This window comes from Sphingobacterium sp. UBA7625, from assembly GCF_002484085.1.
In the GTDB taxonomy this organism is placed as follows: Bacteria; Bacteroidota; Bacteroidia; order Sphingobacteriales; family Sphingobacteriaceae; genus Sphingobacterium; species Sphingobacterium athyrii.
On the sequence record NZ_DLJD01000047.1, the window covers coordinates 1 to 49,927 of the forward strand.

Annotated in this window: 45 protein-coding genes; 31 read left to right on the plus strand and 14 right to left on the minus strand. The window is 40.1% G+C overall.

What is annotated here, in order from left to right:
- The 3 genes from B4G94_RS19355 to guaB all read right to left on the minus strand — a co-directional run.
- A partial coding sequence (locus tag B4G94_RS19355) for a DUF4290 domain-containing protein (protein WP_286861319.1) occupies positions 1–122 on the minus strand: 122 nt, incomplete at its 3' end.
- A gap of 52 nt (positions 123–174) precedes the next feature.
- Complete coding sequence (locus B4G94_RS19360; RefSeq protein WP_108636923.1) at positions 175–2,454, minus strand: ATP-dependent helicase; 2,280 nt, start codon at positions 2,452–2,454, stop codon at positions 175–177.
- A gap of 141 nt (positions 2,455–2,595) precedes the next feature.
- On the minus strand, positions 2,596–4,071 hold the full coding sequence (gene guaB / locus B4G94_RS19365; protein ID WP_108636924.1) for an IMP dehydrogenase: 1,476 nt from the start codon (positions 4,069–4,071) through the stop codon (positions 2,596–2,598).
- Between the two features lie 223 nt (positions 4,072–4,294).
- On the opposite strand from guaB, the gene B4G94_RS19370 reads away from it, so the two are divergent.
- The 11 genes from B4G94_RS19370 to rodA all read left to right on the plus strand — a co-directional run bounded on the left by B4G94_RS19370 (position 4,295) and on the right by rodA (position 17,632).
- Complete coding sequence (locus B4G94_RS19370) at positions 4,295–4,771, plus strand: hypothetical protein (protein ID WP_121126443.1); 477 nt, start codon at positions 4,295–4,297, stop codon at positions 4,769–4,771.
- 257 nt (positions 4,772–5,028) lie between these two features.
- The gene (secDF, locus tag B4G94_RS19375) at positions 5,029–7,986 is read left to right on the plus strand and encodes a protein translocase subunit SecDF (protein WP_286861170.1); all 2,958 of its coding nucleotides are present in this window, start codon (positions 5,029–5,031) and stop codon (positions 7,984–7,986) included.
- A 115-nt stretch (positions 7,987–8,101) separates the two neighbouring features.
- Positions 8,102–8,536 (plus strand): MarR family winged helix-turn-helix transcriptional regulator, encoded by a 435-nt coding sequence (locus tag B4G94_RS19380; protein ID WP_108636927.1) that lies wholly within the window; start codon positions 8,102–8,104, stop codon positions 8,534–8,536.
- A 5-nt stretch (positions 8,537–8,541) separates the two neighbouring features.
- Positions 8,542–9,546: an NAD(P)/FAD-dependent oxidoreductase gene (locus B4G94_RS19385; RefSeq protein WP_286861172.1), complete on the plus strand. Its 1,005-nt coding sequence runs from the start codon at positions 8,542–8,544 to the stop codon at positions 9,544–9,546.
- A gap of 2 nt (positions 9,547–9,548) precedes the next feature.
- Positions 9,549–9,881, plus strand: a complete 333-nt coding sequence (locus B4G94_RS19390) for a 2Fe-2S iron-sulfur cluster-binding protein (RefSeq protein WP_286861175.1) — start codon at positions 9,549–9,551, stop codon at positions 9,879–9,881.
- Between the two features lie 252 nt (positions 9,882–10,133).
- Entirely contained in the window at positions 10,134–11,441 is a 1,308-nt protein-coding gene (locus B4G94_RS19395) for an NAD(P)/FAD-dependent oxidoreductase (protein WP_108636930.1), read from the plus strand.
- A 454-nt stretch (positions 11,442–11,895) separates the two neighbouring features.
- Positions 11,896–12,918, plus strand: coding sequence for a rod shape-determining protein (locus B4G94_RS19400; protein ID WP_028071379.1), 1,023 nt, complete (start codon positions 11,896–11,898; stop codon positions 12,916–12,918).
- 92 nt (positions 12,919–13,010) lie between these two features.
- Positions 13,011–13,853 carry a rod shape-determining protein MreC gene (gene mreC / locus B4G94_RS19405; protein WP_286861179.1) on the plus strand — a complete coding sequence of 281 codons (843 nt, stop codon included), beginning with the start codon at positions 13,011–13,013 and terminating at the stop codon, positions 13,851–13,853.
- Positions 13,846–14,364 (plus strand): rod shape-determining protein MreD, encoded by a 519-nt coding sequence (locus B4G94_RS19410; RefSeq protein ID WP_286861182.1) that lies wholly within the window; start codon positions 13,846–13,848, stop codon positions 14,362–14,364. Before mreC ends, B4G94_RS19410 begins: the two co-directional genes overlap by 8 nt.
- A gap of 27 nt (positions 14,365–14,391) precedes the next feature.
- Positions 14,392–16,374, plus strand: coding sequence for a penicillin-binding protein 2 (gene mrdA / locus B4G94_RS19415; protein ID WP_108636933.1), 1,983 nt, complete (start codon positions 14,392–14,394; stop codon positions 16,372–16,374).
- On the plus strand, positions 16,367–17,632 hold the full coding sequence (gene rodA, locus B4G94_RS19420; RefSeq protein ID WP_286861185.1) for a rod shape-determining protein RodA: 1,266 nt from the start codon (positions 16,367–16,369) through the stop codon (positions 17,630–17,632). Before mrdA ends, rodA begins: the two co-directional genes overlap by 8 nt.
- Positions 17,633–17,660: 28 nt before the next feature.
- On the opposite strand, the gene B4G94_RS19425 is transcribed toward rodA, so the two are convergent.
- The 4 genes from B4G94_RS19425 to B4G94_RS19440 form a co-directional block, all read right to left on the minus strand.
- A complete protein-coding gene (locus tag B4G94_RS19425; RefSeq protein ID WP_286861188.1) occupies positions 17,661–18,515 on the minus strand; it encodes a nucleoside phosphorylase in 855 nt (284 codons plus the stop codon).
- Entirely contained in the window at positions 18,512–19,129 is a 618-nt protein-coding gene (locus B4G94_RS19430; RefSeq protein WP_077437423.1) for an IMPACT family protein, read from the minus strand. The genes B4G94_RS19425 and B4G94_RS19430 overlap by 4 nt, the downstream gene beginning before the upstream one ends.
- A complete protein-coding gene (locus B4G94_RS19435) occupies positions 19,126–19,923 on the minus strand; it encodes an EamA/RhaT family transporter (RefSeq protein ID WP_286861192.1) in 798 nt (265 codons plus the stop codon). Before B4G94_RS19435 ends, B4G94_RS19430 begins: the two co-directional genes overlap by 4 nt.
- Positions 19,924–20,013: 90 nt before the next feature.
- A complete protein-coding gene (locus B4G94_RS19440) occupies positions 20,014–20,490 on the minus strand; it encodes a thermonuclease family protein (protein WP_108637005.1) in 477 nt (158 codons plus the stop codon).
- Positions 20,491–21,033: 543 nt separating this feature from the next.
- On the opposite strand from B4G94_RS19440, the gene B4G94_RS19445 reads away from it, so the two are divergent.
- The 5 genes from B4G94_RS19445 to B4G94_RS19465 all read left to right on the plus strand — a co-directional run bounded on the left by B4G94_RS19445 (position 21,034) and on the right by B4G94_RS19465 (position 26,497).
- The gene (locus tag B4G94_RS19445; protein WP_108636938.1) at positions 21,034–21,858 is read left to right on the plus strand and encodes a prephenate dehydratase; all 825 of its coding nucleotides are present in this window, start codon (positions 21,034–21,036) and stop codon (positions 21,856–21,858) included.
- A 117-nt stretch (positions 21,859–21,975) separates the two neighbouring features.
- A complete protein-coding gene (locus B4G94_RS19450; RefSeq protein ID WP_108636939.1) occupies positions 21,976–23,088 on the plus strand; it encodes a chorismate mutase in 1,113 nt (370 codons plus the stop codon).
- A complete protein-coding gene (gene aroA / locus B4G94_RS19455) occupies positions 23,088–24,338 on the plus strand; it encodes a 3-phosphoshikimate 1-carboxyvinyltransferase (RefSeq protein ID WP_286861197.1) in 1,251 nt (416 codons plus the stop codon). Before B4G94_RS19450 ends, aroA begins: the two co-directional genes overlap by 1 nt.
- Before the next feature lie 211 nt (positions 24,339–24,549).
- Entirely contained in the window at positions 24,550–25,656 is a 1,107-nt protein-coding gene (gene aroC / locus B4G94_RS19460) for a chorismate synthase (protein WP_286861200.1), read from the plus strand.
- Positions 25,643–26,497 (plus strand): ROK family protein, encoded by an 855-nt coding sequence (locus tag B4G94_RS19465; RefSeq protein ID WP_286861203.1) that lies wholly within the window; start codon positions 25,643–25,645, stop codon positions 26,495–26,497. The genes aroC and B4G94_RS19465 overlap by 14 nt, the downstream gene beginning before the upstream one ends.
- Before the next feature lie 120 nt (positions 26,498–26,617).
- On the opposite strand, the gene B4G94_RS19470 is transcribed toward B4G94_RS19465, so the two are convergent.
- The gene (locus tag B4G94_RS19470) at positions 26,618–29,035 is read right to left on the minus strand and encodes an alpha-ketoacid dehydrogenase subunit alpha/beta (protein WP_286861205.1); all 2,418 of its coding nucleotides are present in this window, start codon (positions 29,033–29,035) and stop codon (positions 26,618–26,620) included.
- A 194-nt stretch (positions 29,036–29,229) separates the two neighbouring features.
- On the opposite strand from B4G94_RS19470, the gene B4G94_RS19475 reads away from it, so the two are divergent.
- The 3 genes from B4G94_RS19475 to B4G94_RS19485 are packed head-to-tail and all read left to right on the plus strand — an operon-like array spanning position 29,230 to position 31,711.
- Positions 29,230–30,420, plus strand: coding sequence for a DEAD/DEAH box helicase (locus B4G94_RS19475; RefSeq protein WP_286861207.1), 1,191 nt, complete (start codon positions 29,230–29,232; stop codon positions 30,418–30,420).
- Between the two features lie 52 nt (positions 30,421–30,472).
- Positions 30,473–31,219: a hypothetical protein gene (locus B4G94_RS19480; RefSeq protein WP_286861212.1), complete on the plus strand. Its 747-nt coding sequence runs from the start codon at positions 30,473–30,475 to the stop codon at positions 31,217–31,219.
- Between the two features lie 36 nt (positions 31,220–31,255).
- Positions 31,256–31,711, plus strand: coding sequence for an NUDIX domain-containing protein (locus tag B4G94_RS19485; RefSeq protein ID WP_108636946.1), 456 nt, complete (start codon positions 31,256–31,258; stop codon positions 31,709–31,711).
- Positions 31,712–32,103: 392 nt separating this feature from the next.
- Here B4G94_RS19485 and B4G94_RS19490 read toward each other — a convergent pair whose 3' ends face one another.
- Entirely contained in the window at positions 32,104–32,817 is a 714-nt protein-coding gene (locus B4G94_RS19490) for a class I SAM-dependent methyltransferase (RefSeq protein ID WP_286861216.1), read from the minus strand.
- A gap of 196 nt (positions 32,818–33,013) precedes the next feature.
- On the opposite strand from B4G94_RS19490, the gene B4G94_RS19495 reads away from it, so the two are divergent.
- Complete coding sequence (locus tag B4G94_RS19495) at positions 33,014–33,895, plus strand: LysR family transcriptional regulator (RefSeq protein ID WP_165305742.1); 882 nt, start codon at positions 33,014–33,016, stop codon at positions 33,893–33,895.
- A 35-nt stretch (positions 33,896–33,930) separates the two neighbouring features.
- Positions 33,931–35,067 (plus strand): serine hydrolase domain-containing protein, encoded by a 1,137-nt coding sequence (locus B4G94_RS19500; protein ID WP_286861220.1) that lies wholly within the window; start codon positions 33,931–33,933, stop codon positions 35,065–35,067.
- Positions 35,068–35,217: 150 nt separating this feature from the next.
- On the opposite strand, the gene B4G94_RS19505 is transcribed toward B4G94_RS19500, so the two are convergent.
- Both B4G94_RS19505 and B4G94_RS19510 read right to left on the minus strand, forming a co-directional pair.
- Complete coding sequence (locus B4G94_RS19505; RefSeq protein WP_108636950.1) at positions 35,218–35,742, minus strand: glutathione peroxidase; 525 nt, start codon at positions 35,740–35,742, stop codon at positions 35,218–35,220.
- 12 nt (positions 35,743–35,754) lie between these two features.
- Positions 35,755–36,621 carry an N-acetylglucosamine kinase gene (locus tag B4G94_RS19510; protein WP_108636951.1) on the minus strand — a complete coding sequence of 289 codons (867 nt, stop codon included), beginning with the start codon at positions 36,619–36,621 and terminating at the stop codon, positions 35,755–35,757.
- A 258-nt stretch (positions 36,622–36,879) separates the two neighbouring features.
- Between B4G94_RS19510 and B4G94_RS19515 the strand changes: the two genes are divergently transcribed.
- Positions 36,880–38,625 carry a M61 family metallopeptidase gene (locus tag B4G94_RS19515; protein WP_286861224.1) on the plus strand — a complete coding sequence of 582 codons (1,746 nt, stop codon included), beginning with the start codon at positions 36,880–36,882 and terminating at the stop codon, positions 38,623–38,625.
- 96 nt (positions 38,626–38,721) lie between these two features.
- Here B4G94_RS19515 and B4G94_RS19520 read toward each other — a convergent pair whose 3' ends face one another.
- The gene (locus B4G94_RS19520) at positions 38,722–39,222 is read right to left on the minus strand and encodes a hypothetical protein (protein ID WP_108636953.1); all 501 of its coding nucleotides are present in this window, start codon (positions 39,220–39,222) and stop codon (positions 38,722–38,724) included.
- A 168-nt stretch (positions 39,223–39,390) separates the two neighbouring features.
- Between B4G94_RS19520 and B4G94_RS19525 the strand changes: the two genes are divergently transcribed.
- Complete coding sequence (locus tag B4G94_RS19525) at positions 39,391–41,157, plus strand: AMP-dependent synthetase/ligase (protein ID WP_286861226.1); 1,767 nt, start codon at positions 39,391–39,393, stop codon at positions 41,155–41,157.
- Between the two features lie 35 nt (positions 41,158–41,192).
- Positions 41,193–42,194, plus strand: coding sequence for a YihY/virulence factor BrkB family protein (locus B4G94_RS19530; RefSeq protein WP_108636955.1), 1,002 nt, complete (start codon positions 41,193–41,195; stop codon positions 42,192–42,194).
- Between the two features lie 5 nt (positions 42,195–42,199).
- On the opposite strand, the gene B4G94_RS19535 is transcribed toward B4G94_RS19530, so the two are convergent.
- On the minus strand, positions 42,200–42,886 hold the full coding sequence (locus tag B4G94_RS19535) for a hypothetical protein (protein WP_286861229.1): 687 nt from the start codon (positions 42,884–42,886) through the stop codon (positions 42,200–42,202).
- A 66-nt stretch (positions 42,887–42,952) separates the two neighbouring features.
- The gene (locus tag B4G94_RS19540) at positions 42,953–43,564 is read right to left on the minus strand and encodes a WbqC family protein (RefSeq protein WP_108636957.1); all 612 of its coding nucleotides are present in this window, start codon (positions 43,562–43,564) and stop codon (positions 42,953–42,955) included.
- A gap of 88 nt (positions 43,565–43,652) precedes the next feature.
- Here B4G94_RS19540 and B4G94_RS19545 point away from each other — a divergent pair, with 88 nt between their 5' ends.
- From B4G94_RS19545 to rplI, 7 genes are all read left to right on the plus strand, one after another.
- Positions 43,653–44,519, plus strand: a complete 867-nt coding sequence (locus B4G94_RS19545; protein WP_165305736.1) for a lysophospholipid acyltransferase family protein — start codon at positions 43,653–43,655, stop codon at positions 44,517–44,519.
- Entirely contained in the window at positions 44,516–45,547 is a 1,032-nt protein-coding gene (locus B4G94_RS19550) for a glycosyltransferase family 2 protein (protein ID WP_108636959.1), read from the plus strand. The genes B4G94_RS19545 and B4G94_RS19550 overlap by 4 nt, the downstream gene beginning before the upstream one ends.
- Positions 45,548–45,666: 119 nt before the next feature.
- Positions 45,667–47,691: an NAD-dependent DNA ligase LigA gene (gene ligA / locus B4G94_RS19555; protein ID WP_286861234.1), complete on the plus strand. Its 2,025-nt coding sequence runs from the start codon at positions 45,667–45,669 to the stop codon at positions 47,689–47,691.
- A gap of 37 nt (positions 47,692–47,728) precedes the next feature.
- The gene (gene dapA, locus B4G94_RS19560) at positions 47,729–48,607 is read left to right on the plus strand and encodes a 4-hydroxy-tetrahydrodipicolinate synthase (RefSeq protein ID WP_286861235.1); all 879 of its coding nucleotides are present in this window, start codon (positions 47,729–47,731) and stop codon (positions 48,605–48,607) included.
- Between the two features lie 146 nt (positions 48,608–48,753).
- The gene (rpsF, locus tag B4G94_RS19565) at positions 48,754–49,122 is read left to right on the plus strand and encodes a 30S ribosomal protein S6 (RefSeq protein WP_104385828.1); all 369 of its coding nucleotides are present in this window, start codon (positions 48,754–48,756) and stop codon (positions 49,120–49,122) included.
- On the plus strand, positions 49,122–49,385 hold the full coding sequence (gene rpsR, locus B4G94_RS19570; RefSeq protein ID WP_028071347.1) for a 30S ribosomal protein S18: 264 nt from the start codon (positions 49,122–49,124) through the stop codon (positions 49,383–49,385). Before rpsF ends, rpsR begins: the two co-directional genes overlap by 1 nt.
- A 15-nt stretch (positions 49,386–49,400) precedes the next feature.
- Entirely contained in the window at positions 49,401–49,844 is a 444-nt protein-coding gene (gene rplI, locus B4G94_RS19575) for a 50S ribosomal protein L9 (RefSeq protein WP_104385829.1), read from the plus strand.
- The last annotated feature ends 83 nt before the right edge of the window (positions 49,845–49,927 follow it).

Consider the following 49,927-nt stretch of genomic DNA (forward strand, 5'->3'; position numbering starts at 1 on the left):
GCATGTTTATTTCTTTCTTCCTTTGTGGGTAAAGTACAGATGTAATCTACCATATTTTGCACATTGCGACCATATTCTGCAAGGATCAATTTTGGCCTGGTGCTGTTGTAGTCAAAGTTCATATAGCTAATATAAGTACCTATTAAACGGTTAAGATCTCGTTTTGGTATTTTATTATTGAATTATTCTAAGTTTTGCAAATTTAAGCAACAATTGTTTCTGTCCCAACTCCTTAAAGAAAATAGTTGCTTTTATATCTCCTTTATTTCCTTCTAGGTTGACAACTTTACCAAATCCGAAGCGTTCATGTTCAACTTCCATGCCGACCTGAAGATTTGATGTATCAGAAGGAGCAAAACCCGCAGTAGGTTTGTGGGCTTTGGGCAGTATAGACGTTGTTTTAACCATTGGCTTAGGCTTAGGTTTCGAAAACACATCATCACTGTCCTTTTGTTGCCACGCAACTCGTTCGCCTTGAAAACTCCCGGCTGAAGCGGAAGTTTGTCGGGGTTTAAAATCCAATGCAAGACAAGCAGGATTCAGTTCATCCAAGAAACGACTGGGTTCGCAGTTATTCAACGTCCCCCAACGATATCGCGAAGTAGCATACGAAAGTAGTAATTTTTTTTCAGCTCTGGTAACAGCAACGTAAAAAAGTCTTCGTTCTTCCTCCAATTCTGTCCTGGAATTCAATGACAACTGAGATGGAAACAGATTTTCTTCCAAGCCTACAATAAAAACAACCGGAAATTCAAGTCCTTTAGAAGAGTGTATGGTCATCAAAGAAACGGTGTCTGCATTCGGATCTTTATCGTTGTCATCATTGGTCAATAAAGCGATATCCTGCATGTATATGTCAAGGCCACGGTCTTCAATATCTTCCCGTTCCGAAAACTCTTTGATACCATTGAGTAGCTCCTGAATGTTTTCATAACGTGCCAACCCTTCTACCGACTTATCTTCATAAAGTTCTTTCAATATACCACAGTGCTGCGCAATATGCATCGCCGTGTCAAACGCATTGCTATTTTTAGCCAGGGCCTGAAAACTTTGTACCATCTGTGCGAAACCTCCCACGGAAGTCGCACTGCGGCCGTCCAGGAAATGTGCCGCATTGGCCACCACATCCCAAATGCGATATTGGTTCTGATCGGCAGCAATCATGATCTTTTCAATCGTTGTATCTCCGATTCCCCGACGTGGGTAGTTAATAACGCGTTTCAATGCTTCCTCATCATTGGGATTGAAGGTAAGTCGGAAATAAGCGATCAGGTCTTTAATTTCCTTCCGTTGGTAGAAAGACGTACCACCATAGATCTTATAGGGTATATTGATCTTGCGCAGGGCTTCTTCCATCGCCCGTGATTGCGCATTGGTCCGATAAAGAATAGCAAAATCTTTGTAATTGAGTCCTTTCAGAGATTTCTCTTCAATAATCTGATCTGCAACGATTTTCCCCTCTTCATTATCGGAAAAAGCACGTGAAACCTTAATTTTTTCACCTTCTTCATTATCCGAAAAAACATTCTTTTCCAGCTGGTTCTGATTATTGGCGATCACCGAATTTGCCGCATTGACAATCATTTTGGTGGATCTGTAATTCTGCTCCAATTTAAAGATCTTGACATCTGGATAATCTTTCTGGAAGTTCAGGATATTCTGAATATTGGCCCCCCGGAAGGCATATATTGACTGCGCATCATCACCAACGACACATATATTTTCATTGACGGCGGCCAGTCTTTTGACGATTAGGTACTGCGAGAAGTTGGTATCCTGATACTCATCAACCATCAGGTAACGAAATTGATGCTGGTATTTATGCAATACCTCCGGGTGTTTATTCAATAAAACATTTGTTTTGAACAGGAGATCATCAAAATCCATGGCACCCGCGCGATAACAGCGCTGTGCATAGGTCATGTAAATCTGCCCCAATTGCCCGCGCCCATTCGAAATATCTTCGGCCAATATGGCCTCATTTTTATTGTATTCCTGTGGAGAGATCAAATTATTCTTGGCTTGTGATATGCGGCCATAGACATGATTGACATTGTATAATTTGTCATCCAGGTTCATCTCCTTGAGAATGGCACGCAGCAAGCTTTTGGTATCGTCCGTATCGTAGATGGTAAAATTTCGGGGGTATCCGATCAGTTCAGCTTCTACCCGAAGTATTTTTGCGAATACGGAGTGGAATGTTCCCATCCAAATATTTTTCGCTTCGCTTCCTACGACAGATACAATACGCGCGCGCATCTCTTTGGCTGCTTTATTCGTAAATGTCAATACCAAAATATTGAATGGATCAACGCCTTTTTGAATCAAGTGTGCTACACGGTACGTAATTACCCGTGTTTTTCCTGAACCAGCTCCTGCAACAATCATGACAGGGCCTTCTGTTTGCTCTACGGCTCCTCGTTGTGAAGGGTTTAAACCCGCTAAATAATCCAAATTAACTCCTTAAATTTTAAAACCTGAGAATAGGGTATAAAAGTACAAATTTCCTATCGATCACTAAGGCAATCAAGCCAATATTTTTGCACAAAAAAATCCGACAATTTAAAATCGTCGGATTTTTATCGTGTCATTTGTTTAGCCTCTGCTATTATAGTTTGGCGCCTCTTTTGTAATAGAGATATTATGTGGATGAGACTCTCTCAAGCCAGCACCTGTAATGCGAACAAATTGCGCCTGCTGTAGCTTCTCGATCGTTGCAGCCCCACAATAGCCCATTGAAGCACGCAAGCCACCGATATACTGATAGACAACTTCAGCCAACGTGCCTTTGTAAGGAACGCGGCCGACGATACCTTCCGGAACCAACTTTTTGATATCATCCTCCACATCCTGGAAATAGCGGTCTTTAGAACCTTTTTCCATCGCTTCGATAGATCCCATACCACGGTACGATTTAAATTTACGACCTTCGTAAATGATTGTCTCGCCCGGAGCTTCTTCTACTCCGGCAAATAAAGAACCCGCCATAATCGTGCTTGCTCCAGCAGCAATAGCCTTTGCGATATCACCTGTTTGCTTGATACCACCATCGGCGATCAATGGTACTCCTGTTCCTTTAAGTGCTTTAGCTACTTCATACACCGCATACAGCTGAGGGACACCCACACCTGCAATAATACGGGTTGTACAGATCGAGCCAGGTCCGATACCTACTTTTACGGCATCAGCACCAGCTTCAGCCAATGCTGTTGCAGCTGCGCCTGTCGCGATATTCCCGACGATCACCTGTAGTTCTGGAAACTTGGATTTTACCAATTTTAACTTATCGATTACACCTTTAGAATGCCCATGTGCAGTATCAATGGTCACCACATCCACACCGGCTTTTACCAAAGCTTCCACCCTGTCCAAGGTATCTGGAGTAACACCTACTGCAGCACCTACTAACAAACGGCCGTGGCTATCTTTGGCAGCATTGGGATAATGCTTATATTTTTGTATATCCTTAAAGGTGATCAACCCCTTCAAGATGCCTTCATTATTGACAACTGGAAGTTTCTCGATTTTTTCGTTCTGAAGGATTTCCTCTGCTTTCACCAAATCCGTTCCTTCGGGAGCAACGACAAGATTATCTTTTGTCATCAGCTCACTGATCGGACGAGTCATATCTTTCTGAAACCGAAGGTCACGATTGGTTACGATACCCACCAATTGGCCTTTTTCATTCACTACTGGAATCCCCCCGATCTTATGTTCCTTCATAATATTAAAGGCATCTCCAACATTAGCAGTCGCTAATAGTGTTACCGGATCTTGGATCATACCACTCTCAGAACGCTTTACTTTGCGCACCTCAGCGGCTTGTTCTGCAATAGTCATGTTCTTATGTAACATACCAATACCGCCCGCTTGTGCGATCGCAATTGCTAAATCAGCACCAGTTACCGTATCCATTGCTGCAGAAACCAATGGAATATTTAATTTGATTTTTTTTGTCAGCGAGGTACTCGTATCGACGTCACGTGGTAAAATTTCAGAATAAGCTGGAATTAATAAGACGTCATCGTAAGTGAGACCTTCTGCTACGAATTTTTGTGGATCTAATTGCATGGCAAATATGTATTGGGTTTTCTATTTGCCAGGCAAATCTAAGAAAAATAAGCAATATTAAAAAATATAATATACAAATTACAATCCTAAGACAAATTAGAACGATTATGAATTGACGCAATTAAGCCTTCCAGCGGATTGCATCTTTTTTTTTGGCAAGCTATTTGCTTTCGGTAACACGAAAAGTAATTTTAATTAATGAAAATATAAAGTAAAGATAATTATGAAAAAGACATTACTCTCATTAGCTGCTGTTGCAGCATTAGCATTTGGAGCACAAGAAGCGAAAGCTCAATCTCCACAACGTGCCGCTATCGGTGTTGTTTTTGACGGAACAGGTGGTGATCTTTGGGGTGTTCAATACAAGCAATCTTTTGGCGGAACAAATAATGGTCAAGCGCAAGTGATGTTTGACGACAACGTTGTTGCTGTAGGAGCTGACTATCAATACGCTAGACCATTCCGTGGTGTAAATGGACTAGGATGGTATGCAGGTATTGGTGCGCAGTTGACATTTCTTGACGCTGGAAATGACGATATGACGCTTGTTGGTTTGAGACCACAATTGGGTTTGGAATTTAAAATTCCTGCTGCTCCTATCGGATTTCACGCAGACTGGAAACCAGACTGGAGATTAAATCACGGTAATGATTTCGACGCTTCAACTTTCACTTTCGGTATTAAATATACATTAAGATAGTAGAAAGAAAAGATAAAAAAGGCTCTGTTCAAGTTTGAACAGAGCCTTTTTTATGTAAAATAAATTCCTTAAATATTTCTTTTTTTCAGCAATTCTTCTAATTTTATGCCTTTGACCTAAATGGCATAAATAAAGCTTTTCATTCTACAAAAATTTTATACCTTTGCCATTCTTGGTAAAGTGTGATTAAACAAGAACTAATTATCAATTACATAAACAGTATTTAACATTAAAATTAATACAATTAATAACAGACGATGCAAGGTAAAGGGCTGATTAAACTTTTAGTGATAGTGGTGTCATTAGCGTGTCTATACTCCCTATCATTTACTTGGGTGACCCGCAAGGTGGAGCAGGATGCTGAGAAATTTGCCAAAGGAGATTTGGCAAAAGAGAAGAGCTATCTAGACTCCATGGCAGGTGAGGTGGTGTATAATTTAGGTTTTGCGAAATACACCTATAGGGAAGCAAAAGCAAATGAACTGGCTTTAGGCTTGGATTTAAAAGGTGGTATGAATGTCACCATGGAGATCTCATTGGATGAGTTGATCCGTAATCTGGCTAACAATCCAAAAGATGAGAAATTCAACAAAGCGTTGGAACAAGCGGTAGCAAAAAGCAAAACCAGTCAAAAAACGGTCGTTGCTTTATTCATGGAAGAGTACAAATCCATTGGAGCTTCTACCCCACTTTCAACATTCTTTTCGACAAAAGACAACGCTTCTTTAATTAAACCGGGTGATTCCGATTCAAAAGTTGAATCATTCCTTCAAAAAGAAGCNNTACGTACACGTATTGATAAATTTGGTGTTGCTTCTCCAAACATCCAGATTCAACAAGGGACAAACCGTATCTTAGTTGAGCTCCCGGGTGTAAAAGACGAAAGTCGTGTCCGTAACCTACTTCAAGGTTCGGCGAAATTGGAGTTCTATGAGACTTTCACCAATCAAGAAGTTTACCCGCTATTAGAAAATATTGACAGAACATTAGCAACTACTTTAAAAGCTGCGCCTGCTGCGACAAATAAAACTGCTGCTGACACGACGAAAAAGTCAGACGATTTATTGTCCAACTTAACCGGTGGACAGAAGGACACGAAAGCTAAGAAAGACAGTGCAGCACTTAATCTAGGTCAGAAAAACCCATTGTTTGAAGTTTTACGCCCCGCTGTTTATATGGGCGAAAACCAGCAAATGGCACTTATGCCTGGTGCAATGGTTGGTATTGCTTCATTGAAAGATACGGCCAAAGTAAATGCTTATTTGCAACGCCCAGAAGTAAAATCAATTCTTCCAGGTAACTTAAAGCTTTTATGGGCTGTAAAACCAGAGCAAAAAACACCAGAGCAACTTTCCTTATATGCCATCAAAGCAGTAGGACAGGATAATGGCGCTGTATTGACAGGTGACGTCATCACTGATGCAAATGCAAACTTTGATGAGAAAAACCAACCTGTTGTTGGTATGCAAATGAATACCGAAGGTGCACATGCATGGAAGAAAATCACAGCAAAAGCGGCTCAAAATAGAGATGCCATTGCAATTGTCTTAGATAATGTAGTTTATTCCGCACCATCTGTTAATGGTGAAATTCCAAACGGTAGCTCATCGATCTCCGGTTCGTTTACTGTAGAGGATACAAAAGATTTAGCAAACGTATTGAAAGCTGGTCGTCTTCCAACTACAGCTAAAATCGTTGAAGAAGCAGTTGTCGGTCCTACATTGGGACAAGCGGCAATTGATGCAGGTATCAATTCAGCAGTAATCGGTATTATCGTGGTGATGATCTTCATGATTGTATACTACAATACGGCAGGTATTGTGGCTAACATTGCTGTATTGTTGAACGTATTCATTATCATGGGGGTATTAGCCTCCCTCAATGCCGTACTGACTTTACCCGGTATCGCTGGTATCGTATTGACAATGGGTACTGCTGTCGATGCTAACGTACTGATCTATGAACGTATCCGTGAGGAATTGGGCTTAGGAAAATCAATTCGTCAGGCAGTTGCTGATGGTTATAAACACGCATTACCATCTATCTTAGATTCACAGATTACCACATTCTTAATCGGTATCATCTTATTCTTATTTGGTAGTGGTCCAATTTTAGGCTTCGCCACAACATTGATGGTTGGTATTATCACATCATTGTTTACAGCAATACTTGTAACACGTGTTATTTTTGAATGGATGCTGGAAAAAGATATTAAAATTAAAGTATCTTTCCCTTGGTCTGCAAATACCTTGCATAATGCAAACTTCAAATTCGTTCAAAAACGTAAAGTATTCTACGCGATCTCTGTTGTAGCGGTTTTAATTTCTGCAGCTTCAATTTTCACAAAAGGTTTCAGTTTAGGTGTAGATTTCCAAGGAGGACGTACCTATACGGTTCGTTACGATAAATCAGTTGATCCAGAAGCTGTTCGTACCAGTTTGGATGATATTTTCCAAAAAACAACTGAAGTAAAAGTATTTGGTGCATCCAACCAACTTCGTGTGACAACAACATATCATATCGAAGAAACTTCCGATGCTGCCGATAAAGAAGTCTTGGATAAATTAAACCAAGGACTAGCTAAGGTAGATGCTTCCAACAAACATGAGATCCTGTCTTCACAAAAAGTAGGACCAAGTATCGCATCAGACATCAAGTCAAGAGCGACTAGTTCAGCAATCTTCTCCATTATCATCGTAGCGGCTTATATCTTAATCCGTTTCCGCAAATGGGAATACTCTGTTGGTGCAGCAATTGCAACCATCCACGATGCCATTATTCTATTGGGTTTATTCTCCATATTAGATGGTATTGTACCATTCTCTTTGGATATCGACCAACACTTTGTGGCGGCCATCTTAACGGTAATCGCATACTCGGTGAATGATACCGTGGTTGTATTTGACCGCTTGAGAGAGTTCGTATCAAAACCTAATGCGCATAACGAAGATCTTGGTGAGGTTGTCAATCACGCAATCAACTCAACATTGAGTAGAACAATCATTACTTCATTGACGATTATTTTCGTTCTTGCGGTCTTGTTCATCTTTGGTGGTGAGGTTATCCGTGGATTCTCATTCGCGATCTTAATCGGTGTTATTGTAGGTACCTATTCTTCCATTATCCTGGCTGCGCCTTCTGTATACGACTTACGTAAAGGAAAGCATTTAGCTGAAGGTAATGCTGCAAAAAAAGCTGAAGTAGTAAGACCATAATAAGATTAAAAAATATCAGGGAGAGGCGTTCAAGTTTTTGAACGCCTTTTTTATTGCATTCAGATTACTTGTTGCACTAAATATTTTAAATATATTTGTCATACTAAATATTTGTATGCTAAACGAAAAATTCGACCGTTATTCCTTCATACTGGATCAAACCGCCAAGAAGGTAAAACAATTCGCACAATCTTCTTTTACGGAAAAGGGATTTGATATTACAGTGGATCAATGGGCTGTCTTAAAGGCACTCTACGAAACCGAACAGCTATCGCAGAAAGACTTAGCCAGACGATGTGGCAAAGACCAGCCTACATTGACGCGTATCGTGGATATTCTACTCAAGAAAGGTTTGGCCGAGCGTGTCATTGATGAAACAGACCGTCGGAGTCTCTATCTTCATTTGACGGAAGAGGGAAAACTTAAGGTTGCATCCCTATCCCCCATCGTTGCAGAAATCCGGATGAAAGCATGGGAGAAACTGACGGAAAAAGATTTCGAGGATTTTACAAGAATATTAAACACGATCTATAACAATTTAAATGTATAATAGCTATGATAAATACTGACATCTGTATCATCGGTGCTGGACCAGTAGGGTTGTTTGCTGTATTCGAAGCTGGACTTCTAAAAATGAGATGCCACCTGATTGATGTTTTACCTCAGGTTGGCGGTCAATTATCCGAAATATATCCACATAAACCGATTTATGATATCCCTGGCTACCCGAGCATCACCGCACAGGAACTTATCAATAATCAACTTGAGCAAATAAAACCTTTTGCCCCCAGTTTTACATTAGGCGAACGTGTCGAACATGTCGAACGGCAGGATGATGGTTCCTTTATCCTCTCCACGAGCGATCAAACAAAGGTTCATACGCAAGTGATTGTCATTGCAGGTGGATTGGGCTGCTTCGAACCTCGTAAGCCTGAAATTCAAAACCTGCATCTCTATGAAGGTAATGGAGTGGATTATATGGTAAAAGATCCTGCAAAATACAAGGACAAACGGATCGTTATTGCCGGCGGGGGTGATTCTGCACTGGATTGGACTTATCATTTGGCTGATATTGCCCAACAAGTTACACTTATTCACCGGAGTGACTCATTCCGCGGTGCACCCGATTCTGCGGAAAAAGTTTTTAAATTGGCACAAGAAGGTAAAATCAATTTACTTTTGTCCCATAATTTAAGTAATCTACAGGGTAACGGAAACCTTACGGCTATTGAAACCGTAAGTAAGGAAAAAGAAACAATTGCGGTCGAAGCCGATTATTTTATTCCGTTATATGGCCTGACACCCAAGCTTGGCCCAATTGCTGACTGGGGACTAAATATTGATAAAAATGCGATTGAAGTCAATACTTTTGATTACTCGACCAATGTCGAACGGATCTATGCCATTGGTGACATTAACACTTATCCGGGCAAGCTCAAACTCATCCTATGCGGATACCACGAGGCAGCCTTAATGTGCCAAAGTGCTTTTAAGTTTGTTTATCCCGATCAAAAATTGACCTTTAAATACACAACCGTTAATGGTATAAATACATTTTAACCATGGAAGATAATTTGATTCAAGTAACTGTTATCGATCGTGACGGTACAGAAAATACAATAGACATTCCGACCGATGTCAACCTTTCCTTAATGGAAATTCTGAAAGCATCTGAATACGATATACTGGCCACCTGCGGCGGCATGGCCCTATGTGCCACATGCCATGTCGAAGTCCTTGAGGGGCTGGATAATCTTCCGGAAGCCAGCGATCAGGAATTGGATATGCTCGACGCCTTACCTGATGCAGACGAACAAAGCCGGCTTGCCTGTCAGCTGCATCTCCATCCGAATAACAACGGTATGAAAATCAAGCTGAAAGGTTCGTTGCAATAACAAAGTCATTGTGTATTTTATACACAATGACTTTGTTATCTGTGCAAGTTTTTTTTAGGAGTCTTTCTAGAGTATAAAAGACTTAAAACCAAAACACTACAAAATATTTTATTAAAAGAATTGACCTCGTAACGATAAATTTCACAACGTATTGCCATAATAAATAAATATTTTTTAGCTTTTTGGTTCAAAATTTAAGATATTTGCAGCTTAATTCGATTGTACGAATTTTTACAACAAACTATTAAAAATATGCCAAGCAATAGTTCAAATAGAAAATTCCCAAGAGTAATCATTATTGGTGCTGGATTTGGAGGAATTGAAGTTGCTAAAAAGCTTAAAAATAAGGAGGTTGAAGTTCTCTTATTAGATAGAAACAACTTTCACACTTTTCAACCATTAATGTACCAAGTTGCTACTGGTACGCTTTCGGCAGACTCTATCTCCTTCCCTGTCCGTAAAATGTTCAAAAATCAGGATAACTTCCATTTTAGACTTGCCGATGTCAAAAGCATCGATAACGAGGCTAAAGTTGTTAAGACTGATATTGGAGATTTTGACTACGATTATCTGGTTGTTGCTACTGGTGCAACGACAAATTTTTTCGGCAATCAGCAGATCACCAAATATGCTTTGCCGATGAAAAATATTCAGGAGGCCCTTAATATTCGGAGCTACGTTCTTCAGAATCTTGAAGAAGCGGTAATGATCCCTAATCCTGAAGATCGCAAGCCTAATCTGAACTTTGTGATCGTGGGTGGTGGCCCTACCGGAGTAGAGCTTTCTGGTGCTATTGCGGAAATTAAGAATAATGTACTGGAAAAAGACTATCCTGAATTGAAGAAATCAGAAATGTCTGTTTACCTGGTGGAAGGTCTACCAAAAGTTTTGGCCAATCTCTCGGAGAAAGCATCAAAAAATTCGGAGAAATATTTAAAAGATCTTGGTGTTGAAGTACTGTTGAACGTACAGGTAACCGGATACGACGGTAACTCCATTACTTTTGCAGATGGCAGGAGCATCGAAACAAAAACAGTAATCTGGGGTGCGGGTGTTGCAGGTCAATATCCGGATGGATTCAAAAAGGAAGTTATCCAACGTGGTAACCGTATACAGACAGACGATCAATGTCGTGTTATTGACATGCCGGGGGTTTATGCCATTGGTGACGTATCTGCATTTATTACAGATGATCTACCTCGTGGTTTACCGGGTGTTGCTCCAGTAGCACAACAGCAGGGAGGATATGTGGCCAAACACATCCTTCAGACAATGTCCAATCAACCCACGGAAAAATTCAGCTATTTTGACAAGGGCTCAATGGCCACAGTAGGGCGTAACAAAGCTGTGGTTGACATGGGCAAAATTCACTTCAGCGGCTTCTTCGGATGGATGACCTGGATGTTTGTCCACTTGATGTCCATTTATGGATTTAGAAATAAGTTGATCACATTTGTAAACTGGTCGGTGAAGTTTTTCACGAAAAACAGTGGTGTCCGCTTAATCTTCCATAAGTATGATGAGCCTAAACCGGAAGAACAAGCCAAAACGATACAATAAAGTCGATCACGAAATCATTATAAAAAAACAGCATCGCCTTGTTTTTCAGTCAAAAAAGAATGCCATTATTTTCAATAAGAATAATGGCATTCTTCTTTTCTCCCCTCCCCCAAAAATGATCGAAAGCTGATCAAAAAAAAAATTATTCCCTATTAAAATTGACGGCCAATTTTCATATAGTTGTCAAAGCCACTATCTAGAGAACAACAGCACTTATTTAGGTGGCAAATATTTCAAAAACACATTTTTAATTCACATTTCGTATTGCATCCAATAAAAAATAAGTTAGCACAAGAAGTAACAATTGTAGATTATATTCGTTAAATTTAGAAACGGTTTTTTCCAGATAGAATTTACTTGCAGAATATAGTTTTTTTTGATGTATAACCTCAAAAAGATTAATTTTTTTTGTGTAGGTTTGCATATTATTTTAAAATAGCTTAAGGATTAGCAAATGGGCTTATTTAATTGGTTTACGCAAGAAGTTGCGATTGACTTGGGTACTGCGAACACCCTAATAATTCATAATGACAAAGTAGTAGTGGATGAGCCTTCTATTGTTGCATTTGACCGCACCACAAACAAAGTGATTGCCATTGGTCGACAGGCCATGCAAATGGAAGGTAAAACACACGACAATATAAAAACGGTACGACCTTTACGTGATGGCGTAATTGCTGATTTTACGGCTGCTGAACATTTGATCAGAGGGATGGTGAAATTGGTCAACAATGGTAAAAGTTGGTTTTTCCCATCTTTACGCATGGTGGTCTGTATTCCATCAGGTATCACTGAGGTGGAGAAAAGGGCTGTACGTGATTCTGCGGAGATCGCCGGAGCCAAAGAAGTTTATCTGATCCACGAACCAATGGCTGCTGCTGTAGGTATTGGCATCGACGTGGAAGAACCAATGGGTAATATGATCATTGATATTGGTGGCGGTACGACAGAAATTGCTGTCATCGCACTATCCGGTATCGTCTGTGATCAATCCATCCGTGTAGCAGGTGACAACTTTGACTCTGACATTGTTCAATACATCCGTAGACAGCACAATATCATGATCGGTGAACGTACGGCGGAGAAGATTAAGATTGAAGTTGGGGCTGCACTTCCTGAGTTACAGGAGCCACCTGCAGATTTTGCAGTACAAGGTCGTGACCTGATGACTGGTGTCCCTAAACAAATTACGGTTTCTTATACAGAAATTGCCCATTGCTTGGATAAATCAATTTCTAAAATCGAAGAAGCCATCTTAAAAGCACTTGAAATTACGCCACCGGAGCTATCTGCCGATATTTATCAAACAGGTATCTACCTGACTGGTGGTGGTGCGTTATTACGTGGTTTAGATCGTCGTATTCAAGCGAAAACAAAACTTCCAGTACACATTGCCGAAGATCCTCTTCGTGCTGTTGTCAGAGGCACCGGTATTGCGCTTAAAAATATTGGTCGATTCAAATTCTTGATGCAATAATTAACGTTCGATAATTAACAAGATTTTATTAAAGAGCGATATAATATGCAAAACTATTATATCGCTTGCTTATTAAATACCCACAATAAAAAATGAGAAACCTTTGGTTATTCCTGAGACGATATAATGCATTCTTTTGGTTTATCCTATTTTTTGGATTCTCATTATTTATGATTATTACCAACAATTCGTTTCAACGCAATTCTGTGTTAAACTCTTCCAACCATGTAATCGGCAGTCTTTATGCAAAAATAAACTCATGGAAAAGCTATTTACATCTGGGGGAGACAAATGATGCATTAGCAAAAGAAAACGCTCAATTACGGAAAGACCTACAGGCATATAAATCGACCGACAGTATCAAAATTGGTCCTGTACCGGTTATGGATAGCAGCGAATTTGGCCGTTACCAATTTGTTATTGCAAATGTAATCAACAATAGTATCCATAAAAAAGCGAATACAATTACCTTGGATAAGGGCAGTAAAGATGGGATAGAAAAAGGAATGGGGGTCATCGCACCCAATGGTGTTGTTGGTATCGTATTAAACGTTTCGCCGAATTTTTCTACGGTACAGTCCCTCCTACATCCCGATACCCGCATATCGGTAACCTTGGGCCACAGTGAGGTCTTTGGATCTTTAGTTTGGGGTAACAATATAGATTATCGGGCCGCAACAGTGAAGGAAATTCCTAATCATATCAAAGTAAACAAAGGCGATAAAGTCTATACCTCAGGATATTCAGGACACTTCCCCAAGGGCATTTTTGTAGGGACAGTTATTCAAACAGGCATTTCATCCGGAGATGCATTCTTGGATCTTCGCATTCTTTTAAGCACCAATTTCTCCAATCTACAGCATGTATATGTCGTAAAGGATTTATTAAGTAATGAATTAAAAACATTGGAGGAATCGACTAAGGACAATGGCTAGGATTTTAATATTTAACATTATTCGATTTATCGTCTTGATTGGAATGCAGGTATTTTTATTCCAAAATATCGGTTATTACAACTTGGTTGCAGCGTTTCCTTATATTTTATTTATCTTCTTGCTACCAACGGGAACACCTAATTTTCTGGTGTATCTTATCGCATTTCTAACGGGACTAACGGTAGATTCTTTCTACGATACGCTGGGGGTCAATACTGCCGCATGTGTAGCCTTGGCTGCCTTCCGCATTTTCTTTATGAAAATCACGCTTGAGGTGGAGGAACGGGATTCTTTTCTTACTCCAATGTTGGGATTGATGAATGTGAGATGGTTTTTTTCCTATATCTTTTTCGGTACATTGATTCACCATAGTTTCCTGTATCTACTGGAATCTTTCTCCTTTCAACATATTCAATACACACTGCTCAGTATTGTTTTAAGTTGTATATTTACAGTAATTATCATGCTATTATTTAGCATATTATTCTACAAAAAGAAAGATCGGTTGTAGTAGATCGATGGATAGAAATTTATTTCTATGAATAGTTTTTTTGCTCGCAAGTACGTCATTTCCGGAATCTTTGTTGCCATTGCGCTGACTTTGGTCGCCCGCCTATTTTATTTACAGATCATCGACGATTCCTATATACATTCGGCCAATAGCAATGTCATGCGCAAGGTCATTGTTTACCCTGCAAGGGGTGTAATTTTGGACCGCAAGGGTAAGGTATTGGTACAAAATGAGCCTGTCTACGATTTGATGGTAACGCCACGCGAGGTGAAAGAAATTGATACAGCTCTGTTTTGCAAATTAATCGAGATCGACAAAGAAGGCTTTATTAAACGGATGGATAAAGCTAGGGCACACTCCCCATACAGGGCATCAATTTTTGAAAAGCAGTTATCCGCCCGGACCTATGCAAAATATCAAGAATATCAATACCAATTCCGTGGATTCTATGCTGTGAATAGAACAATCCGGAGTTACCCCGATAGTATAGCTGCACATTTTCTAGGTTATGTAAGAGAGGTTGACACCAATGACATCAACAGATCCAATGGGTTTTACCGTAGTGGCGACTATATCGGCAAAAGTGGTGTTGAACGTTCCTACGAAGATCTGATCCGTGGTAAAAGGGGGGTTAAAAATTTAATGGTGGATGCACTAAATCGTCCCAAGGGCATATTTATGGAGGGAAAATACGATACCCTGGCCGTTGCCGGCGAAGGACTTATCTCATCTCTAGACAAGGATCTACAAATATTAGGTGAAAACCTCATGAAAAATAAGTTAGGTTCCATTGTTGCCATTGAACCGGCAACAGGCGAAATCCTGGCTTATGTAAGTAGCCCAAGTTACAACCCTAACATGATGGTGGGAAGACAATTTGGAAATAGTTACATGCATTTATTAAATGACCAAACAAAACCCCTTTTTAATCGCCCTATTCAAGCATCTTATCCTCCAGGTTCTGTTTTTAAGGTTGTTTCGGCCTTAACGGCGCAACAAGCTGGCGTCATCGACCGCAATACGGTATTTTTCTGTCCACACGGTTATAGTTATGGTGGCGGACGAGGTTGGATGGGCTGTACCCACTATCATGGATCAACGACCTTACAACGTTCTGTCGCAGTTTCCTGTAACACCTACTACGGGTTTACTTATGCAAAGATGATCGATGGCCGTGGTCTTTCCGGCCCGAAAGCTTACGACCTCTGGCGAAATGCAGTCACACAGTTTGGAATCGGACACAAATTAGGGATAGATCTACCCGGGGAGAAAGCAGGTTTATTGCCTACATCGGAATTTTATACAAAACGTTACGGCAATGACAAGTGGCGTTCAAGCTTTAATATCTCTTTATCCATTGGACAAGGTGAAATGGGTATCACGCCATTACAAATGGCCAATATCATGGCTATTGTCGCGAATAGAGGCTTTTATTATAGACCACACCTTATTAAAGGTATCGGTGCGCAAAAAATCGCCAAAAAGGAATTTACCGAAAAGATAAGCGCTGGTGTAGATGAACGATATTATCCTGTCGTGATCCAGGGAATGAGTGATGCCGTAAACACACCTGAAGGGACAGCTTGGTCAAATCGAATTCCCGGGATTGAAATGTGCGGAAAAACAGGTACGGCACAAAATCCACACGGTGAAAATCACGCCGTATTTTTCGCATTTGCCCCGCGGGAAAATCCTAAAATTGCCATAGCGGTATTTGTTGAAAATGCAGGTTATGGCGGTACTTGGGCAGGTCCGATCGCCAGTATGATGGTGGAGAAATACTTAAAAGATACCATTACGGCACCAAAATATATTCAGGACCGCATCTATAATGCAAACTTTCTCCCTGCACCGAAGAAAGTAATAGACCCCAAAAGTAAAGATGTCAAGAAAGCGGATTCAATCAAATCAAAAACAGATACTGTCAAATCAAAACGTCAAGTGGCGGCCCTGGTCAAACCAAAGGAAACAATTGTTCACCATAGCGAGGTAAAGAGAAGATATGAATAATCAAAAAAATAGTTTCTTTGGAAAAATTGACTGGCTGACAATCGTTCTTTGGCTTTCGTTGTGTCTGATCGGTCTTTTCAATATCCGTGCAGCTGTTTTTAATCCAGATATGCCCGGTTTTTTCAGCTTGGGGACCAACTATGGAAAACAGTCTTTGTATCTTGTTTCGGCGATTATACTAGGTATATCCATTTTGATTATAGATGCCAAGTTTTTCAGTTCAGCTTCACCGATATTCTACGGAATAACGGCGATCTTACTTGTCATTGTTTTGGTTGTCGGCCGAAATGTAGGTGGAAACCAAGCTTGGATTGATCTGGGGTTCTTTCGGTTGCAACCATCTGAATTTGCCAAACTCTCCACCTGTCTGTTGCTCGCCAATTTTTTAAGTGCCCAGAGCAATAAAGCCCCCACTATGCAAACCTTGGCCATGGGGGCAGGCATTGTACTATTCCCTGTATTCCTCGTTATGCTACAGCCCGACACGGGATCTGCATTGGCTTTCTTTTCCTTAATTTTCGTTTTTTACCGCGAAGGTTATGTGAACAATGAGTTACTGATCTTTGGTGGCCTGTGCATCTTGATTTTCGTTTTGGCGTTGTTATTCAATCCATGGATTCTTATTTTAGTCTTGGCGGCTATCATTGGATTTTTTATGTGGAGCTTCCGAAAAAAGAGGAAATACATTATTAACCTAAGCATTCTTTTCGCAGCCTGTACAGCGTTTATACTATGCGTCGACTTGGTTTATGACCATGTATTGCAACCACACCAGCGCGATCGGATCGACATTATTTTAGGTAAAACGGAAGACCTCAGGGGAAAGGGCTATAATTTGAACCAGTCTAAAATTGCCATTGGATCAGGTCAATTTTGGGGCAAGGGATATTTACAGGGTACACAAACCAAGTATAATTTTGTTCCCGAGCAGAGTACAGATTTTATCTTCTGTACCGTAGGGGAAGAATGGGGATTTGTCGGTTCAGTAACACTGATTACAATCTATCTCACCCTGCTCTTACGTATCATTCATATCGCGGAGCGACAGCGTTCGGCATTTGCCCGAATCTACGCTTACGGCGTGGCCTCCATCCTATTTTTTCACTTGTTTATCAATATCGGAATGACCATAGGAATCATCCCTGTTATCGGAATTCCATTGCCTTTTGTCAGCTATGGAGGCTCCTCACTCTGGAGTTTCACCATACTGCTCTTTATTATGCTCAAATTTGACTCCAATAGAAAAGGAGTCGTATAGTTTGCAGTCGGTACTGGGAGAGGTTTTTCTAAATCCTTTCCAGTACCAGTTGAATAGCTTTTTCCACTACCGCTTCAGGATTCGCGGAAAATTCTCCCGCTACCCTGCTTGCTAAAATGGCATTAATGGATAAAGCCTGATGACCAAACATGTTCGCCAGCGCATAGATACCGGCAGTTTCCATTTCCAGATTGGTCAAACGGAAATCGTTATGCCGAAATGAATTTACCAAAGAAATCAGGTCCGGGATCGTATTGTCTGATCGTAGACAACGCCCCTGTGGCGCGTAAAACCCCGGTGCCGTCAATGTCATTCCTTTGGGCAGATCAAACGCAATTCGGTCTAATAAACGCTTGCCTGCCTGTGCTACATAAGGTTTTAAACTCAATTGCGGAAAATACCGGATCAGAGCCTGCTGGAGATTCAATTCAGTCTCATCGTAAGGTTTTTGGTAGAATTGCATCAATGCATCAAAGCCAATCCCATATTCTGAAGCCAGTATACTGCCCATTTCGATACCTGCCTGTACCGACCCCGAAGTACCGATACGCACGATATCCAAAGAGGTCAGCTCGCTTTTTACCTCCTTATGCTGAAAATCGATGTTCACCAAAGCATCCAGTTCATTCAATACGATATCAATATTGTCTGTACCTATTCCTGTAGAGATCACGCTCAGCCGTTTAGTTCCAATATATCCCGTATGGGTGATAAATTCACGCTTCCCTTTTTTGAGTTCAATACGGTCATAATATTTCGACACCTTGGTCACACGGTCCGGATCTCCTACCGTAATGATTGTATGGGCTAAATCCTCTGGCAATAAATTCAAATGGTAAATACTCCCATCTGAATTTAAAATGAGTTCTGAATTGTTTATCATATCGTTCTTAAATAATTCAATTGACAACCTTCAATTTTGGAAAAACGCTCCACGACACGGTTTACCTGCATTTTCCGTACCTCAAATTCCAGGTAGCAATTATTATCAAATTCCTGCTTCTCGATTTCCAGCCCTTCTTCCTTAATAATACGCATAACATCATTCATATTTAGATAATCAAAGGTCAGCCCATAGCTATCGTTAACAGTACGTTCGATTATTTGAGCTTGATCCAAGGCATCCTGTGTTGCCGATTTATAAGCATTAATCAAGCCTGGTACGCCCAACAGTGTTCCACCGAAATAACGGACGACAACAACGATTATATTGGTAATATCCGCCGAGAGCAAAGCATTTAAAATAGGACGCCCGGCGGTACCAGAGGGCTCACCGTCATCGTTTATCCGAAATACATTCCGATCCGGAGTCAGCCGATAAGCCCAACAATGGTGTCTTGCCTTCGGATGAAGGGATTTCACTTCCTGTAAAACATCTTTTAATTTCTCCTCAGATTTAAAAGGAAATGCATAGGCAATAAATTTGCTTCCCTTATCTCTAAAAATTCCCTCATAGTTTGCATCGATCGTTCGATAAGTATCTTCAAATAAACTCACTGATATGCGATAATTAAAACTGAAACAATGGAAAGTACTATCCCGAGGTAATTTAACCATGATAGTCTTTCTTTAAAAAATAATACACCGACCAAAGCACCCAGCGAGATAACACCAATATTCATCCCGGTAAATACGATGGAAGGGTTTTCAGGCAATGCCCGATGGGCTTTCATATAAAATAATATGTTACAAAAATTGAAAGCACCTAAAATCAGGCCATAGACGACTGCTTTAGGTGAAAAGATCTGCTTGTCAACGAAGATAAAATAGCCTAATAAACCAAATGCGATCAGCATGGCCATAACAAATATAACAAACATCGAACTGACATAAGGTATTGTCACATGCAATGCCACCTGCTTAAAAAGGATATCAATAACCCCCATACCAATAAAAACAAGCAACGGATAGAGACTGTTTCGATATCCTGTATTTGACCGGGCTATTTTAAGATGGGATTTTCGCCAACCGATGGAACATATAATAGCCAATAGCCCTATTCCTATCCCCAACAGTTTATTTCCCTGTAGCTTTTCGTTGAATAAAAAAAACGCGGCCAGTAGAGGGATAAATAAAGACAGTCGCTGCGCCACCTCCGTTTTTACCAATCCACTATAGCGGATGGATAACGCAATAAAGACAAACATCCCCGGTAACAGTACCGCCAGCGTCGTATACAACGGGAATGGTAAAGCTGTCCAGCTAATTTGTTCTATTTCGGGCCGTAATATAAAGTAGGTCAAAGCAACCGCCATTGGATAATTCCAGACAATCACTTGTTTTGTTTCCACGCCATACTGTTTTGCCAATTTTAATAATACGGCTACAGTGACACTACAGATAACACTTATAAGGACAAAAATCATTGTTCTGTTACTAAATTATTTCCAAAGCCCACGCTTGGCCTGACGGGCCTGCCGTTCTAATTTTACAAAAAAATCAGCATACTGAACGTTCGGCGCCAAGGTGTATGTCACGGCGTACCCTTGCGCTACCAACTCCGCGTTAACAAATTTCTCCCTAAGATACACATAAGCAAGAAGTCTTCCATACCGATCCTTTTTACCGACATCAAATACCAGCTTTACATTTTTTCCAGTCAACATAGCCTGTAGATATTCTTTTGCTTCCGGGCCATAGTAACCAACCTCCTTTCGTGCTGTTCTCCTTGTTTCGGGAGCATCAATCCCGATCAACCGGACCCGCTCACCTTTTTTACGACCATTATCAATGACAAAGGTATCCCCGTCTATTACCCGTCGTACTGTTGCATACCGCTCCTCCCCTTTATAGGAAAAACCTAAAAATAAGAAACAGATGATCGTTGCGCTCACCAAAAAATTAAATCGCTTTAGCATAAAAATCACATTTTGCGCAAAGGTAGTAAAATACTTTTTCAGCAAACAACGGATAAAACACAACATATTTCAACAAAAAAACTATTATTTTTAAATAAAAAAAACACTTAAAAACAATCTATTTTTCACCTATTTTTTTATGTTAAAAAATCATTAAAAAACAGGTGTAAAAAAGACAACAAAAACCATAAAATATTAGATATAAGATAAATACAAAAAACAAAACACTTCAAAAAACTATAAAAAACATTTATTTTCAACATAAAAAAGAAGCGAAAAAAGCGACAAAAACACACCTATAAATGATATATTTTTTATGAAAAAATTTATTTTTTCTTTGATATTTCAAAAACATTCGTACATTTGAAATGTCAAACAACACAAGGATGAACAGATCATATACATATTTCTATTTTAACTTCTTTTATTTTAAAAATAAGAGCCGGGATTAGATTGTGTATACATTAAAAATATAACAAGAAAGAGTCCCGGTTTAGATCATCGGGACTCTTTCTTGTTTAAGGGCAAAATAGTAACAAGAAAATGAGTTTAAAAATTGCGATACAAGGAGCAAAAGCTTCATTTCACGAGGAAGCAGCATTTAAATATTTTGGACGTGAAGTCGAAATTGTTGAATGTGATTCATTCAAAAAAACCTGTGAATTGCTTAAGCAAAGAAAAGTAGATTACATTGTTATGGCGATCGAGAATTCGATAGCGGGTAGCCTATTACCAAACTACAATCTGCTTCGGGATTATAAATTCCATATCACAGGTGAAGTCTATCTCAACATTCAACAGAATCTGATGGTATTACCGGGCGTCAAATTGAAAGACATCAAGCATATCGAATCACATCCCATCGCCATCCGTCAATGCGAAGAATTTCTTTCGGAGCTGGAAGGTGTACGCATCACAGAGGGGTCGGACACCGCAGCTACAGCAAAAATGATTGCTGAACGGAAATTGACCGATACAGCTGCAATTGCGGGCACTTTGGCTGCGGAGATTTATGGGCTTGAGATTTTAGAGAAAAGAATCGAAACCAATAAAAAGAATGCGACACGTTTTTTAGTTCTTTCAAATGAGGTGGTTGAGCACAAAAATGCGAACAAAGCATCTTTATCGTTCCAAACGGGAAATACAGTTGGATCACTAGCGACTATTTTACAGTGTTTTGCTGAGCAAAACATCAACCTGAGCAAGATTCAGTCCATGCCTGTTATCGGAAAACGCAACGAATATGACTTTTTTGTTGATGTTGAATGGAAAAAACAATCAGACTATGAAGCTGCGATCCGAAAAGTACTCAAACATAGTGTCAATTTCAATATTATGGGCGAATACATCAAAAACGAGAAACTATAATCAACAACTTAATAATTTTAAAAAAATCAACTTACACTGAATCTGTTGGAGCGATAAAAGCTTACAAATCAAGCATAACAACTTAACAGACTCAAATACCTTTAAAAATTTATTCCGATGAAAAATACATTAGAAATCACTCCTTTGAAATCATGGTTGGATACTGGAGACAAACCTTTAATTATCGCAGGCCCTTGTAGTGCTGAGACAGAAGAACAGTTGGTATCGACGGCACATCTATTGGCAAATACTGGAAAAGTAAATATTTTACGTGCTGGAATCTGGAAACCACGTACTCGTCCAGGCGAATTTGAAGGTATCGGTTCCATTGGTTTGGAGTGGTTGAAGAGAGCGAAAGAAGAGACCGGTTTATTGACAGCTACAGAGGTTGCGACAGCAAAACACGTCGAAGAAGCTTTGGCAGCTGGTGTTGATGTACTTTGGGTAGGCGCGCGTTCAACTGCAAACCCGTTCACAGTACAAGAAATTGCTGATGCACTACAGGGAGTAGATGTACCAGTTTTCGTAAAAAACCCTGTTAATCCAGATTTATCGTTGTGGATCGGTGCTTTGGAGCGTATCAACCGCGCTGGCATCAAAAAATTAGGTGCTATCCACCGTGGATTCTCTTCTTACGAGAAAACAGCATTCCGCAACGAGCCGATGTGGGATTTAGCCATCCAGTTAAAAACTGCTTGCCCTAATTTGCCGATCATCAATGACCCTAGCCACATCTGTGGTAACCGCGAATTGTTACCGTACATCGCACAAAAAGCAATGGATATGGACATGCAAGGTTTGATCATCGAATCACATATTGATCCTTCTGTTGCATGGACTGATGCCAAACAACAAGTTACGCCAGCAGCCCTAGCAGAGTTGATCAATCATTTAACATTACGTAAGGCTGATTCTGACAACCCATCATTTGAGGACAAATTAGCCGAATTGCGCAGCAACATTGATAAATTGGACGATTTAATTATTCAAAAAATTGGCGAGCGTATGAAAATTGCAGAGAAAATCGGTGAATACAAACGCGATAACAATGTGACGATCTTACAGGTAAACCGTTGGGATGAGATTGTTCAAAAACGTACAAAACTTGCTGAAGCGCTATCTTTGGGTAGTGAGTTTGCAACAAAATTCCTAGAATTAATTCACAATGAATCTATCCGTAAACAAAACGCGGTAATGAATTCACAGGAACAACCAACAGCAGAAGCATAATGAATCAACAAGTCATCAAGCTGACGCACCCATCAAAAAAAATAAAAGGCACGGTTCAACTGACAGGATCAAAATCCGAGAGCAACCGTGCTCTTATTATCCGCTCGTTGAGCAAGGGACAGGTTGATATAGCGAATCTTTCCGAGGCTGCCGATACGGTGACGTTAAACCGTGTCTTGCAGATCGCATCAGATCCCCAACCCGGCTACAACACGATTGACATTGGTCCGGCAGGTACTGCAATGCGCTTTTTAACGGCCTATCTGAACCTTGTTCAAGGAAACTTTATCCTTACTGGGACCGAACGCATGCAGCAACGGCCAATTGGTATATTGGTTGATGCCATGAAGGAGATCGGCGCTGACATTCATTATGAAAAAAAGGCCGGCTATCCGCCCCTAAAAATAGAAGGAGGCTTATTTCAGGGGAAGGACCGTGTCCGTATAAAAGGAAATATCAGTAGCCAATATATCTCGGCGCTGCTATTAATTGCTCCTGCATTGAAAAAAGGGCTCACATTGGAAATTGAGGGCGAACTGACTTCCAGACCCTATGTATCCATGACCCTCGATATGCTAAAAAGCGTCGGCATACAGCATGAGTGGACAGCGAATGAAATACATATCGCCCCACAGACTTTTTCAAAAAGCACGATTTATGTGGAGCCAGATTGGAGCGCAGCATCTTACTGGTACGCTATTGTAGCGCTGGCTGAAGACGGTGCATCGATTATCTTACCGGGGCTTAAAAAAGACAGTCTGCAAGGAGATATTGCAATTGTCGATATTATGACGCATTTTGGCGTGCAATCCAGTTTTGAAGCCGATGGCTTGCATCTTCAAAAAACAGCAATAGATTCGAAAAAAACGTTATTTGATTTCAAAGAATGCCCCGATCTCGCGCAGACTGTCGTCGTTGTTGCTGCAGCTTTAGGCCGTGACGTTTCTTTTACAGGTCTTGAGACATTAAAGATCAAAGAAACGGACCGAATTGCCGCTTTACAGACTGAAATAGCAAAATTTGGTGCTGAATTGATAGCAGATAACGAAACCTATCATCTTAAAACAGCCCAGGTATTCCAGCCAAAAGAGGTAACCTTTGACACCTATGAGGACCACCGTATGGCAATGGCATTTGCGCCCCTTGCATTGGTTTTTGACCAGATCAGTATCGCGGAGCCAATGGTTGTGGAAAAATCGTATCCAGATTTCTGGAAACATCTGCAAACCCAATCTTTTAGCATTGACTAATATCAAAAAACCGGGAGAATACAGTTATGCTCCCGGTTTTTATAACCTATATACACGCTATTAATAACTTTAATGGCAACGGAAGGACACTACCCGCAGACAGACTCAGATGTGATTTAAAAGCATCAAAATTGATAAAGTTAGGTTTTACAGTAGTGTTTTCATTGCATTTAAAGGCAAATTTATCTAAGTTTATTGAAATTTAATTTTTATGGCAGGAAACTCATTTGGCGATTTATTCAGAATCAGCACTTTTGGCGAATCACACGGTAAAGCGATCGGTGTAATTATTGATGGTTGCCCCTCAAATATAACGATAGACGAAGAGTTTATACAGTCGGAACTAGATAAACGGAAACCCGGACAGTCCAGGATTACCACACAACGAAAAGAAAGCGATACTGCTCAGATATTATCGGGCGTGTTCGAAGGGAAGTCGACCGGAACACCGATTGCCATTGTTATACCTAATGAAGATCAACGTTCCAAAGACTATACCCATATTAAAGATATCTTTAGGCCTTCCCACGCGGACTTCACCTATCAGATGAAATATGGTATCCGAGACTACCGTGGCGGTGGCCGCTCTTCAGCCCGTGAAACAGCCGCCCGCGTTGCTGCAGGTGCTGTTGCAAAGAGCTTTTTACAACAATTTGGCATCGAGATCTTCGCGCATGTTTCCGGTGTAGGTACAATCGAAGCCCCGAATTTGGACACGAAAGATCTTAAAGCCCTGCTTGAGCTTCGGGAATCTAATATTGCACGCTGTGCTGACCCAGCTACAGCCAATGAAATGATCGAGTTTATAGATTCCGTGAGAAAAGCAGGTGATACAGTAGGTGGACGCATTTCGGCAGTGATAAGACAGGTTCCCGTTGGACTTGGGGAACCCGTATTTGACAAACTTCATGCTGACCTCGCCAAAGCGATGATGAGCATCAATGCCGTACACGGATTTGAATATGGATCAGGTTTTGCAGGTTCGGAGTTGCGAGGTTCCGAACATAATGATATATTTGTAGCAGATGACCATGATTTAAATCAAGTGCATACACATACCAATTTCTCCGGGGGAATACAAGGCGGTATATCAAACGGTATGGATATTACTTTTAAAGTAGCATTTAAGCCTGTTGCCACCATCATGAGGGATCAAGAAACAGTCGATATCCATGGCAACCCCGCCATCGCAAGTGGCAAGGGAAGACATGATCCTTGTGTTGTTTCGAGGGCGGTAATTATTGTAGAAGCCATGGCGGCACTTGTGATTGCGGATCATCTACTTAAACATCAAAGTTACAAACATGCTGCAAGATAATTATGTCGTAGGTGTTGACATTGGAGGCACTCATATTTCCGCCTGTATCATTGACACCAAACAATGGAATATACATTTAGAGAACGTGGTCAGAAACCACGTTTTTTCTCAAGGAGATGCTAAAACGATTTTACACACCTGGGCTTCCACAATACGGGATAGTATTACCACCTCACCCACTGCTATTCAATTCATTGGCATTGCAATGCCGGGACCATTTGACTATGAAAATGGGATTTCTAAAATGTTAGGACAAAGCAAGTACGATGACTTGTACGACAAAGATATTAAGAACCTATTGTCCGCTGAGTTGGGTCTACCGCCTACCGCCATTCACTTTATCAATGATGCAGCAGCTTTTTTACAGGGAGAAATATTTGTACAGAACCTTCAGACCAATCCGAGAATACTCGGGATGACTTTGGGGACAGGCTTAGGATCTGCGGTATGGAATAAGGGCGAGAAGGCCTTCGATGCAGACCTCTGGAATACACCTTACAAGGAAAGTATCTTTGAAGAATATCTTGTGACAAGATGGTTTGTCAAACGGTTCAAAGAAATCACAGGGAAAGATGTCACCGGTTTAAAGGAAATCTTGGACAATCATAGAGAAACTGCTGCATTCGCAACCATCAAGGATGAATACGCAACACATCTATTTGATTTTATGCAATTTTTTGAAGAAAAATACCAGACGAATATCTTTATTATTGGTGGCAACATCGCAAAAGCACTTCCTATCTTTATTGCGGACCGGGAAGAATTCAATAGATTCACCATCCATACAGCTATATTGGGAGAGAAGGCTGCCATGATTGGCGCCGCAAGTATTTTCAGTTAGTCCAAGGACTTAAAACACAAAATAAGCATTTCCCCTAAAAATGAATGCTATTCAAAGAGTGTCTTACAAGAAGCTCTTTGAATAGCATAATTAAAATAACAGATCCAAAGAAATATCCATTTATTCAAACATAGATGGATATTTTTCTGGATTAGCCTCATGCATGATTGCATACACCGTTTCCACAACATCATCCGAAGATGGCTTCGAAAAATAGTCACCATCCGAACCATAAGGAGGGCGATGCGCTTTTGCTGTCAATGTTCGAGGCTGGCTATCAAGTAAATAATAACCATTTTGATTTTCAAGTATTTCCTGTAGTATAAATGCAGCAGCACCTCCGGGTACATCCTCATCCACCACTAACAACTTATTTGTTTTTTTCAGAGATTCAGCACATAATTGTGCTTTGTCAAACGGCAACAAAGTCTGAGCATCAATAATTTCGATAAATATCCCTAGACGTTCCAATTCTACCGCAGCTTCTTCGACAACGCGTAACGTTGAGCCATAGGAAACAACCGTAATATCCTGTCCCTCTTTAATACGCTCTGCATAGCCGATCGGCACCGTAAATTCACCAACATTCTCCGGCAAACGCTCTTTGAGGCGATAACCATTCAGGCATTCAACGACAATAGCCGGTTCATCAGAGCGGAAAAGTGTATTATACATTCCAGCAGCCTGTGTCATATTACGTGGCACACAGACATGCAATCCTCTTAAAGCCCCCAATATTACGGACATCGGTGATCCGGAATGCCATATACCTTCCAGACGGTGTCCGCGGGTACGGATAATGACCGGTGCTTTTTGCCCTCCGAAAGTACGGTAACTTAAGCTTGCCAGATCATCACTGGCAACAGTGATTCCATAGATCAAATAATCTAAATATTGAATTTCGGCAATTGGTTTTAAGCCGCGAATCGCCAACCCGATTCCCTTGCCGATAATCGAATTTTCACGGATTCCGGTATCAAATACACGATGCGCGCCGAGCTTCTCCTGTAGGCCCGCAAATCCTTGGTTGACATCCCCGATCTTTCCAACATCTTCTCCGAATGCCAGTAAACGTTCATCGCGTTGAAAATTTTCTTCAAAACAAAGATTCAATACTTCCCGACCATCCACGATCTTGGCATCGTCCGTATAATTTGCAGCAACCACAGGTACGTTCAACGGAGAATCAACTCCATCGGTAAAAAGTTTGGAATTGTACCGTTTTTCATTATTTTCCTGTTTAACCTTATACCAGTCCAACAATTCCCGACGGCCTTCAGTCTGACTTCCTTTAAGCTCATGGAGCACCTTCCGGACCTGTCCATAGACCTCTTTCAAAGAAGGTTCTACCATCGATTGTAGTTTTTTTGCCGCAAAGTCCGCTTTCTCATTTGGAATTCGAGCCAATAAATCAATGGCTTCTTTTGCTTCAAGTGTCAAAGTTCTGATATAATCAGCCCAAGCCCTTTTTTGTTCCTGACGAACAAAATCTTTGGCCTCACGATCCAATTGATCTAACTCTTCATCCGTAGCAATGCCCGAACTTTGAATCCACTCCTTCATTTTGGCGATACAGTCGAAGTCCGTTTCCCACTGCAAGCGTTCCTGAGATTTATAACGCTCGTGGGATCCCGAAGAGGAATGCCCCTGTGGCTGTGTCAGTTCGGTCACATGGATCAAACAAGGGATATGTTTTTCTCTTGCAATGCTGGCGGCCTGCTCATATGTTTCACACAAGCCCGCATAATCCCATCCTCTGACCTTGAAAATTTCAATTCCGTTGGTCAGTTCTTCTTTTTGGAAACCCTTGAGTATTTCAGAAATATCACCTTTTGTGGTCTGCGTCTCATTCGACACCGAAATTCCGTAACCATCATCCCAAATAGAAATAACTGCAGGTATCTGATGTACTCCGGCAGCATTGATAACTTCAAAAAATACCCCCTCCGACGTTGCGGCATTCCCGATGGTACAGAAGGTAACTTCATTTCCTTTATTCGAGAAATAGGACAAATAATCCAAATTTCTATTTTGTTTATATAATTTAGAGGCCAATCCGAGTCCCAGCACCCGCGCCATCTGCCCACCTGTGGTGGATATATCTGAGAAGGAATTCTTCTGCACGGTTTGATCAAGCCAATTCCCTTGATCATCCAACACCCGTGTAGAAAAATGACAGTTCATTTGCCGACCGGCAGAAGAAGGATCTGCCTCAACATCAGGATGTGCATACAATTGAGAAAAAAAACGATAGACATCACTGATGCCCGAAGCAAATATAAATGTTTGGTCACGGTAATATCCCGACCGCCAATCGCCATTTCTGAAGACCTTAGCCATCGCAATTTGTGCCAATTCTTTTCCATCGCCAAAAATACCAAACTTAGCCTTACCGGTAAGCACTTCTTTACGCCCCAATAAACTCACGTAACGACTCTCCAAGGCAGTTCGATAATCATTCACAATAATCTTTTTGAACTCGTCAAAGCTCAAAGCGGAAATAGATTCATTGTTTTGGTCAAATGCAGTATCAAGCATATTCTTTTTTGTTTCAACAAATTTAACAAAAATATTATTCTATATAATTGGTGTTTGTCAAATAAATTGACAATCAATAGTTCGATTTTGAAATAGAATATTCTAATTTCTCAAATTAGTACTTTTTGAGAAAAATTCCTAATTTTTGCAGATTTTTAATTAATATAGATAGGAATTAATTTTATTTTTTTACTGTGAATTTTTCAACACTACAACTCAATAAGTTCCTTTTTTCCAACCTTGAAAAACAGAAGCTTTCGGTACTAACAGCCGTACAGGAACAGGTTATCCCTGCCTTATTGGATGGCAAAGATTGTCTGGCGATTGCCCCTACGGGAACCGGAAAAACCGAAGCTTTCGCCATCCCCCTCGTCCAACATTTATTGGAAAAGGATCAAAAGGAACATGCCTCCGTTCTTATTCTGCTTCCAACACGTGAACTCTGCATCCAAACGAAAGATAGAATCGCTAAGCTGATCGAAGGTACAAGCCTCAATATCGCTTGCTTTTATGGCGGCGGAACTTACGAAAGCCAACTCGCAGCCTACCCTAGAGCTCAGCTGATCCTGGCTACGCCAGGCAGACTACTCGACTTTTTAGAGCAACAGCTTATTGACCTGAAAGCTATAAACACCTTAGTCATTGATGAATTTGATCAACTGCTCGATCTGGGTTTCGCACTAGAAATCAATAAAATTATGCTGGCACTTCCTACGGAAAGACAGTCTATTTTCGTATCGGCAACACGCACAGCGGAAATGGATAAAATAATTCATAAAAGGCTCAAAAATCCAATCGAAATCGTCGTAGAAAATCAACTTAAAAAAGGAAAAATACACGAATATGTGTTGTATGTAGATAAAAATGACAAGAAAAATCTGATCCGATATCTGCTTGAAAATAGGATAAAATCGCAAGTGCTTATTTTCACGCGGACAGTACATGCTGTTGAACGGATCGAATCAGATCTTCATCGAAACGGCATTTTGGCACTCACACTATACGGTGATAAGACGCAACAGCAACGCGAGGACATTATCTCCAAATTTAGAAATAAAGAAAACAGGGTCTTGATTGCGACGGATTTGCTGGCAAGAGGCATAGATTTCCCCGATTTGGAAGCTATCATAAACTATGAAGTACCGGATTCCCCTGAGGTATATACACATCGTATCGGAAGAACAGGCCGTTCTCAGGCTGATGGTACGGCCATCACACTCTGCGACGCCGAAGACAACCAAAAGTGGATCAAACTACAGTTATCACTAAATAAACAGATACAGATTGACGATCAACATCCATTTTTACTGAGTTGGGAGAAAATGCTGTCCAGTAGCCAAAACAATAGCCGAAAAGGACAATCAAAATCAAGAAAACGTCGTTAAATTATAATTATTCTTTTACTTTTACCTGCAATTAACAAAATCACAGTCCAAGATGAGTACAATACATTTATTTGACGATAGTAACAATGCGAACGACAATCGTTTAGGGGATCTGGAAAAAACCATCATCATTAATAATCTGATGGAGGTTCCTTTTGCAGAGCGGGATGAATTATGGCGTGATACCTTCTTAAATAACATCGCAGAGTGTACATTGAAACTCGCCGAAACCGAAGTAGTCATCGGTCCGGATGGATTTCCCTATTTCCAGTTGGAAAGTGTACCCAAGGATCAAAATTTTCAGGCTTTCGTCATCAAAAATCGCTTGAAAGATTTTGTATTGCCGAAAGGTTTTGGTATCGCCATCAATACACAAAATGCAAACCCGGATTGGGTCTTTACCTATGGAGATTTGGTTAATTATTTCTTGAACGACGAGTTTTATACAGACCAGAGCATTTTTTCACAAAAAAATGAACAGACCACCATTGGTAAAGATGAAGAAATATTAGTTGGTCAACCATCGGAAACAATCCTCCCGCGTCATGTCCGGACACAGCTCCGTGAGTTTTTGGATTATTATGGTGTAAAGAACGCCAAAATTATGCTTATTGCACGTAATTATAAAGACGAAGAAAAAGTGTCTCAAGATCTGGTCTTTAATATTGTTGCCAATCAATTTAGGACAGAAAAAGAATTCACGAATATCATGGAAGCAATCGGCTGGTTCTTGCCAAGACATTATTCCTATATCGGATTAGATGAGTTTGCGATTGAAAATGGCTTTATGCCATTGTAAAAGAAAAAATTTGATTATATAAATAGAGAATAAATAATGTTTCCATTTAACGTAAGAGTATACGGAATATTGATCAACGAGAAAGAGGAAGTGCTGATCAGTGACGAGAGGACGGAAAATGTTTCATTTACCAAATTTCCGGGCGGAGGATTAGAATATGGAGAGGGGCTATTAGAGGCTCTAATCAGAGAATACCAAGAAGAGTGCGCATTTGACATTGACGTCGTTAAGCATATCTATACAACTGATTTTTACGAGAAATCAAGTTTCAATGATAGTCAGATCATATCAATTTACTATCAGGTCAAAAATACTTCAGCCATTCAGATTAGAACAACCTCCAAGGCATTTGACTTTGATCCGAACGAGAAAGTGGAAGATAATAAACGTCAGTCTTTCCGATGGGTTCCTGTCCATGTGCTTAGGATAGCAGATCTAACATTTAAAACAGATCAAGTTGCCTGGACAGAATTTTTGAAAACGCTGAAATGATAAGATTTTTTTTAATTTTCGTCAATTTTATTTGTATTTAAAAAATAAACACATATCTTTACGTAAACCAATGGAAATACTTTGTTTTTTTAAAGTATTGACCTTAATAATTACATTTTATTATTTTTTTGATATCTCGTAAGACGAGATGAGTGAAGAGAAAAGCGATATCAAACAGACATTGGTTTATTGAATTTGTAAATTCCTAGTCCTATAGGTTTTTTAATAGTTAGTGTGATTTTATGGCGATACTCCCCGTATCGCCTTATTTTTTGTCTTATTATACGCTGCCATCTGACACCTTTATTTAGAGTCTTTTATACATCCCGGGAGCACGGTTAGATACTCGCTCTCATTTCAACCCCCGACAACGACAGCAACAATTGCGGATTCTATTTGAATGCGACGAAAGAAGCAAAACACAAATTTTTATGCAATACATCGATATCTTTAAATCCGACTTTTGCCAATAGCTCAAGCTGATACACCAACGGTCTCGGTGTATCCTCATGTTCAATATAGGCAAAGACATGATCGCGATAGGCTTCATTCTGCAAATTCGTTAAGTAGGCTCCATATTTTTCGCGATAGATCAACTCTTGGAGAGGCGCACTATTTTGTTCGATAAGATCGAAAATCCATACGCTACCACCACTTTTGAGTAATCTAAATAGTTTCCGGAATGCAGTCTCCCAATCCTGATCGTCCCGCAGATGGTGTAATACCGCCGTCGCAATTATTACATCATATTTTCCCTCGGATAGATCGGCCTGCCGAAAATCGCCTTTGACCTGATGCACCCGCCCACTGGTAAGTGCTCCGACACGTTCTTTAGCGCGTTCTAACATCGGTAAACTCAGATCAACTAAGGTAACATCTGGGTTGGAACTGACTTTTTGCAATAATTTGACATCATAGTTACCTGCACCGCAGCCAATATCCAACACCTGCTCGAGATCCGGGTAAAGGGATGAAATCGCATCCGTTATAAGTTCCATATTCCATACTGCATCCAATGTCGTCGCCTGCCCTGTCTCTAAATTAGCAAACCGTTCGACATCCTTGTCAAATCGCGTTTCAATCTCCTGTAATGTTGCTTTATTCATAGTAATATATTTATTTACGAGCTAACTATGCTCTGTTGTCTTTCGATGAATACATCGTATCCGGGTCGTTTTGAAAAGCATGTCAGGCTTTTTTCGATAAGATAGGATATATAAATTTTAATTATTTAAAGGTAGGGTTAACTCGAATTCATTAAAAATATTTATTTTGTCATCGATTCATACCAAAAAAGTATCAATGGAAATCAGACATCTTATTTATTTCAAAACAGTAGCCGAGGAACTTCACTTCGGAAGAGCAGCCGAGCGTTTATTTATGTCCCAACCACCGCTAAGTAGACAGATCAAAGATCTTGAAGATGAGCTTGGTGTTATACTCTTCTTCAGAACAAACAAGAGGGTGGAACTGACTGAGGCTGGTAAATACTTTTTGGAAGAGGTGGGCGAGCTCCTCCAGAACTTAGAGCATAGCAAAACAATCACCAAACAGATTCATAACAATATTTCCGGAGAATTTAAATTAGGCTACATCAGTTCCACTCCCAAACAAATGTTGGCGACGGTATTAAAACAGATTCAGCAAAAATTCCCCTATCTACGGGTCAGCCTATTTGAGACATCCACACAAAAACAAAAAGCAGCGTTAGAAAACGGAAAATTGGATCTCGGAATTATGCGTGCGCCCATATACGCTAGCGAGCTCCTGATCACACCGCTATTCGAAGACCCAATGGTCATTGTCGGATCCACAGCAGTCGACTTCAAGGATATCAATTTCTTCAACGAGAATTTCATCTCCTTCAACCAAAAATATGCTTCTGAATATCATCGCTTAACAATCAATACCTGTAATCGCATGGGATTTGAGCCCAAGATTGTGCACCAGAGCAATTCCATGTCTTCCATCCTCGAATTGGTGTCACAAGGTTTAGGATTAGCTGTTGTTCCTGCATCAACGATAAAACAGTATCCTCATCTGAAATTAAAGATCATGAAACTCGATGATATAGATAGCAAAACAGAAGTTATTTTGGTTTCCAATATAAAAAGTAAGAACAGTGCACTCGGAGAGTTCATTCAATGTATTCAAAAGGAATACCTTAAATTTAATAAAGCATAATAAAAAAACCGGACTGGTTTGTCCTGATTCAAACAATGAAAAAGACCATCATTTCCCTGCTACAATTAACGCTGTTGCTCCCCGTACTATTGTTCGGACAGCAGGCATCAGAAATTGACCAGAAATTGCAGGCCATTATGCAGCACTATCAAGCAATAGGATTAAGTGTCGTACTCGTCAAAAACAACCAGATTGACTTTCATAAAAACTATGGTTACAAAAATATAAAAGACAAAACCCCGTTACAGGACAACGACATCTTCCGGATAGCTTCCATATCAAAGTCATTTACAGCCACCTCTTTTATGCAACTCTTAAAACAGGGCCACTGTTCTTTAGATGATGATTTCGGCGATCTAATTGGTTTCCCGATTAGAAATCCAAACTACCCTGAGGTAAAAATTACCCTGCGGATGGTACTTTCCCACACCTCCAGTATTAATGATAAAAACGGTTATTTTAATCTGGATGTGATCAATCCATCCAAAAATCCGAACTGGCAAGATTCATACAACAGTTATGCCCCGGGCAGCCAGTATCAGTATTGTAATCTAAATTTTAATATGGCGGGAGCCGTATTGGAGAAACTGACGCAGATGCGTTTTGATAACTATATCTCCAAAAACATTCTCAAGCCATTGCAACTTTATGGTGGCTATTGTGTTGACTCGCTGGATCATTCGAGATTAGTCCCTTTATACTCATTCGATGACAAAGCTAATTTTATCGAAGAAGCAAACGCCTATGCCCCAAGACGCGAAGAACTTGCAGCCTATCAACCAGGCTATACGACCCCTGTACTCTCACCCACTGGTGGTATGAAAATATCAGCACTCGATCTTGCAAAATACATGCTCATGCACATGAACTATGGTACGGCTAACGGGAAAAAAATAATGGATAAAAAATATGCAAAGATCATGCAAACGGCGGTCAACAAGCAATCGGGTTATGGTCTTGCCATCATGAACGAAAGCAGCATTATTCCCGGGGTCACTTTAACAGGACACACCGGATCTGCCTATGGTTTATACAGTGCGCTATTTTTTAATCCCGCAAAAAAATATGGATTCGTAGTGATCACCAATGGCTGCAACTTACCAGATAGCGAAAATTTCAATCCTTTGCTTAAAGATTGCATCCAAGCCCTGTATGATAGCTTTATAAAATAGGCTGAAGTCTAAAGACAGAGTCTGACTGTCTGTTTCAAGCAGTAAAGAAAAAAATTAAATGGATAGCAGCTTCCACAACAACCCATAAAAATACCCCCAAATAGTGTTCGACTTTTTGGGGGTATCGTATCGTTGAGCGTATGGATTGATTTATTTTTTATTCTCAACCCAGTTTACAATTGCCGGATCCAATGGATTGGTTGCTGATCGAAAGCGGTGTACCAGCTGACCATTTTCATCAATCAGGAATTTTTCGAAGTTCCATTTAATATCGCCGGTAAAATCAGGATTATTTTGTGTGATCAAATATTTAAATAATGGCGAAATCTGATCACCTTTCACATCTACCTTTTCTGCCATTAAAAAATCCACACCATAATTCCGCTCACAAAATTCTTGAATCTCGGTATTGGAACCCGGCTCCTGCTGTCCAAAGTTATTCGCCGGAAAACCAATGATCACCAATTTATCGCCAAAGGTCTTGTGCAGTTCTTCCAAGTCTTTATACTGTTTCGTAAAACCGCATTTAGACGCTGTATTGACGATCAAAATCTTCTTGCCTTTGAAATCGGACATTTTCACTTCCTGCCCTTCCAGGGTCTTAAAAGTGAAATTATAAATTTCGGGATTGCCAAATAACATTGACATATACACCATAATAGTCGCTATAATCATATTTTTTTTAGTTTAAAGACTCAACAATGAGTTACTCTCTCTTTCCAACACTGCATTGAACAATTCATTAATAGGTGACTTGAGGATTGTTCCGACCTTAATCTGATGCGTTTCACACACTTCACGTAATAATAAATCAAAACTGTAAGCAATTGACCCCACAAAGTGGCACTCATACTGATTGTAATCAGCATAAGTTAAAATAGATGCCTGAACGAACTCTTCAAAACCACCTTTTACCAGGTCGATGATAAATGGATGGGTAATATTATCAGACATGAAAGGCGCAAAAGATGCTAAAAAAGCATTTGGCCGTTCCTTCTGATACACGTTTTTTATAACAATCTCTTTATTTATGCGGTATTTGACCGCAAATTTCTCGTTCAGATCTTTCGGCATACGCCCATAAAGAAATAAACGAAGAAGCTTTTTCCCAAAATAGGCCCCAGAGCCTTCATCTCCCAACACATAACCGTTGCCATTGTGCGAAGGCATCAGCTCTTCGCCATCAAAAAAGCTCAGGTCCGATCCTGTACCAAGCGTGGCAACATATCCTTTTTTATTGCCACAGGTTGCCAACGCACATCCGAAAAGATCATTCTCAACAGCGATATAAGCATTTTCGAACAGGGGGGTCAAGGCATTTGAAACCATTTCACGGCGATCTGGGGTAATGCAGCCAGCTCCAAAAAAATAAAGCTCCGTAACCTCATCCGCATAAGGTATTATTTCGGGTATCTCTTTAATAACCCGTGTAATTTCTTTTTCGTTAACGAAAAAAGGATTGAGTCCATTTGTACTGAACGAAATAGGTGCACTGTCGGGCAATTCCAATTTCCAATCTGACTTTGACGAGCCACTATCAACAACTAAGATCATACAAATTCTTGATTATTTTCCCCTGATAAACTAGTGTATCAAATATACGAAAATTACGTCCAAACTGAAACGACGATTCTTAAAGAAAATACGTATCTTGGATTTCTTATGTGACATCTTTACAATCCAATGAAACTTTTTAAATCAATCAAAGTCTAACGGATTTAATGAACTATTGAAGAACCAATAAAACATTTTTTTGTTTGATTTAAGCATAAGATACTTTTAATTTTGTAGCGCATACTAAAATCATCTTTCATGGATAGTGACCATTTAAATATACCCGTAATAAACTTTGAGGTATCTTTTCCAGAAGTACAGGCTCATTACATTAACGTAAAAATGAGCATAAAAAAACTCAATCAGCCTTATGTTGATCTCAAAATGCCAGTTTGGTCCCCAGGTTCCTATTTAATTCGTGAATATGCAAAAAATGTAGAGCGGTTTAAACCTGTTGATACCGACGGAAATCCCATTCCTTTCCGCAAAATTTCAAAAAATACCTGGCGTGTTACAACAGATGCTCTGGATCAGCTGGATATCAGCTATGCCGTATATGGCTTTGAAGTTTCTGTCCGCACGAACTTTTTCGACAGCGACCACGCATTTATTGTTCCAACAGCCACATTTCTACATATTGACAGTTATATCAACATTCCTTCGCGAATTGTTATCGTGCCAAAAGAGACTTGGAAAAATATTTCAACCGGACTGGAACGCCTGACTCAACATACTTTTCATGCACCTAATTTTGATGTTTTATATGATAGTCCGATTGAAGTAGGAAATCAGGATATCTGGAAGTTTCAGGCTGCGGGAGTAGAACATGAGTGTGCTATGGTAGGCGGTGGATCCTATGATAAAGAACGCCTTACAAGAGACATTACACGTATTGTGGAAGAAGAAACCCGTATCTGGGGATCAAATCCCAATAAACGTTACGTCATCATCACACACAATTATCAGTCCGGTGGCGGAGGACTTGAACACTTCAACTCCACGGTATTGGGTGCATCGAGAAATGCCTACCGAAATGAAAACAGCTACAAAACATACCTGAGCCTGGTTGCCCATGAATATTTTCATTTATGGAATGTAAAGCGACTTCGCCCTAAAGCACTGGGACCTTTTGACTATGATGGGGAGAACTATACCACGGGCTTGTGGATCATGGAGGGCTTCACCTCATATTACGACAATTTAATCATTAAACGCTGTGGATTCTATGATGAAAAGGAATACCTGACATTATTGGCAAATGACTTCAATATTGTCCTGAACCGTCCGGGGCATGAAATACAATCTGCTGCTGCCTCGAGCTTTGACACCTGGATCAAATATTATAGGCCGGATGAAAATGCGATCAATTCGTCCATCTCCTATTATAATAAAGGAGCAATGCTTACCGCATTACTGGACATCAAAGTCATCGCAGCCACAGATGGAAAAATTAAATTGGATGATATCATCCGGGCGGCTTACGAAGAGTTTTTCTTAAACCTCGACCGTGGATTTGAAGAAAATGAATTCCAGAGCCTTGCGGAACGTATTGCGGGCACTTCACTGGATGACATATTCCAGGCAGCCCACCAGGACGGTGAACTCGATTACAATGCTTATTTCAATTTGGTGGGTTATGAAATTGTAGACAGCAACAAAGATAAGGAGACCTTAACATTGGGCATCACGACCAACAAAATAGATGGATTGATCAGCATCGCGACCGTTGAAAAAGGAACTGGCGCCTATGATGCAGGATTGAGTGTAAAAGATGAATTGATTGCAATAAATAATGTCAGATTAGATGTAAAAGACAAGGAGATCGATTTCATTACACAGCATGCTGCTGACGGCGACCTATTGAATTTCCTTATTGCAAGAGATGGGATCGTGCGGGAAATACCGGTCCAAATCAGAAAGAACAACAAGAAAATCTATGAGATCCGCCAGCTAAAAGAACAGACATTCTTACAGGAGCTGCTGGGAAAAATCTGGATGGCCTGACCTGAATATTCCGGAGACAATTACATCGTGACGCTTTAGCCACCGGCAATCTTTAAACAGCCCCGGCAAAAATATATTTTTGCCGGGGCTGTTTATTTAGAACTTATATCTTACCGAGAATCCGATAGGATCAAATATCTTGAGACTGGATTCATTCAGAAAATCAAAATAAGGTTTTACATCCAATGAAATCTGAAAGGGAGCCTGAGGGATATTATATTCAATCCCCACAATACCGTCTATACTTAAATTAAGATGGGAGTCAAACGAATGGCGCTGCCCCTCTATAATTTTATCCTTTTCTTTGTAAGAACCGATACTTCCACCAAAGCCATAGTACCAATTTAGACCAGCTGTCAAAGGTTTGTAAATCTCGTATAATCCAACGACACGAAATCGTCGATAATCGGAATTGCTCTGAATACTCATAATACCTTCCAAAGCGTGATTCGAATTAAGCGTATGACGGTAAGTAATTCCTTGAGCAGAACCAAATCGCCCTCCAATAGCGCCTCTATTATCCAACTGAGCTACAGCTTTATTGGACAATGCACCAAACATCAGCATTCCACCGACAGCCAAAAATATTTTTCTCATAAAAATTGAACGCGTTATATGCTTCTTTATATATTCCAAAAGTAACAATTACAGCTATAACGACACAATGTTTAATTTGTTATGACATTAATCCAATATCAACAACTTTATTTCTGATATTTTTTTTATATTTAAGTCAGTAGTGGTAACCAAATAAACTGAAGTGATATGGGCAGAATTTTTGACTTTATAACCTTATATAAAGAAAAATACGCAAAGGACATTATGGTGGCAGGACGAGATGCCAGTGGCAGCTGGAAAACGTATTCTACCAAAGAATATACAGCAGCAATTGACACCTTGAGTAGGGCACTCCTAAAGTTGGACCTGAAGAAGGGGGATCGTGTGGGAATAATGTCCGGAAATAGGCCTGAATGGAATTTGGTTGATTTTGCCTGCAATCAAATAGGACTTGCAACAGTACCCCTCTATCCTACTTTGTCGGCACAGGATCTGTCATTCATCGTCAACGATTCGGATGTCAAAGTACTATTTGTAAGCAATAAAGAATTGACTGCGCGTATTGGGCAAGCAATCAAAGAACATGGTATACAGCCACGGGTGTATACGTTTGACCAGATTGAAAATCATACCCCTTTAAACGAATTAATAGCCAGTGCAGTAGATGAAACCACCGATCTATCCGTCCATCGCGATAGCGTCACGGAGGATGACCTGTTGACCTTAATTTATACCTCAGGAACTACTGGACGTCCCAAGGGGGTGTACCTCTCGCATAAAAATGTCTATAGCAATGTCACCGCCTGTAATTATCTGATACGGGAAGATTTCAAAACGGCACTCAGCTTTCTTCCCTTATGTCATATTTTTGAACGTATGGTGGTATATATGTACTACTCAAAAGGTATTCAAATTTACTTTTCAGAAACTTTGGATAATGTGGTTGCCGATATCAATGATGTCAAACCAGATGTCTTTACCACAGTACCGCGTGTACTGGAAAAAGTCTATGACAAGATTATTGAAAAAGGGAAGGCGCTCACCGGAATTAAAAAGAATTTGTTCTTTTGGGCCGTGGACTTAGGGCTAAAATTTCAGGAGCCGGGCAAAAATGGATTATTTTACAGTTTGAAACTGCGTATTGCCCGCAAACTCATTTTTTCGAAATGGCAGGAAGCATTAGGAGGGAATATTAAGATTATCGTATCTGGTGGAGCAGCGCTTCAAGAGCGTTTAGCACGCATATTTTGGGCAGCTGACCTGAAAGTACTTGAAGGCTACGGTTTAACCGAAACCTCGCCAGTTATCGCCGTAAACTCCTATCTACCCAATGGGTTAAAATTTGGAACAGTCGGAAAGCCGCTTAAGAACCTTGACGTAAAAATCGCTTCAGATGGTGAGATTCTTGTGAAAGGCCCCAGTATTACTATCGGATATTATCAAAATGAAGAGGCCACGAAAGAAGCTTTCGATGAAAATGGGTTCTTCAAAACCGGAGATATCGGTGAAATTACTCCGGATGGTTTTCTAAAAATCACCGACCGGAAGAAAGAGATGTTTAAAACTGCTGGCGGAAAATACATTGCCCCCCAGTCTATCGAAAATAAATTAATGGAATCCACCATGATCGGACAGGTCATGGTGATCGGTGAAAACAAAAAATTTCCAAGCGCACTGATCGTTCCCGCCTTTGATGTCCTTTCAAAATGGGCTGCTCAAAAAGGGATATCCAGGAATTCCAATGAAGAAATCATCAAAAATCCAGAAGTTATTCAAAAATATCAAGATGAAATAAACCGATTATCAAGTAACTTTGGCCATTGGGAGATTGTCAAGAAATTCATCCTTCTACCAAAAGAATGGACAATAAATGAGGGGCAGCTGACCCCAAAATTGAGTTTGAAACGAAAAGTTATTTTAAAAGAGAATGAAGCTGCGATCGACAAATTGTATGTAGAGCAGAATCAAGAATAACAATTTGCACGATTATTGGAGCGGATAATCTTATTATGAAGCAGGTTACACTAAAAGATCTATTTACATTCGGATACTGGAAAAATATTTGGCAAGTCATGATTGACGCCTTCAATGGATTCAATGATGACAAATGCATGAAGAAAAGTGCATCACTGGCTTATTATACAATCTTTTCCATAGGTCCCTTGCTGATGATCGTCATTTGGTGTATCGGTTTCTTTTATGGAGAACATCTTGAAAGTGGTTCTTCCGCACAGGATCAGGTACTCGAAGAGGTCATGGTACTTTTTGGGCAAGATGTGACCACGCAGATTCAGTCCTATCTTCAGAAAATTACTTTTGAAAATAAATCCAATATGGGGATCACAATCGGTATTGTCACCCTGGTCATTTCCTCCACAACTTTGTTTGTAGATATCCAAGATTCAATAAACAACATCTGGAAAGTAAAGCCCAAACCCAAGAAAGGATGGTTAAAACTGATCATTAATAGACTTATTTCCTTTTCCATCGTGATCGCTTTAGGCTTTTTGTTAATTGCTTCCCTGATGATAAATGGGGTTATCGTTGCGGTGACCAATTTGGTCATGACTTATTTCCCCATCATCCCGATTGCCCTGATATCTTGGGTCAATACCGGCATCACATTTTCTGTTATTGTTATACTTTTTGGATTTATCTTTTCGTTTCTGCCCGATGCTAAGGTCAAATTCCGTGATATGCTCGGCGGGGCGATTTTCACCGGGCTTCTTTTTATGTTGGGCCGCTACGGTATCTCGCTTTATCTCAACCTTTCTTCCACGGCAAGTTTTTACGGTGCAGCTGGTTCGATCATCATCATGTTATTGTGGATCTATTATTCAGCCGCGATACTTTACTTTGGAGCAGAATTTACCAAATTTTATGCGATCAAATTTGGTGCAGGTATTGTCCCTTCGGCATTTGCCGTTGCCATTGAACAAACAGAAAAAGTAAAGAAAATGGGCACCGATGCTGAGGCCCATATCGGCGATACGATTCAGGTATTAAAGTAACCGCACTATTTTTTCTCTTTTTTTCCACTAATGGAACCATCGATGCCAATCACGTCAATGACTCTATCACTAATTTGTGTGATATCTGATTTCAGGCCAATCATTACGGTAAAAATATTGACGGGTGTATGCTGTATTTTTCTAAAATTATGCAGGTAACCCAATTCCAAGCCAAGAAAAAAGCCGTTAAATTTATAATCAGCTCCAGCACCTAATTTACTCGACAGATTAAAATGATTTTTATTTTCCATCTTAACGAGTTTCTCATCGATCAGCACATTCGCACGGGGCTCACTGGTCAATCCAACCCCCGGTCCCAGGAAGCCGTAAACATTCAGCCTGCGCATCTGTTTGCGCACGCCACCTGAAAAAGCAAAGGTATAAAAGTTCGTATTTGCATCTTCGATACGATAGGCAAAATCGGGATCAGGCAGACGTTGCTTGTATTTGAATGACAAAGTATACAATGTCGGGGAGACAAAAAACATCGAGTTTTTGAGGGAGATATCCAAACCAATGCTACCTGAAAATTTAGGGGAAAGTATATCTTTGGTCTTGCCAATGGGGAAACCCATTCCAGTTGTTCCCCAATAATAAACTTTTCGGTAATGAATCGTGTCAACACCGCCCTGAGCATAGGTATCCATGCTCAACAACAAAAGAAGAATGAAAGCAAGAAGAAATCTTTTCATTTAAAAGCGTTTAATACTGAATAAGAACAATATTAAACGCATAATGTTCAAGCTCTCAAAAATATTTTAAAGATAACTTTTGGATTGAGGCCCCTGATTAAACAAAAGATCAATAATACTCAAATCCGGATAAAAACCGTTCTTGTCCAGGAAAACCTGATAATATTCTTTGGGAGCGACCAAAATGCTTTCCTTTTTTGGATGTATCACTTCACGATAGTCAACTATTGCCGAATCATTTATGCGATATTCCTCTGTAAAGGAAAGTGTTCTTCGTAGTTTAATTGACTTGAGTATAAGTTCCAGTTGCGCCACATTAAAGTCCAACAGGTAATCAAATTTTTCGTGATAAAAGCGACTAAAATCATCTTCATAATATTCAAAATACGCAGAGCTTCTGTAAGCTGTCTGAATACTCAACCAATGTAAACGTTGCCAGTCAAATTCATAACTGATCCGGATATCTTTCATCGGAACCCGATCTTTGTTGCCATGTTGGATCGGAACGATTAGATCCTGCACCCCATTGGCAGAAGCAATACGGGCCCTTGTGCGATAGCTTTGTTTTTGAAAATGTTCGTATTTTTCGATGACAAGCGGAAGATTATGCTCCTGTATGGTATGAAAATAAGATATCGGCGGAAGATAACATGCTGGAAGTAATAACTGCGATTCCATAAAAACTGATGATTTTTGTTATAAGTGACGCAAAAATAACTTAAATTAAGGATATTTGTAAAATACTACTGGGAATTTTAGCTATAGCATGAAACAAAAAGCGTTAAGCGCATTAATCTATATCATCTCTCTTCTCCCCTATTGGTTTCTATATTTGATTTCCGATGGGCTATATTATATTCTTTATTACATTATCGGATATAGAAAGAATATTGTATTTCAAAATTTAGAAAATGCTTTTCCTGAAAAGAGCGATGCCGAACGACTAGCAATCGCAAAAAAATTCTATCGCTTTTTTCCGGACTTACTTGTAGAATCCATCAAATTAAAAACAATTACCGCTGCTGAGGTCAGAAAAAAAATGACTTTGGATAATGAGGAAGAATTAGTCCGTCATCTCGCTGCCGGAAAAAATGTAATTGGGGTCACCTCACATTATGCCAATTGGGAACTGGGAATTCATCGCTTGAGTCTGATTACTGATTTCCCAACCCTGATAGTTTATAAGCCACTAAATAACAAAGATATCGATACGGTATATAATACCATGCGGGGTCGCTTTGGCGCGGAAATGGTTCCAATGAAGCAGATTCTTAGACATATCGTCAAATTAAAAGGGCAGCCCAATGTTAGTATGCTGGTCGCTGATCAGACCCCATTATATTCAGACTCTGATTATTTTATCAATTGGCTGAACCAGGAAACATTGGTCTATACGGGAGCTGAGCGGCTATCAAGAATAAGTAAAGCCCCTGTTGTATTTTGTTATATTGGCCGAAAGGCAAAAAGAGGACAATATTTCTGTAAGTTTGTGACTTTGGTGGAAGACCCTTCTGAATTTGCCGAACATGAAATAACCGATTTACACAATCGCTTTGCCGAGCAAATGATTCGTGAAAATCCCGAATATTGGCTTTGGTCGCATAATCGCTGGAAAAGGAAACGTAGAAAATGAGTAAATTACCAAAAGTAGCTGTTGTCATACTGAACTGGAATGGTCGTTTCTTCCTGGAGAAATTCTTACCTTCTGTCTACAACAGTTCTTATCCAAATATTGAGTTCGTCATTGGAGACAATGCATCGGATGATGACTCTATTTTATTCGTCAAGCAGTACTATCCCACCATTACCATTCTTGAAAACGACAAGAATTATGGTTTTGCCGGAGGTTATAACAAGGTCCTGGAACGTGTGGATGCAGATTATTATATCTTGCTGAATTCAGATGTGGAAGTATCCCAAAACTGGATAGAACCGGTTGTTGCTTATATGGAAAGCAACCCGAATATTGCGGCCGCACAGCCCAAGATCCTTTCCTTCCATAGTAAAGAGAAATTTGAGCATGCCGGTGCCGCTGGAGGTTATATGGACTACTTTGGCTTTCCATTCTGTAGAGGAAGAATTTTGCATGAAGTCGAGGAAGATCATGGTCAATATGATCAGGAATCTGAAATTTTCTGGGCATCGGGCGCTGCACTTTTTATTCGGGAAAAAGCCTGGAAAGAAGCAAATGGTTTAGATGAGGATTTTTTTGCCCATATGGAGGAAATTGATCTATGCTGGCGGTTAAAAAAAATGGGCTATGCTATTGGCTACTGCCCGACATCTGTCGTTTACCATGTCGGTGGTGGCACATTAAATGCGAGCAACCCCAAGAAGACCTATTTGAATTTTAGGAATAATCTGGTTATGTTGCAAAAGAATCTACCTTTGGGTAAGGCAATTTGGATAATTTTCCTGCGCCTCTGGTTTGATTTTGCCGCATTGATGAAATTTCTCATTGACCGAAAGCCGAAAGATGCCTGGGCGATCAGCCGTGCCCATCAGTATTTCTTCCTGAATATTTTCAAAAATGCTAGAAAACGAAAGAAATATCAGGCGACAGAAAATCAGAAAGGGCTGTATAATAATTCTGTCATTATTGATTTTTACGCGAATAATAAACATAAATTTTCGCAATTAAATCCGAAAGATTTTAAATAGGGTACTGAGCCCTCTAAACATAAAATGCACAAAAACGCATTTTAAAAATAAAGCACTCTTATCAACAAGATTCTTTATTTATTTTATTTAAACGTACTTTTTATTTGTAATTTTGCAACATGTCGGTGATGGATATTGAAAAAAAGATAAAAGACTTAACAGCAGAACTCAATCATTATAACTATCAATACTATGTATTGGCAGATAGTCTTATTTCAGATTATGACTTCGATCTCAAGCTAAAGGAACTCGAAGCACTGGAACGTCAATATCCAGCGTTCGCTGATCCTAACTCTCCCACACAACGCGTTGGGGGTGACATCACCTCCAAATTCAAAACAGAGAAACATCGTTGGCCCATGCTTTCGTTGGGCAACACCTACAGCCAGGAGGAGCTTTTTGATTTTGATCAACGGATCCGAAAGATCATTGGCGATCAGTTTGAGTATGTTTGTGAATTAAAATTCGACGGGCTTTCCATAAGCCTAACCTATGAAAATGGACTACTCAAAAAAGCAGTTACCCGTGGGGATGGAACTCAAGGTGATGTGGTGACAAACAATATCAAAACGATCCGATCCATTCCGATCAGACTCAAAGAGGGTGACTATCCTAGCCAGTTTGAAATCCGGGGCGAGATATTTATGCATAAATCTGCGTTCCTTCGCCTGAATAAAGAACGCGAAGAGAACGCGGAACAGACTTATGCCAATCCACGCAATTTTGCTTCGGGCACAATAAAACTTCAGGATTCCGCGGAGGTAGCCAAAAGACCTTTAGATTGTTTTCTGTACTTTTTATACTGCGACAATAGAACCAACCTATTTCATGATCACTGGAACAGCCTAGAACATGTGAAAAGCTGGGGATTTCATGTCTGTGAACACACAAAAAAATGTAATTCACTGGCAGATGTCTTTGAATTCATTGACTATTGGGACACCGAACGACATAATCTCGGCTATGAAATCGACGGTATCGTTATCAAAGTGAATGATTATGCCCAACAGGAAGATTTAGGTTTTACAGCGAAGAACCCAAGATGGGCGATATCCTATAAATTCAAAGCGGAACGTGTTGAGACAACACTCAATACCATTAGCTACCAAGTAGGGCGTACCGGCGCAGTCACACCTGTAGCAAATCTCCAACCTGTCCTGTTGGCAGGAACGACGGTCAAACGCGCCTCTTTGCATAACGCCAATGAAATTGCCCGTTTAGATTTACATCAGGGCGATACCGTCTATGTAGAAAAAGGAGGCGAAATTATCCCTAAAATCATTGGTGTCAACCTTGAAAAAAGATTGCCGGATACAACAGCTTTCATCTACCCGGACAGCTGTCCGGAATGTGGCACAACATTAATTAGACAAGAGGGCGAAGCCGTGCATTACTGTCCCAATGAAACGGGATGTCCACCACAGATCGTTGGTAAAATGCAACATTTTATCGGACGTAAAATGATGGATATCGAGGGTATGGGCGACGAGACCGTGGAGACTTTCTTCAGAAAAGGACTATTGCATAACATTGTTGACATCTACGGCCTAAAGGACCATCAAGAAGACTTACAACAATTGGAGCGCTTTGGTCAAAAGTCAATCGACAATATGCTGGCAGGCATAGAAAAATCAAAAGAAAAACCCTTTGAGAAAGTATTATTCTCGTTGGGAATACGTCATGTCGGCGAAACAATCGCAAAAAAACTAGCGCAGCATTTTAAGAATATTGATGCCCTTGCTCAGGCATCTACAGAAGAAATCGAGGGTGTTCAGGATATCGGACGCCGCATCGCTGAAAGTGTCAAAGAATATCTGGACAACCCCATTCATCAGCAACAGCTCATTAGCTTAAGACATTATGGCTTAAAGCTGGAAATTGAAGAAAGGGAAATTATTCTAGCCAGTGAAAATCTCAGCGGAAAAACGTTTTTGATTTCAGGTGTATTTGCAGATTATTCCAGAGAACAGCTAGCGGAATTAATCGAGAGCAATGGGGGGAAAATGCTCTCCTCTATTTCTGCAAAATTGAATTATCTGGTGGCAGGAGATAAAATGGGGCCTTCCAAATTAGCGAAGGCAGAGAAACTGGGCATCCCGATGATTAATGAGCAAGATCTATTAGACCTTATTCATTCCAAATAGGATTTTTTAATTAAATTTATATAAATACAAAAACAAGATGAACGAGCTTCACGGCGCAGGAGTAGCATTGGTCACTCCTTTCAACTCAGATGAATCTGTTGATTTCGAGGCATTAGGTCAACTCATTGACTTGCAAATTAACGAGGGTATGGATTATTTGGTTTCTTTAGGTACAACTGGAGAAGTTGCCACATTGACTAAAGAAGAACGAAAGCGTATCTGGGATTTCACTGTCAAGCGCGTGAACGGTAGACTTCCTTTGGTGGCTGGTATAGGCGGCAACAATACGGCAGAGATTATAGAACAGATCAAAGCATTTGATCCGACCGGTTTCTGTGCTATTTTATCTGTGTCTCCTTATTATAATAAACCAACACAGGAGGGAATTTACCAACATTATAAAGCTATCGCACAAGTTTCTCCACTGCCTGTTATATTATATAATGTACCGGGCCGTACGGGCAGTAATATGACCGCACAGACAACGTTGCGCCTGGCCAATGATTTTTCAAATATTGTTGCAATAAAAGAAGCTTCCGGCAATTTTGCCCAATTCAGCGAGATCTTACGGGACAAACCGGCAGATTTTCTATTGATCTCCGGCGACGATCCGGTCACTTTACCGATGATGGCACTCGGTGCGGCGGGTATTATTTCTGTTGTTGGAAATGCATTTCCAAAGCGTGTTGCTACACTGGCAAAGTTATGTGCAGAAGGCAATTATGCTAGCGCAAGAACAATACATAACGATTTACTGCAGATAACAGATCTTTGTTTTGTAGAAGGAAATCCGGCTGGTGTTAAATACATCCTCAAAAAATTGGGTATCGGTAACGATATTTTACGCCTACCATTGGTAAGTGTCAGTGAAAAAACACAGGCCGCCATAAAAGAAGAAATGAGCAAATTAAACTAAGCGGTTAATTTGTCGTCACAGAAAAAGTTTAGATCTCCCTGCAGATCTAAACTTTTTTATTTTAAGGCGTTGCAATATAACAATATAATACCTACCTTTGCACTTCCACAAATGTGGAATTTTAAATAACAAAATTAATTAACAAAATGCAACAGTACGAATCTGTAATCGTTCTTACCCCGTTGCTTTCTGAAGATGCTGCGAAAGAAGTAATCGCAAAATTCAAAAACATCTTAACAGAAGGCGGAGCCGAGATTGTCGCTGAAGACAATTGGGGTTTGAAAAAATTAGCGTATCCAATCCAGAAAAAATCTACTGGATTTTATCACTTAACTGAATTCAAGGCTCCAGGTGAATTAATCAACAAATTAGAGGTTGAATACAAACGTGATGAGCGCATTATGCGTTTCTTGACTGTAAGTTTAGACAAACATGCTAGAGCTTACAACGAGAAAAAACGTAGCGGTGCATTCAACAAAAAAGCTGAAACTAAAACTGAGGAGGGCGCAAACTAATGGCTAACGAAAATATCCAATACGTAACTGCTCCTAAAGTAGAGGACAACCGTAAAAAATACTGTCGTTTCAAAAAGAATGGTATCAAATATATCGATTATAAAGATGCTAACTTCTTGATGAAATTTGTAAATGATCAAGGTAAAATCTTACCTCGTCGTTTAACTGGTACATCTTTGAAATTTCAACGTAAAGTAGCTCAAGCTGTTAAACGTGCTCGTCACATCGGCTTATTACCTTACTTAGCTGATGCAATTAAATAAGGAGGACGATAGAAAATGGAAGTAATTTTAAAACAAGATATCAAAGGCTTAGGTGAGCAAAACGATATCGTTAATGTAAAACCAGGTTTCGGTCGTAACTACTTAATCCCCCAAGGATTTGCTATTCAAGCGACTGAATCTGCAAAGAAAGTTTTAGCTGAGAACATCAAACAAGCTCAGTTCAAACAAGATAAAATCAAAAAAGACGCTACTGAATTAGCTGGTAAATTGGAAGCTGTAAAACTTTCAATCGGCGCTAAAGCAGGTGAATCTGGTAAAATCTTCGGTAAAGTAAATAGCATCCAGATTGCTGATGCATTGAAAGCAAAAGGTTTTGACGTAGATCGTCGTCGTATTACATTCGAAGTTGAACCTAAAGAAATCGGCGAATATATCGCTAACTTAAACTTACACAAAGAAGTTAAAGTTCAAGTTCCTTTCGAAGTAGTAGCTGAATAAGTTTATTATTTAGTATAAGATAAAGAAGCGGCTATCCCAATGGATAGCCGCTTTTATTTGCACCTTACCTTACCTTACCTTAC

What these genes read in the sequence shown, in the direction of transcription:
- B4G94_RS19545 (WP_165305736.1), top strand. Translation starts at nt 43,653, where the DNA reads ATGAAACAAAAAGCGTTAAGCGCATTAATCTATATCATCTCTCTTCTC.
- B4G94_RS19540 (WP_108636957.1), bottom strand. Translation starts at nt 43,564, where the DNA reads ATGGAATCGCAGTTATTACTTCCAGCATGTTATCTTCCGCCGATATCT.
- B4G94_RS19380 (WP_108636927.1), top strand. Translation starts at nt 8,102, where the DNA reads ATGCTAAACGAAAAATTCGACCGTTATTCCTTCATACTGGATCAAACC.
- B4G94_RS19515 (WP_286861224.1), top strand. Translation starts at nt 36,880, where the DNA reads ATGGATAGTGACCATTTAAATATACCCGTAATAAACTTTGAGGTATCT.
- B4G94_RS19410 (WP_286861182.1), top strand. Translation starts at nt 13,846, where the DNA reads ATGGCTAGGATTTTAATATTTAACATTATTCGATTTATCGTCTTGATT.
- aroC (WP_286861200.1), top strand. Translation starts at nt 24,550, where the DNA reads ATGGCAGGAAACTCATTTGGCGATTTATTCAGAATCAGCACTTTTGGC.
- B4G94_RS19550 (WP_108636959.1), top strand. Translation starts at nt 44,516, where the DNA reads ATGAGTAAATTACCAAAAGTAGCTGTTGTCATACTGAACTGGAATGGT.
- B4G94_RS19510 (WP_108636951.1), bottom strand. Translation starts at nt 36,621, where the DNA reads ATGATCTTAGTTGTTGATAGTGGCTCGTCAAAGTCAGATTGGAAATTG.
- B4G94_RS19400 (WP_028071379.1), top strand. Translation starts at nt 11,896, where the DNA reads ATGGGCTTATTTAATTGGTTTACGCAAGAAGTTGCGATTGACTTGGGT.
- B4G94_RS19465 (WP_286861203.1), top strand. Translation starts at nt 25,643, where the DNA reads ATGCTGCAAGATAATTATGTCGTAGGTGTTGACATTGGAGGCACTCAT.
- B4G94_RS19445 (WP_108636938.1), top strand. Translation starts at nt 21,034, where the DNA reads ATGAGTTTAAAAATTGCGATACAAGGAGCAAAAGCTTCATTTCACGAG.
- ligA (WP_286861234.1), top strand. Translation starts at nt 45,667, where the DNA reads ATGTCGGTGATGGATATTGAAAAAAAGATAAAAGACTTAACAGCAGAA.
- B4G94_RS19520 (WP_108636953.1), bottom strand. Translation starts at nt 39,222, where the DNA reads ATGAGAAAAATATTTTTGGCTGTCGGTGGAATGCTGATGTTTGGTGCA.
- dapA (WP_286861235.1), top strand. Translation starts at nt 47,729, where the DNA reads ATGAACGAGCTTCACGGCGCAGGAGTAGCATTGGTCACTCCTTTCAAC.
- B4G94_RS19395 (WP_108636930.1), top strand. Translation starts at nt 10,134, where the DNA reads ATGCCAAGCAATAGTTCAAATAGAAAATTCCCAAGAGTAATCATTATT.
- B4G94_RS19505 (WP_108636950.1), bottom strand. Translation starts at nt 35,742, where the DNA reads ATGATTATAGCGACTATTATGGTGTATATGTCAATGTTATTTGGCAAT.
- B4G94_RS19385 (WP_286861172.1), top strand. Translation starts at nt 8,542, where the DNA reads ATGATAAATACTGACATCTGTATCATCGGTGCTGGACCAGTAGGGTTG.
- rpsR (WP_028071347.1), top strand. Translation starts at nt 49,122, where the DNA reads ATGGCTAACGAAAATATCCAATACGTAACTGCTCCTAAAGTAGAGGAC.
- rplI (WP_104385829.1), top strand. Translation starts at nt 49,401, where the DNA reads ATGGAAGTAATTTTAAAACAAGATATCAAAGGCTTAGGTGAGCAAAAC.
- B4G94_RS19530 (WP_108636955.1), top strand. Translation starts at nt 41,193, where the DNA reads ATGAAGCAGGTTACACTAAAAGATCTATTTACATTCGGATACTGGAAA.
- B4G94_RS19480 (WP_286861212.1), top strand. Translation starts at nt 30,473, where the DNA reads ATGAGTACAATACATTTATTTGACGATAGTAACAATGCGAACGACAAT.
- B4G94_RS19535 (WP_286861229.1), bottom strand. Translation starts at nt 42,886, where the DNA reads ATGAAAAGATTTCTTCTTGCTTTCATTCTTCTTTTGTTGTTGAGCATG.
- mreC (WP_286861179.1), top strand. Translation starts at nt 13,011, where the DNA reads ATGAGAAACCTTTGGTTATTCCTGAGACGATATAATGCATTCTTTTGG.
- B4G94_RS19450 (WP_108636939.1), top strand. Translation starts at nt 21,976, where the DNA reads ATGAAAAATACATTAGAAATCACTCCTTTGAAATCATGGTTGGATACT.
- B4G94_RS19425 (WP_286861188.1), bottom strand. Translation starts at nt 18,515, where the DNA reads ATGATAAACAATTCAGAACTCATTTTAAATTCAGATGGGAGTATTTAC.
- B4G94_RS19525 (WP_286861226.1), top strand. Translation starts at nt 39,391, where the DNA reads ATGGGCAGAATTTTTGACTTTATAACCTTATATAAAGAAAAATACGCA.
- B4G94_RS19370 (WP_121126443.1), top strand. Translation starts at nt 4,295, where the DNA reads ATGAAAAAGACATTACTCTCATTAGCTGCTGTTGCAGCATTAGCATTT.
- B4G94_RS19470 (WP_286861205.1), bottom strand. Translation starts at nt 29,035, where the DNA reads ATGCTTGATACTGCATTTGACCAAAACAATGAATCTATTTCCGCTTTG.
- B4G94_RS19495 (WP_165305742.1), top strand. Translation starts at nt 33,014, where the DNA reads ATGGAAATCAGACATCTTATTTATTTCAAAACAGTAGCCGAGGAACTT.
- B4G94_RS19500 (WP_286861220.1), top strand. Translation starts at nt 33,931, where the DNA reads ATGAAAAAGACCATCATTTCCCTGCTACAATTAACGCTGTTGCTCCCC.
- rodA (WP_286861185.1), top strand. Translation starts at nt 16,367, where the DNA reads ATGAATAATCAAAAAAATAGTTTCTTTGGAAAAATTGACTGGCTGACA.
- B4G94_RS19390 (WP_286861175.1), top strand. Translation starts at nt 9,549, where the DNA reads ATGGAAGATAATTTGATTCAAGTAACTGTTATCGATCGTGACGGTACA.
- aroA (WP_286861197.1), top strand. Translation starts at nt 23,088, where the DNA reads ATGAATCAACAAGTCATCAAGCTGACGCACCCATCAAAAAAAATAAAA.
- mrdA (WP_108636933.1), top strand. Translation starts at nt 14,392, where the DNA reads ATGAATAGTTTTTTTGCTCGCAAGTACGTCATTTCCGGAATCTTTGTT.
- B4G94_RS19490 (WP_286861216.1), bottom strand. Translation starts at nt 32,817, where the DNA reads ATGAATAAAGCAACATTACAGGAGATTGAAACGCGATTTGACAAGGAT.
- rpsF (WP_104385828.1), top strand. Translation starts at nt 48,754, where the DNA reads ATGCAACAGTACGAATCTGTAATCGTTCTTACCCCGTTGCTTTCTGAA.
- B4G94_RS19485 (WP_108636946.1), top strand. Translation starts at nt 31,256, where the DNA reads ATGTTTCCATTTAACGTAAGAGTATACGGAATATTGATCAACGAGAAA.
- B4G94_RS19440 (WP_108637005.1), bottom strand. Translation starts at nt 20,490, where the DNA reads ATGCTAAAGCGATTTAATTTTTTGGTGAGCGCAACGATCATCTGTTTC.
- guaB (WP_108636924.1), bottom strand. Translation starts at nt 4,071, where the DNA reads ATGCAATTAGATCCACAAAAATTCGTAGCAGAAGGTCTCACTTACGAT.